This window comes from Psychroserpens sp. BH13MA-6 (genome assembly GCF_052983595.1).
The window spans coordinates 173,390-226,991 of the sequence record NZ_JBRJGE010000005.1 but is presented as its reverse complement, the minus strand read 5'-3'; the positions used below and the strand labels follow the sequence as shown (position 1 = coordinate 226,991).

Below are 53,602 nucleotides of genomic sequence, written 5' to 3'. Positions count from 1 at the left end.
GATTATTACATTCACCGAAGATTGTTACTGTCGTAGGACTAACCGTAATGTCACCATCACAGTTATCTACTGCTGTCAGTTCCACTAAATCTGGCACATCACTTGCACATTGCAAGTTAAGGTCTACAGGAGCTGTTGGTGCTACTGGAGCGGTATCATCGTTAACGTTAATCGTTTGGCTGACGCTACTCACGTTACCACAGCCATCTACGAAGGTCCATGTGCGTACTTGAGAAAACTGATTATTACATTCACCGAAGATTGTCACTGTCGTAGGACTAACCGTAATGTCACCATCACAGTTATCCACTGCTGTCAGCTCTACTGGTGGAGGCACATCACTTGCACATTGCAAATTGAGATCTGCTGGAGCTGTTGGTGCTACTGGAGCAGTATTATCGTTCACGTTAATCGTTTGGCTCACACTACTCGTATTACCACAAAGATCTGTAAAGGTCCATGTTCTGATCATGGTGAATTGATTGGCACAGTCTCCTGGTGTCACCACTGCTGATGGACTTACCGTAATGTCTCCATCACAATTATCAACAGCTGTCAAATCGAATGGTGGAGGCATATCACTTGCACATTCCAAGTTAAGATCTCCTGGAGCTGTTGGTGCTACTGGTGCGCTGTTATCGTCAACCGAAATATTTTGGGATGCACTAGTTTGATTATCACAAGCATCAATGGCTGTCCATGTTCTGATAATAGTGTATGCATTAGCACAGTCACCTGCTACAGTTGTCTCACTAAAATTCACAGTGACCAGCTCATCACATTCATCTGTAGCAAAAATGTTATCTGGAACACTTGGTATATCGTCACATTCAACAGTGACATCTACAGGTACATTAAATAGTACTGGAGGTATTTCATCAATAATTGTAATTGTTTGCACACACGTTGATTGATTGCCACAAGCGTCGGTTGCCGACCAGGTCCTTTCAACAGTAAAGCCACATTCGTTACCCGTAGTAGTATCTGAGAAATCAATTTCAGCCTCACCACTACAGGCTTCTATAGCTGATGCAAATGAGTTTAACGCTTCTGGAGATATATCCCATTCTGGATCCTGACTAAAACATTGCAGCTCCAAATCCTCAGGACAAGTTATCACTGGCGGAGTATCATCAATAAGAGTAATGGTTCTAGACTGTGAAACCGTATTTCCACACTCGTCAGTGGCCGTCCATGTTTGTATAATTTGAGCATCATCAAGACAGGATGCATTAGGGAACTGCTCTTCGAATTCGACGACGATTTCCGCAGTACAATTATCAGTTGCAGTTACAGTTGGTACTGCCGGAATAGCATCACAAGCGACTACAATATCTGAAGGCACTCCAGATAATTCTGGTGCTTCAGTATCCACAACGGTTATGATTTGAACACATTGCTGAGAATCTTGATTTTCATCTGTGGCTGTCCATGTTCTAGTAATGATTGTTTCATTGATACAATCTTGAGGTGTTTCGACATCAACATAAGAGATAATCACATCACCACAGCCTTCAATTGAAGTTGCTTCTCCTGTAAACACAGGATCTGAAGATTCATCACACTGAATGGTGACATCAGACGGACAAGTTATTGATGGTGCCACGCAACAGTTTTCTTGCGTAAGAATGATATTTTGCTGACAAGTCTGAATGGTTATAAAATCATTGATACCAAGATCAAAATATTTGAGGGTATAGGTTCTTGTCACTTCAATTTGATTGTTTCCATTCGAATCGACACAATCCGTTTCCCCTGCATCTGAAGACTCCATAATCACTTCAAAATCACATAATTCATTTTGAGCAAAAACCTCAGAAACTACGGTAGTTGGCGCTGGAATATTACATGGATCTCCTGAGCAGTAGTTGCCCGTGATATCCTCTAATTGTTGACACGCTACATCGACTGTACAAGGTGGACGTTCTCTACAAACATTACACATGGTCACTTGCGCATTGGAATTGATACACAAGTAAATATATATTTCATTCACACCTAAAGGAAAATCGAAGGTAATATTTGTCTGAGAGCCTCCATCAGATAAAGGCTGACAACTACTTCCGTCATAAACAAAATAGGACGCATCCAATTCTCCGGTACAACCTTGTCCTTGACCCACATCAAAGGTAAAACTCTCAGTTGTTGAATTTTCTGCTCTAAAAAACATGAACTCGAAACAATTAAGCCCAGTGATATCTTCACAATCGAGATTTTGATTAATATCACCTTCAATACTCGTTGATCCCACATCACAAAAAGGCAAGGTATCCACATCGACGGAGACGCGTTGGCCATCACAGACACTGGAGGTGTGATCTGGACACTGTCCGTAACTTAGAGAGGTCCCAAAAAACAAAAAAGTCATTAAAAGCAGTGTTTGCTTCATGACTTTGAATTTTAAAAACACGTTGTAAAACCTACAACAAACAAAAATTGAATTAATAGCAAATGAATTCATAATGATTGGTTTTAATAATTAAACCAAACATAATCGGTAAACATATAAATGTAAACTTGGGTTGATGGGCTATTAATCAACCTTTTTTAAACGCAATTGTTTTTCATTGAATAATATCTGTAGGGATAGAAAAACATATTATTCGATTCTAAACTACAAAAAATTAAACGACGATTATGGACTTTTAGATTATGACCTCAAAAAGAAGTTAAAAAGAATAGACTTGTAAGAATTTTCTTGTTTTCACATACTCCTAAACTGTTGTTTAACAAACATATATAATACCTGAATCGTTGTTCAAAAAATGCATTTTACATATTTATTTGCGAGGTAAAATGGCAGATAAATAAGCAAAAAAAGCGGTATTACAATAAGTTGAGCAGTGATTATATATATGGGCCATTCTCCAAAATAATCCAATAAAGATGCTGACTCTGGCTTTTTATTCAAATAGCAGTAATTCGCTTTCAAAAGCGTATTGACTAAAAACATCAAAGCTATATATACTTGCAACGCCAAAAAGGATATAAAGACGCTTTTCAATCGAGGTTTCAACTTAAAAATATAAATATGATAGAAAATGATGAACAATAAGCCTAAATGGACAATCCAGTATCGGAAATAATCAAAACTTGGAAAACCCACTGAAATATCTGGTGTGATAACGCCTTGTAAAGTACCAGCAATAATCCAAAATACTAAAACCTCAAACATCCAGTACCTTTTAAAATAGGTAAATATCGGAATTAGAATACCTAACAAACTACAGAGATATAAGGGTAAATCCGTTTGTATTTGATAAGTCGTGGTAAGCATTTTATAACCATGAAATACCACAACCACCAGAGAAATTAAAAGGGCAACTACATGAACTAAAACTTGCTGTTTCTTAAGAGGAAGTGACTTTGCATAATGCATGATGACTACTGAAAACACTAACGCCAAGCCAATGGGAATGAGATGTTCCGAACTCAATATTGAAACGCGGTCTGATGCTAACAGTAAATGAATCATACCGCAATATAGTTAAATGGTTTACATACGCTGCTCGCGAGCTAACAAGGTGTTTTTGAGCAGCATAGCGATGGTCATTGGCCCAACACCACCTGGAACTGGTGTAATGAAACTGGCCTTTTTACTGACGTTATCAAAATCAACATCACCAGTAATCACGTAGCCTTTCGGCGAATTGTCATCAGGTACTCTTGTTATTCCAACGTCAATAATGACTGCATCATCTTTCACCATTTCAGCCTTTAGAAAATTAGGAACACCCAGAGCCGAGATAATAATATCAGCTTGTGATGTAATCTGTGTAATATTTTTGGTATGACTATGCGTTAAGGTCACGGTTGAGTTTCCAGGAAATCCTTTACGTCCCATCAAAATACTCATCGGTCTACCCACGATATGGCTTCTACCAATAACCACGGTGTGTTTTCCTTTGGTTTCCACGCCATAACGATCTAATAATTCAAGAATACCGAATGGTGTAGCTGGTATAAATGTACTCATATCTAAGGCCATCTTTCCAAAATTCTCCGGATGAAAGCCATCCACATCTTTACTAGGATCCACAGCCATCAGTACCTTTTGTGTATTGATCTGAGGTGGTAACGGCAACTGAATGATGAATCCGTCGATATCATCATTTTGATTCAGTTCTTCAATTTTATCCAACAATTCAATTTCACTTGTGGTGTTAGACATACGCACCATGGTGGATTCAAAACCCACACGCTCACAAGCACGTACTTTGCTTCCAACATAAGTTAAACTCGCACCATCATTTCCAACAATTACGGCTGCTAAATGCGGTACTTTTTCACCTTTAGCGACCATTTTATCAACTTGTGCTTTGATTTCGTCTTTGATGTCGTTGCTTACTTTTTTACCGTCTAAAATTACCATGTTGTGTTATAATTGTATTGTTAATTTATTAAAATAAAAAAGCATGAGTTATTATCTCATGCCTTTCATAGCTTGCATCATTGCTTTGCCTTTTCCGCCTTGCATCATCTTCATCATCTTGCTCATTTGATTGAACTGTTTCAAAAGCTGATTAACTTCTTGAACGGACGTTCCTGATCCTTTTCCGATACGCTTTTTTCTACTCGCATTGATGACAGAAGGATTGGAGCGTTCTTCAGGTGTCATAGAATGAATAATGGCTTCAATACCTTTAAAGGCATCGTCATCGATATCGACATTCTTCATCATTTTACCGGCACCTGGAATCATTCCAATCAAATCTTTCATATTCCCCATTTTCTTGATTTGCTGAATTTGTTTCAGAAAATCATCAAATCCAAACTGATTTTTAGCAATTTTCTTTTGAATCTTTCGCGCTTCTTCTTCATCATATTGCTCTTGAGCGCGTTCCACTAATGACACTACATCACCCATTCCAAGAATTCTATCTGCCATACGTGATGGATAGAACACATCAATCGCTTCCATCTTCTCACCGGTTCCAATAAACTTAATTGGTTTATTCACAACAGATTTAATAGAAATCGCCGCACCACCTCGTGTATCACCATCTAATTTTGTTAGGATGACACCGTCGAAATTCAAAATATCATTAAAAGCTTTGGCAGTATTCACGGCATCTTGACCTGTCATGGAATCCACAACGAATAAGGTTTCTTGTGGCTCAATAGCTTTATGAATATTAGAGATTTCCGTCATCATGGCCTCATCAACTGCCAAACGACCTGCTGTATCAATAATCACCACATTATGTCCGTTAGCCTTTGCATGCGCAATACCTGCTTTTGCGATGGCAACTGGATCTGTATTTCCTTTATCACTGTATACTTCTACGTTAATTTGATCTCCAACGACGTGCAATTGATCAATCGCAGCAGGACGATATACGTCACATGCCACCAATAAAGGCTTTTTGGTTTTTTTATTTTTAAGATAGTTAGCAAGTTTTCCGGAGAACGTGGTTTTACCAGAACCCTGAAGACCTGACATCAAAATAATACTCGGATTACCAGAGAGATTAATACCTTCTGCATCGCCTCCCATAAGTTCCGTAAGCTCGTCTTTAACAAGCTTAACCATTAACTGTCCAGGTTGCAAACTCGTCAATACATTTTGACCAAGTGCTTTATCTTTAACGGTATTGGTAAATTCTTTAGCAATCTTAAAGTTGACATCGGCATCCAATAAGGCTCTTCGTACTTCTTTCAAAGTTTCAGCGACATTGACCTCTGTAATACTCCCATGTCCCTTGAGGACGTGTAATGCTTTATCTAACTTTTCACTTAAATTATTAAACATATGCTTTTCTAATTTTAAAGATGCAAATTTAGCGATTTGTGATGTATTTATGAAGCGAAGTACAAAATATAAGACACAAAAAAAGGATTGTTATGACGAACAATCCTTTTTTACCAACTAAAAACTAAAACTAACAGTTAGTTTCTAAAACGATAACCAACATTTTATATAGAACAATTAAAAAGATAAAACCCCTACCTCAATAATTTTTATAACTTAGCCACAACCAAAATTAACATGTCAAAATCACTTAAGGAACATATTTGTGAGGAACAGTTGTTCGCTTCCATCTTTAGAAAATATTCCAAGGATTTACATGATTTTCTTTTTTATAAATTCGGTAATCAATTAAATCCGCAAGATAAAATGCAGGAAGCATTTGTCAAGCTTTGGGAAAATTGTCGCAAAGTTCCACCGAACAAGGCTAAAAGCTTTCTTTTTACCACAGCAAACAATTTAATGCTGAATGAATTTGCGCATCAAAAAGTGGTATTAAAACATCAAAAAACGATTACTAAACATAGTACGAATATCAATCCAGAGTTTCTATTACAGGAAAAAGAGTATAAAGAAAAACTAGAAAACGCCATCGCTAATTTAACAGAAGCACAACGCGTCGCTTTTTTAATGAATCGCGTGGAAGGAAAACGATTTAAGGAAATTGCCGCACTTCTGGATATTTCTACTAAGGCCGTAGAAAAAAGGATTTATGGCGCTCTTAAAAAATTAAGACAAGATATTGAAGAATTATAAGGGTAGGAATTTTATGCTTATAACTGTTATATGGATGAAACACGTACAATGAACCGAGAAGACCTCATAAAAAAATGGTTAGACCATGATCTTAATCCGCAAGAACTTGAAGCATTCAAGAACTTAGAGGATTATCATGCTTTGGTAGCATTAGACCAGCATTTAAAAGGCTTTAAGGCAGAATCTTTAGATGTGGAGGATGCTTATAACAAGGTCAAAGGTGCGTTAGCTCACAAACGTGAAAAACGTATGCAACCTAAAACTTTTATACTAAGGATCGCTGCCATTATTGTGGTTTGCCTTGGTATTTTTTGGTGGACCACCACAGGTGACACAACAACGAATACGGTAGCTTCACAGCATAAGAGCTTAGTCTTACCTGATGCTTCTGAAGCACAGCTAAATGCTGTCACAACGATGGTATTTAACGAATCTGATTGGGAAGATAATCGTCAAGTTCAACTCAACGGTGAAGCCTTTTTTAAGGTCTCTAAAGGGCAACAATTTGATGTAATTACTGATTTAGGCACAGTCACTGTCTTGGGAACGCAATTTAATGTCAAATCTCGTGACCGCTATTTCGAAGTTACTTGCTACGAAGGTAAAGTTGCCGTATCCACAGCAGCAACTGAAGCAACTTTATTGCCTGGTGATCGATTTTTGATGATTGATGGAACAGTCATCCCTACAGAGAAGGAAACTACAAGCAACCCAACATGGCTAAATCACAAAAGCAGCTTTAAAAGCATTCCTTTTGATCAAGTTGTTTCCGAATTTGAGCGACAATACAACGTCACTATTGAAGTTAACAAAATTGACACCTCTCAAAGTTTTACAGGAAGTTTTACACATAATGATATTGAAATTGCCTTAAAATCTATTACTTTACCTTTACAATTAAAGTATAGTAAAACGGATAATATCATTAAGTTAAAACGTGAATAATAAAGGTGTAACCTATTTTATCATCCTCTTATTCCTTTTGAATATAGTCAAGGGTCTAGCGCAGAACCGTTCAAAAGACCCCATTCCACTTGTCGACATCCTTACTACACTCGAAAACAGATTCAACACCAATTTTACCTATTTAGATCAAACCATTGAGGGCAAAACCGCTTTTTTACCTAAAGACAATTTGACTTTGGAAGAGGCCTTGCTATTTTTAAAATCTGAAACGAATCTCGATTTTATTATTGTTAGTTCTACGAATATCGTTATTTCTAAGCGGATTAATCCTTTGAGTGATTTTATTACCCAGAAACTTGAAGAAGTGATCATCACCAATTTCCTGACGAAAGGCATCTCCAAGAAAAGTGACGGTAAAATAAGTATAGCGACCGAAGATTTTGGCATCTTACCTGGACTCATTGAGCCCGACATATTACAGAGTATTCAGGCGCTCCCAGGTATTATGAGTGTTGATGAACGCGTGTCAAATATCAATGTCCGTGGAGGCTCACACGATCAAAACCTTATTCTATGGGATGGCATTAAAATGTATCAATCCGGACATTTCTTCGGACTCGTATCTGCTTTTAATCCTTATTTAACGAAGTCTGTTAACATCTCAAAAAATGGTACGAGTGTTAAATTTGGTGATGGCGTTTCAAGTGTTATCGATATGCAACACTCCAACAGTCTCGATCAAGAATTTAAAGCTGGTGTTGGATTTAATCTCATTCATGCTGATGGCTTTGCTAAAATCCCTTTAAATGATCAAGCTGAATTTCAGATTTCGGCAAGACGCTCGGTCACAGATTTTATTTTCACACCAACTTATGACCAATATTTACAACGCGTTTTTCAGGATAGCGATTTTTCTAACACACAAGCAGGTAGTTCCGAAGTCATTTCTAATAATGAGCGCTTTTACTTTTATGATGTGGCTACAAAATTCTTATATGATATTACAGACCAAGATCAATTTCGATTTAATTTTCTAACCATTAATAACAGCCTGACTTACGATCAACAGCCCAATGACACATCACAAGAACCACTCAAAAACTCATTGATACAAAATAATTTTGCGACTGGATTGGAATACCTGAAATATTGGAATAGCAAACTCACTACGACCGCACAATTATACTATACCAACTATGATCTAACAGCCACCAATTTTGATGTGGTTAACAATCAACAATTTGACCAAGACAATCAGGTGAGTGACTTAGGCGTTAAGATAAATGCGACCAATCATATTGATGAGCACTTAAAATTACATGGAGGCTATCAATTTAGTGAGGTCATTATTAGTAATGCAGAAGAAACGGACAATCCTAGTATTATAAACTTTGTTAAAGAAGTAAATCGTACACATTCTATTTACGGAGAAGCAGAGTTTACCTCATCCAATAGAAACACCTATGCGAGAATTGGACTTAGAACCAACTACATAGAAAAATTTTCCGAGTTTTTTACAGAACCACGTCTATCGGTTAGCCATAAACTTAACAACGATTTTCGATTAGAAATTTTAGCCGAATTAAAAAGTCAAACAACCTCGCAAATTATCGATTTACAGAATGATTTTCTTGGTATTGAGAAGCGTCGTTGGATTCTATCTAACAACGAAGACATTCCGATCATAAAAAGTGTTCAAGGTGCTTTCGGCATTCATTATAATAAAAACAAATTACTCATAAGTGCAGAAGCTTTTATCAAGGATGTTGAAGGTATCACTAGTAGAAGTCAGGGTTTTCAAAATCAGTTTCAGCTGGTTAATGCCATCGGGAAATATCAAGTACGCGGTATCGATTTTTTAATCAATAAACAATTTGAATCTTTTAGTACATGGTTGAGTTATTCTTACAGTAATAACGATTATAATTTTGATACACTGAATGATGGGCAACGCTTCCCTAATAATTTGGATATAAGACATGCTGCAACATTTGCAGGAACCTATACCATAGACGATTTAAAATTGGCATTAGGAGTTAATTGGCATTCGGGTAAACCACAAACAAGACCTACTTCCATACAAAATAACGACGATAATCTGATTAATTATGAAGCACCCAATAGCAGCCGACTCAGTGATTATTTCAGAGCAGACATATCCGCTACCTATGCCTTAAAATTCTCCAATAAACGAAATGCATCCATCGGACTTTCCGTATGGAACGTATTCGACAGAAAAAACGTTATTAACACCTATTACGTTCAGAATTCCAATAATGAGATTATTACTGTTGAAAATTTATCACTTGGAATTACGCCTAATGTTAGTTTTAGGATTCACTTTTAAAAAAAGAAAGCCATCTTTCGATGGCTTTCAAAACAAATTTAGCTTAGTGTTTAGGCTAACTCACTAATTTAAAATCAGTTTATGAGTTACTTGATTCGTATCAAAGGTTAAGTTTAGAATATACAATCCTGAAGCTAAACCATTGATATCAATAGTATTAACACCAGTTCCTAATGTCACTTCTTTCACTAATTTTCCTGTGATTGAAATTACTTTTAAATTGATATCATTTGCAATACTCTCTCCTATTTCAATAGCAAACACACCATTGGTCGGATTAGGATAAACGCTCAGTACTGAAGAAAAGTCAAATTCTGAAACAGATAAAGCCGCTTGAGCTTCAAAAGCACCTATATCTCTTGCAGTTCCAAATACTGACTGACCGATTTGATCGGTAAACAAATCTGCCGGATCACCAGCATCGAAAGCCGGTGAGTTATTCAATAATTGGTGTGTGAACGTCGTTCCTCCATTATCTTGCAATGGGCCTAACAAAGGATTCACTTCTTCTAAATCATTCGCTTGTGACGCAAAAACTGACAAATCATCGGTTCCTATCAAATTGTAATCATTTGAAGTCACATTTCCAGAGACATCCAATCCTGAGGCAGCCGTGTTGAGGGCTACAATTGAATTTTTTAAAGTAACATTATTGATTGCGTCTATACCTCCACCAATTCCAGTAGATGAATTCATCGCAATAGTTACCGCATTTAAATCTAATACAGCACCATTGTTTGTCACACCACCACCAGAAACTGATGCTGAATTACCAGAGATAGTACTCGTCATTATATTCGTAATAGCGCCTCCATTATTATAAACACCACCACCTTCGCTAGCCGAATTATTATCGATAGTTGAAGTAGACACATTCATGACGGTTCCATTCTGGTTCCATAATCCGCCACCTTCATTGGCTGCGGCATTTCCTGAAATCGTACTTGTAGCAATAATGATATTCCCAGAAGTTCCAGTGACGTGAAGTCCACCACCATTTCCAGGTGCCGCAATACCTGCCGTACCATTAACATCGTTATTTATCATTGAAGCATTTGTAAAGTTCAAGTTACCGTCAATAATCTCGATAGCACCACCAGCACGATTGGCTGCGTTTGCAACAAATGAGGCATCATTAATTGTGACATCTCCTGCTGTACTCAATAAACCACCACCAGAAGCCGCAGTTCCTGTGGCTAAATTGTTAGAAATTATGGAACCATTTAAAATATTCAATGTTCCACCATTATTAAATACACCGGCTCCACCATCATCAGCAGCGTCACCTAATGCTAAATTAGCATCAATGGTTACGGCATCTAAGGTCATGATTCCTGATCCGTTCCAGAGTCCACCGCCTTCTCTACCAGCAGAATTTCCATTTACGGTTCCACCATTAATTGTGGCGTTACCTGGGCCAGTGATATGTAATCCACCACCATTACCAGGCGCCGTTCCAACACTATTATTGTTAAGCGTCACATTGGTTAATGACAAGCTACCAGATGCATTGGTTGAATTATCTTCAATACCGCCTCCTGCTCTGTTAGCTGTATTTCCTGTTATGACTACGTCAGAGACTGTTAGTGTTCCACCGTCAACATTTTGAATACCACCTCCAGATCCAGAAGCTCCTGTTGCGATGTTATTTGTTATGCTTGCATTATTTTGAACGATGAGTGTGCCACCATTATTAAATAACGCACCTCCACCATTATCGGCAGCATCTCCTTGAGCTACATTACTATCTAGAGTTGTGGCATCAACCGTCATGGTTCCTAAACCATTCCATAATCCGCCACCTTCTGAAGCTGCTGTATTCATATTCACAGTACCTCCAAAAACAGCTACTGTTCCACTGCCACTTACGTGCAATCCACCACCATTTCCTGGTGCTCCAGGTCCTGTGACAACACCTGCATCATTGGAGTTCAATGATACATTTGTTAAGGTTACTGATCCAGTTCCGTTGGTTTCAATACCACCACCAGCGCGATTCGCTTGGTTATCAGTAATTGAAGTTCCATTGGCTGTTACCACACCAGAGGCATTTAAAATACCACCTCCTGTAGATTGTGCGCCATCAGCCACATTATTTGTGATAACGGTTGTACCTGAAATATCAACAGTTCCACCTTCGTTGTAGATACCGCCACCACCAGCAGCGCCTGGAGTCGTCCCATCATTACCAGAGGCAATGTTAGCATCGACCGTATGATCAACAATCGTCATGATTCCAGATCCATTCCATAGACCACCACCTTCGTTAGCGGCTATATTTCCGTTAGTGGTTCCGCCTGTGATTGTTATATCTTGCGTTCCTGTAATGTGAAGTCCACCACCATTTCCTGGAGCTGCTACAGCAGGCGAAACACCAGCATTATTGTTATCCAAAGTTGTATTGGACATAGTAATAACTCCAGTACCAGCTACAACTTCTATTCCACCACCAGCACGATTAGCTCTATTCGCTACGATGATTGCATCTGTTGAAGAAAAGCTAGCATCAGCATCTACCAAAATTCCACCACCAGAACCAGCAGTTCCATCAGCGATATTATTAGATACTGTTACGCCATTTACTAAGTTCACGGTTCCTCCGTTGAATGCAAAGATACCTCCACCACCATTATTAGCGGCATCACCACTGGCTATGTTACTATCAATTATAGTTCCATCGACCGTCATAATTCCTGATCCATTCCATAGACCACCACCTTCAGATCCAGCAGTATTTCCATTTACGGTTCCACCATTAATTGTAGCGTTACCTGGACCAGTGATATGTAATCCACCGCCATTACCAGGCGCTGTTCCAACACTATTATTGTTAAGCGTCACATTGGTTAATGACAAGCTACCAGATGCATTGGATGAATTATCTTCAATACCTCCACCTGCTCTGTTAGCTGAATTTCCTGTTATGACTGCGTCAGAGACTGTTAGTGTTCCTCCATCAACATTTTGAATACCACCTCCAGATCCAGAGGTTCCAGTTGCGATGTTATTTGTTATGCTGGCATTATTTTGAACGATGAGTGTGCCACCATTATTAAATAACGCACCTCCACCATTATCAGCAGCATCTCCTTGAGCCACATTACTATCTAGAGTTGTGGCATCAACCGTCATGGTTCCTAAACCATTCCATAATCCGCCACCTTCTGAAGCTGCAATATTCATATTCACAGTACCTCCAAAAACAGCTACTGTTCCACTGCCACTTACGTGCAATCCACCACCATTTCCTGGCGCTCCAGGTCCTGTGACAACACCTGCATCATTGGAGTTCAATGATACATTTGTTAAGGTTACTGATCCAGTTCCGTTGGTTTCAATACCACCACCAGCGCGATTCGCTTGGTTATCAGTAATTGAAGTTCCATTGGCTGTTACCACACCAGAGGCATTTAAAATACCACCTCCTGTAGATTGTGCGCCATCAGCCACGTTATTAGTGATAACGGTTGTACCTGAAATATCAACAGTTCCACCTTCGTTGTAGATACCGCCACCACCAGCAGCGCCTGGAGTCGTCCCATCATTACCAGAGGCAATGTTAGCATCGACCGTATGATCAATAATCGTCATGATTCCAGATCCATTCCATAGACCACCACCTTCGTTAGCGGCTATATTTCCGTTAGTAGTTCCGCCTGTGATAGTTGTTGATGCTGAACCAGTGACATGTAGACCACCACCACTTCCTGGTGCAGCCACAGCAGGTGCAACACCAGCATTATTGTTATCCAAAGTTGTATTTACTAATGTTAATGTACCTCCAGCTAATTCAATTCCACCACCCGCTCTATTAGCTTGATTGGTAATGATTGAAGCATTATTGAAGGTGATATCTCCACCAATACTTAACACACCACCACCAGAACCAGCAGTTCCATCAGCAACATTGTTACTTATTGTTGTATTGTTTTGTACAATTAGTGTTCCACCATTATTAAAAATTCCTGCTCCACCATCATCTGCAGTGTCACCACTTGCAATATTTCCGTCAATTGTTGTGCCATCAACCGTCATAGTTCCTGAGCCATTCCACAAACCACCACCTTCTCGTGATGCTACATTGTTATTGAAAGTACCACCTGTAATTGTGGCATTAGCAGCACCTGTAATGTGAAGACCTCCACCATTTCCTGGAGAAGCTCCTGTGCTATTCTCATCAACTACTGAATTTGTAATATTCAAAGCACCTTCAATTAATTCGATTCCTCCACCAGCACGATTCGATGTATTCAAAGTAATTTCTGCGGCATCAATAGTCACAACACCATTAGTTGAAAATATACCACCACCTGAACCAGAAGTTCCTGTTGCTGAATTATTAGTAATTATGGTACTAGCTTGCACGTTTAAGGTTCCTCCATTATTAAAAATACCAGCACCTCCATTATCTGCATTATTACCTTGTGCTTCGTTACCGTCAATGATTACGCCACTTACAGTCATGGTACCACTACCATTCCAAAGACCACCGCCTTCAGAAGCTGCTGTATTATTATTTACGGTTCCACCGAGAATACTCGCGTCTGCAGAACCTGAAATATGAAGTCCGCCGCCATTTCCTGGAGAGGTCGTTGTAGTATTAAAATCTAATGTGGTATTTACCATGATTAAGTTTCCATCAATCAATTCGATACCACCACCAGCACGATGAGACGTATTGTAAGACACCCAAGAAGAGTTCACCGTGACCGTTCCATCAGTACTAAAAATTCCGCCGCCAGAACCTAAGTTGTTATTTGCTAAATTATTCGTTACTGTTGTGGCATTTTGAACAGTTAAGGTACCACCATTGTTAAAGATACCTCCACCTCCTGTGCTCGTTATTGTTCCTTGAGCATCATTGCTATCAACAAGGGTATTATCAACAACCATGGTCCCGAGATTATTCCAAAGTCCGCCGCCTTCCCAAGCTGCAACGTTCGAAGTAATGGTACTATTGACAATAGTCGCATTTGTAGTTCCTGATAAATGAATTCCTCCACCGTTACCAGGGTTTGCCATAGACCCAAGTCCGATATCTACACCAGCCGAGTTACCGGTTAGGGTCACGCCATCTAAAGTTAATGTTAATCCTGAGCTATCTTCTATCGCACCACCAGCTCTACTCGCATAGTTTCCTGAAATTACTAAACCAGAGGCCAAGTTAAGACTACCACCAGTATTATTAAAAATTCCACCGCCACGTCCACCTGGAGTCGCTGCCATCGCAGTATTTCCTGTAAGCGTTGTAGCGGCATCTACATTCAGTGTTCCACCATTATTGAAAAGTCCGCCACCACCAGTCGCATCGCCATTGGCTATGTTTCCTGTGATGGTAGTACCATTGACAGACATGACCCCTACACTATTCCATAAACCACCACCTTCAAAGGCTGTGTTATTAGTTACAGATCCACCGTTATAGACAACATCTCCAGCTCCTGAAATGTGGAGTCCACCACCATTTCCTGGTGCAGGTCCATTCACAGAATTAGCGTTAAGATTAACGTTATTAAATGTATATACTTCTCCCGCTGAAGAGTTAATTTCAATCCCTCCACCAGCTCTGTTGGCTGTATTATTTTCAATCGTCAGACCATCTACTGTCAATGTACCAGGCGTCAATGTAAAAATACCACCACCTGAACCAAGTGCTCCAGATGCTGTATTGTTAGTAATGACCGTTCCTGGTAAGACAACAAGGTTTCCACCGTTATTGAAAATTCCTCCACCACCTTCGTCACCTCCAGGGCCTTGGGCATCATTTCCTGCAATCACCATACCATCAACCGTCATTGTGCCAAAGCCATTCCAAAGCGCACCACCTTCACTAGCAGCTATATTCGCTGTTGCAGATCCTCCATTCACCATCACGCTACCATTACTTGACACGTGTAAAGCACCACCTCTTCCTGGTGCCGCTATAGCTGGTGAAACACCAGCATTATTGCTTATAAAATTAACGTTATTTAAAACTGTTGAAAGTCCGGCACCTGTTTTATCTTCAATTCCTCCTCCAGCTCTATTGGCTGTGTTAAACGAAATTTCAGTATCATTGACAGTCAAAATACCACCCACATCATTAAAAATTCCACCACCTGAACCAGCAGGATTTCCCGTGGCATTTGCCACATTATTCGTAATGATACAATCATTTACTGTGACTACGGCATTCGACATTAAGATCGCACCACCATCAGGAGCAACCCCATTTGTTAAAGTCAAATTATTCAATTCTACGGTTCCAGCAGTAATATTAAAAACGCGACCGTTAAAATTGGCATCAATGGTAACCGTTGCTGCGGCTCCATCAATCGTTAAACTTTTATCAATGAGTAATTCGCCATTCAAAGTCACTGTTGTGACCGCTGGCGTAAAAGTAATTGTACCGCCAGGAGGCGTGTCTGCGATTTCATTTCGAAGTGTTCCATCTGTTCCATCATCTGCACCACTAGTGACTAGCTGTGCAAAAGAATTTAGGGACATCAATAGAGTTATCGCGAATGCAATAACCAGAGTAGTTTTGTTTTTCATTTGATTCGTGTTAATTAAACGTTTGATTTTAACGTCTCTTTGGGGATAAGACACCAAGACCTACGCAAATCTTTTCTAGCCGGTTTTGAAACTGACTAGTTTTAACATTTATTTAACAAATAGAGCCTTTAGAAATCAGTGATGTGATGACCTTAGCTACCTTACGAAAATTTCCAAAAGTAGCACATTACATGCGTTCAGGAACTTGAATACCTAGCAGTGAAAAGGCGCTTTTAATAACGTTAGCAACAACAGCAGACAATTGCACTCTAAAGTATTTTTCCTGCGAGGTTTCGGCACCGAGAATAGATACATTTTGATAGAAGGAATTGAATTCTTTTACCAAATCATAGGTGTAATTTGCAATCAGAGCAGGACTGTAATTATTTGCCGCGTTCTGAATGACTTCAGGAAATAATTCTAACTGTTTCATTAATTCCCTTTCTTTGGTATGTAATTTAAAATTAGAAAGATCAACGCTTGTAAGTTCAGCGTCTGCTTTTCTCAAAATAGATTGAATTCTCGCATATGTATATTGAATAAATGGGCCTGTGTTCCCTTGAAAATCAATCGATTCTTTAGGATCAAATAAAATGCGCTTTCTAGGATCAACTTTCAGAATAAAATATTTTAACGCACCTAAACCAATGGTTTGATATAAGGCTTGCTTTTCAGACTCTGAATACCCATCAAGTTTTCCTAATTCTTCGGATATTTCCTCCGCAGTTTGCGCCATTTCAGTGACCAAGTCATCCGCATCCACAACAGTACCTTCACGACTTTTCATTTTGCCTGATGGCAAATCAACCATTCCATAGCTTAAATGATATAAATTTTCAGCCCAATCAAAACCTAATTTCTTAATAATCAAGAACAGTACTTGAAAATGGTATTCCTGTTCATTACCCACCGTATAGACCATACCACCAACATCTGGGTAATCCTTTACACGCTGGATGGCTGTTCCAATATCTTGGGTCATGTAAACTGCAGTGCCATCACTTCTTAACACGATTTTTTCGTCTAAGCCTTCATCGGTTAAGTCGCACCAAACAGAACCATCCTCTTTCTTAAAAAAAACGCCAGACTTCAGCCCTTCAGATACAAACTCCTTGCCTAGTAAGTAGGTTTGGCTTTCATAGTATAAGGTGTCAAAATCGACACCGATATTTTTATACGTGACATCAAAACCGTCGTAGACCCAACCATTCATTTTTTCCCATAAAGCGACCACCTCAGGGTCACCCGCTTCCCATTGTCTCAGCATTTCCTGAGCTTCCATAAATATGGGTGCGTTCTTTTTAGCCTCTTCTTCCGTTTGTCCGGAAGCCTTTAAATCCTGAATTTCTTTCTTGTATTCTTGATCAAACTTCACATAATAATTCCCTACCAATTTATCGCCTTTCAATCCTGTAGATTCAGGAGTTTCACCATCGCCATAACGTTTCCAGGCCAACATACTTTTACAAATATGAATACCTCTATCATTAATTATTTGTGTTTTATAAACCTTTTTACCTGAAGCTTTTAATATTTCAGATACACTATAACCTAAAATGACATTTCTAATATGTCCTAAATGTAGTGGCTTATTCGTATTAGGCGATGAATACTCCACCATAATCGCTTTCCCGTTGTCATCAATAGGACGGTAACCATAGTTTTGATTCGCCTGAATCATTTTAAATAAGTTCAAATAATATTGATCATAAATTTCAATATTCAGAAACCCTTTTACCACGTTGAAACCTTCTACCGCTTCAACATGTTTTACAAGGTATTCGCCAATTTGTTCGCCAATTTGAACCGGACTACCCTTAACAAACCGTAACATTGGAAACACAACCACCGTGATATCACCTGCAAACTCTTTACGTGTTGCCTGAAATTCAACTGATTCCAACGCTACATTGTAAATAGCAGCTACTGCCTCTTTGACCTGTTTTGATAATGTTTCCTGAAGATTCATTTGGTTATAATTTTAAGTCTGCAAAGATAGGTTTTTTATTAAAAATTGTCACGGGTGTTTCTCTTTATTATTGATTTTAGCCATGCAACCTATCCCGAATTTACAGCTCAAAAACGTTTCCAAAAGTCCTTGAGAGAATTGATTGAATTCCATATCAGGAACCGCTTAAATTTGAAGACCCAACTTCAAAACGACACTAAGCGTGAAGGTCATATGATTTAACAGTTATAGTTGCTACTTATTTTCTGAACGCACTGTGACTCATCGGAATGTAGCCGTGACATTCTTTCATCAAGAATGCATTTATTTCAAATTTTTTTGGATGCTGAGAAGCAAATGTTCCAATTCTGATAAATGTGTCCTATTTATACAAACACATGTATATCAGTAACTTACATAGTCAAGCTTAAGCACGTGCATTTCGTCGATAAATGTGTCGTTTTTCTATGTTTTTTGCAGTTAATCTATTCGTCGATGTTTTTCAAATTTTCAATAGTCACTTTAACTAATATATAGGTATTAAAACCTAAAAATTAGGGATTAAAATCCTTTTTCTAGATTTTTGATATTGCTATTAATCAAAGTCCCAAACGTTGATGACACTTAATAATCAATCTTTATTGAGATTGACATTATTATTTAAGCACACTAACTATCCTACCCTAATGGATAATTTTTGTCAAAATAATTTTGCAATTATTAATACCCTAATTAAACGATGAAACAGTTAATGACCTTAGCTGTTTTATGCATGTCGTTCTTTGGTCTTTCACAGACAAATGAGATCGATAGCTTGACCTTGCACTTAGCTTTCCAAAAACAAGACTCTGCAAAGGTTGAAACGTCATTACATTTGGTCAAAGCACTTTACAAAGAAAAAAGTTACAAAAAGGCACTTACGTATATTGATCAAACTGAACGTTTATCAAAAATTTTAAATCACGCCAAGGGGATTGCTGATGTCAATTATTACAAAGCCTTAATTTATGCACAGAAAGATGACTACTACAATGCTGTTGATAGTTACAATCGTTCTCGCAGATACTATACACAATTAGGAGACACTTTAGGCATTGCCAAGGTTAATAACAGTATTGGGCTTATTGAAATTAAACGCGGTAATTATGCGGTTGGATTACAAAATTCACTGTCGGCCATTCAAACTTTTGAATCCAGAAATTTAAAAGATGAATTAAGTTCCGCATATAACAACTTAGCTGAAGCCTATTACAACACCAATCAAATTGATAAATCCCTAGAATTCAATATCAAAGCGCTGCATGTAAGAGAACAATTAGGTGATAGCGCTGGGATGAAATCTTCCACCAAAAACATTGCCTTACTTTATTCTGAAAGAAAAGAACACAGAAGAGCAATAGAATACTACGAGAAGGTTTTAAAATTGTTAAATCCAAAAACAGACCAAACACTTAGAGGTGAAATTCTACCACGAATTGGTTCTGAATACCTTATGTTCAAGGATTACGACAAAGCTGCTGAATATCTCGTAGAGGGCTTAAAATTCAACAGAAAAGTCAATAATGAAGATGGTATCCTTAGAGCTTTAAATGCTGTTGGAGATCTTAATTTACAACAAGACAATTTGAGACTCGCTGAAATTCAAATTGATGAAGCTTATACGATAGCCACAAAAATTAATAACAAGCCAGAATTACTTAAAAATTATAGGCTTCATAAAACACTAGACTCTATTAATGGTAAGTTTCAAAATGCGTTCTTTTGGCAAGGAAAATATTATGATCTAAAGATTGAAATGGAACGGGAAAACCAACCCATTATTCCTGAAATATCTCAACCTATTGAAGTAAAACCTTTAGATAACGGTGACGACTTTAACGCCATAGCGATAAATGAGAAAGAAGCAGAAAATGAAATTACCTTTAAGCGATTAAAAGCCATTTCCTATGTGCTAGGATCGGCCTTCTTGATTGTGTCTACAATTTTACTGCTAATTTACCTCAAGCGTAAAAACACCTTAAAGTTTAACAGGGAATTGCAAGAGAAAAACAAACAGATTGCCTTACAAAACCAAGAGTTTGAAAAACAAACCAAGCATCTAGAAGAAGTTAATAGTGTTAAAGATCGATTATTTTCAATTGTCTCGCACGATTTAAAAGATTCGATTTCCTCGATCAAGGGCTTTATTGATTTGCTGAAGGAAGATGGGATTTCCCGTGAAGAATTCTACGACCTTGTTCCTGAGTTGAGTGAAAATGCCGACAGTGCCTCGCAGTTACTTTATAACCTTTTGAATTGGTCTAAATCGCAAATGCAAAATTTAGAACCAAAACCCGAGTTATTCAATATTCAAGATATCTTTAAGAATAAAATCAACCTCGTTGAACAAAAAGTTGAACAAAAGCGCATTGTGCTCATTGATGAATCACGTCGCGATTTTGTGTATGCCGATAAAAGTATGATAGAGATTGTGATTCAAAACCTTATTACCAATGCTGTGAAATTTACACGAATTGGCGATGTCATCACCGTTTCTAACAGTGACCTGAACGGGAAATGCTTAATTTGTGTTGAAGATACTGGTGTTGGTATTTCTCAAGAGAATATAGATAAGTTGTTTAAAAATGGTACGTATACCACACGTGGTACCAACAACGAAAAAGGCACAGGCTTAGGCTTAACCATCTGTAAAGAACTCGTAGAACTCAACCATGGTAGAATTTGGGTTGAAAGCACGCCAAACATTGGTACTAAGTTTTATGTAGAGCTTCCTAAAACGCAACCTGCAGCAAGCGCTTAAATACGATAAAAGGTCTTTATTACTTTTTAGGCAGGAACACTTCCGCCATCATACACCTCGCACTGCCACCACCACAAGTTTCTACTGTTTCCAAAGAACTAGAAATAATAGGACAAAAACGTTCTATGTCGGCAATTTGCTTGTCAGATAAACTATCATAAGCCGATTGGCTCATCACCAAATACCTTTGATCATTTCGACCTTTCACCTGCAACATATTGCCAGCAAACTGGTGCATCTGACTTTCTGTAATTTCGATAATGGTCTTGCCATCACTTTTGAGATGTTTCACCACCTGTTTCCGCTCCTTTTTATCATCTATAGTATCTAAACAAATAACCGCAAACTGTTCTGCCAAACACATCATCACATTGGTGTGATAAATGGGTAAACGCTTACCATTAACCGTTTGATTTGCTGTAAAAACTACAGGTGTATACTCAAAATCTTCACAAAACTCAATAAAGAGGTCTTCATCTGCTCTAGGAGACAGCGCACAATAAGCCTTAGCGTTAACGCGATCTAGAAGTAAACTTCCAGTGCCTTCTAAAAACAAACCTTCTTCTTCGGCACTCGTATAATCCACAATATTATTTATGAGAAAACCTTCTTCCTCTAGACGAATAAAAACGGACTCACGTCTTTCCTTTCTGCGATTTTCGGCAAACATAGGATAAAGACCTACATCGCCATTTTTGTGAAAACTCACCCAGTTGTTAGGAAAAATAGAATCTGGAGTATCTTCAGACTTATCATCATCAACCACAATAACATGCACGCCAACAGCTCTTAATTTTTCTACAAAAGCATCAAACTCTGCTTGCGCCTTTTCATTAATTTGAGCATTCTTAAGGTCCAGATCTTCCTGAAAATAGTTATTGACAGCCGTTTGTTCATTCATCCTAAAATTAACTGGACGAATCATCAAAATGGTGTTAGTGGTTTGTGACATTATGACTAAATTTTGCCGTAAAATTAACTAATTTTAATGACGAAACCTTAGACAGCACTCTTATTATTTTGTACAACTTTTAGCCAATCCAGAGCTTCATTGCGATCCTTGAACATTTTAATTTTCCAGTCGTTCTTTTTATTAATATCCATCACAATTTGAGTGGCCATTTCAGCGCTTTTGCTGTAAATAACGACTGCTCTAAAATCGATGAGATCACTTTGTTGGCCCATAGCCACTAAGGCTTCATAGGTATAAGAATAACCGTGTTCTTTATTGATGAGAAGTGAGAATGGCGTCGTTGTATGAGCTATCACCACATTTCTATAGGTTTGAACCATTTCAGGTGTGATTGCCACACCTTCATTAATGATGAGTTCGGCAATTCGAGGCTCCAAGACCTTAATTTTACCGAATGGTAACATAAAAACTTTCATTTAGCTATTAGTTTAGAGGGATATTCAAATTTAGATTAACTTTGAAATGTTTTCACTGAGGGTCTCAAAAGAAATAAACAACATATTAACAATCTACCCTAAAAATCGGTCGTAACCTATGAAAAAAATAGCTTTACTCTTACTAATTCTTACCGCCTGCACTTCGGAAACTGCTATCAAAAACAAAGATTTCACCACCACCTTTGAGAATTCTGAAGGCAGGCAAACAGCAACATACGACGAGACCATATCCTTTTATAAAGACTTGGCAGCAACCTACACTAGCGTCCATATTGATTCGATTGGTAGCACAGATTCTGGTAGACCTCTCCATATAGTGACATTCAACCCAGACGCTGAATTTCAATATTCTGATATCAGAAAAAACAAACGCATTATACTGATCAATAATGGCATCCATCCAGGCGAATCCGATGGGATTGATGCCACGATGATGCTTTTCCGCGATATGGCACAAGATGTCATACCCATCCCAAAATCTACCGTTCTGGTGACGATTCCCATCTATAATATTGGCGGAAGCTTAAATAGAAATGCGACTACGCGAACGAATCAAAATGGCCCTGAAACTTATGGCTTCCGAGGCAATGCGAGAAACTATGATCTGAATCGCGATTTCATCAAATGTGATACTAAAAACGCACGAAGCTTCGCCAAGCTATTCCATCGCATACAACCTGATGTATTTATCGACAATCATGTGAGCAATGGTGCCGACTACCAATATACTTTGACCCATTTGTTCACACAACACAACAAGTTAGGTGGTAACCTCGGCAACTATCTTCATACTGAAATGATGCCGAAATTGGAACAACGATTGGCCGATAAAAATTGGGATATCACCCCTTATGTGAATGTATTCAATCGCACTCCTGAAGAAGGGTTTAGTCAATTCATGGATTCACCGAGATATTCTACAGGCTATACCACCTTATGGAACAGCTTGGGAATGATGGTTGAAACACACATGCTAAAACCTTACAAACAGCGCGTTGAAGGCACCTATGAGCTTATGAAAAGCATGATTGCTATTGTGGAAGCTGATGGCCCTAAGATTTCAGAGTTACGAACTGCTGCTTTGAGCGAATTTCAAAGTAAAACCACCTATCCATTACAATGGCAAATAGATACGACACAAACCAGCACACTCCAATTTAAAGGTTATGAAGGTCAAATGCTTCCTAGTGACGTGACAGGTGCCAAGCGATTGAAGTACGACCGCAATCAGCCATTTACGAAAGCCATACCTTATAGTAATTATATGACTCCATCTTTGGAAATCAGTATTCCTAAAGCTTATGTCATGCCTCAAGGTTGGTGGAACGTCATTGATTTATTAGCCATCAATGGTGTAGAAATGCAGGCTTTGGAGAACGACACCATCCTAACAGTGCAGTCTTATAAAATTAAAAATTACGATACCAGAAAACAAGCCTATGAAGGTCATTATCCACATTATAATGTCACCTTAGATGTTTCAGAAGAACGTCTATCTTTTTCTAAAGGTGATTATCTTATATACACCAACCAAGCGGCCTTTCGGTACCTTATGGAAACATTGGAACCTCAAGGATCAGACTCCTTTTTTAGTTGGAATTTTTTCGATACCATATTACAGCAAAAAGAAGGTTTTTCACCCTATGTATGGGAAGATAGGGCAAAAGCATTATTGGAAGCACAGCCTGAATTAAAGGACGCTTTTGAACTTAAGAAAGCGAAGGATGCCAACTTTGCTGGTAATTGGTATGCGCAATTAGACTGGTTACACAAACAAAGTGTGCATTATGAAACTGCGCATTTACAGTATCCTGTATATCGCATTCTGTAAACGGAGTAACTATACTAAAATTCGAATATTGGCGTAACTGTTTTGCAGGGCTTCTTGGCTTTCAGTGTCATCCAACCAAGCTACTTTGGTAATGCCTTCTTTCTCCTGTGGAAATAATTCACCATCAAATTTGGTCCTCATTTCAAACCAATAGGTCACCTTGATTCTATGGCGTCCATTACGTTTAAAAATGTGATAGGTCGTTTCTAAGGGTTTCACAATTTCAAGTCCGCCAACACCAGTCTCCTCCTCCACTTCACGCATAGCGGTTTCTTCAATAGTTTCTTTTTTTTCAGTTTTCCCCTTAGGCAAGTCCCATTTATCGTTTCTATAAATAAACAGCACTTTTCCTTCCGAATTATAAACTTTGCCACCACCAGCAACTACTTTTGGCAACAACTTTAAGAATTTTTTTAGGAGCTTATCCTCTTTTTTACCAATCAGACGCACTGAATGTAAGGAAGACCTATTGAGTTCTCGAATCACCTTACTGATATTAACGTTTGATAAAAGATAGTTTTTAAAACCATCTTCTTTTTCAATCTTCGTCGTTAAAACAATAGGTTTGTCATTTACAAATATGTGGTACATGTACGAGACTTGTAGGGATTTAAGGTCGTAAAAATATCATTTTTATACACACTTGCCACATTTTTAAAATTAATTTTATTTAAATTTTTGAATTTTAGTTTTGTTTAAATCCGTAGTTTTGCATCATGATTTTTGATAAAGATACCGCTAAGCAAACTGCCGAAGTATTATTGCAGGTGAATGCCATAAAACTTCAGCCTAACGACCCATTTACTTGGGCGTCTGGATGGAAATCCCCTATTTATTGTGACAACCGAATCGTGCTCTCGTTTCCGCAGATTAGAAACTATATTAGAGAGACCATGGCCAAGTATATCGAATCGCATTATGGCAAGGTAGACGTGATTGCTGGTGTTGCTACTGGAGCGATAGGTATTGGGATGCTTGTTGCCGAATATCTCGGACTTCCCTTCATTTATGTAAGACCAGAAGCTAAATCACACGGTCGACAAAATCAAATTGAAGGTTTTGTAGAAGCTGGACAAAATGTTGTCGTTGTTGAAGATTTAATCAGTACCGGAAAAAGCAGTCTGAATGCCGTCAAAGCCTTGAGAGATGCACATGTCAATGTTAAAGGGATGGTTGCTATCTTTACCTACGGATTTGAAGTCTCTAAAACGAACTTTGAAGCGGCTGGTGTGGAGCTCCACACTCTCGGTAGCTATGACTACCTTTTGGAGCAAGCTTTAGACACCAAATATATCAATGCTAAGGAACAGGAAGTTTTGGCACGTTGGAATGCGAATCCGAGTGAATGGAACGCTATTTGATTAGCTAGTATGAAACCCTTATATTAAAAACATGAAATTAGAATCACCAAAAACCACCATAAATAAATCTGCTGAAGACACCTTTGCGTTTCTTTCAGATGTTAAAAACTTTGAAAAGCTCATGCCTGAAAACATCAGCAAATTCGAAGTTTTAGGAGAAGACAAATTTCTCTTTGCCCTTAAAGGGATGCCGGAAATTGTCTTAGAAAAGAAAGCAGCTGAAGCGCCAAATAAAGTGGTCTTGGGTGCTGCTGGAGGTAAATTAGATTTTTCCTTAACAGCTCATATCTCTGAAATTGCAGCCACACAAAGTGAGGTTCAGTTGATATTTGAGGGTGAATTTAACGCCATGATGGGCATGATGATTAAAGGACCAATCAGTAAATTTATTGAGACTTTGGTTACCAATATGCCTGAACAAATCTAGTAAAGTAAGGTCACTTCTTTAAGATCAAAGGTTTTTATGATGTCATCTTCTAACAAGACCATCAAATGTCCTGCGTCTGAAACACCTTGTATAATTCCTGTGAATAATTGACCGTCGTTACCCTTGAACGTTGAAGGCTTTTTATGTCTGAAGAGTCGCTTTTCATAGGTCTTCTTAAGCGCTTCAAATTGCCCATTTTTCAATGGGTCGATATAGGTTTTTAAATGTTTGAGCACACGTTCGAGCACCTCATCCAAATTGAAGGATGTCCCAGTAAGTAGTTGCATCGATGTAGCTTGCGGTAAATCTTGAAAACGCATTTGGTTCACATTAAGCCCAAAACCGATAATACTGCCTTGCAATTGATTGTTTTTTATGACATTTTCTATTAATATGCCCGAAATCTTTTTTTGGTCTGCCAAAATGTCGTTAGGCCATTTGACCTTTACATCCTTGATTTGAAAGGATTTTAAGGTATCGGAAATGGCCAAAGAAATCGCCATACTGATATTAAAGCTGGCGCCAATCTCTAACCAGGAAACATCTACAAACACACTAGCCATGAGGTTTTTTGACGGTTCTGATTGCCACTTAGTGCCCATTTGTCCGCGTCCATGCGTTTGCGAATTTGCCATCACGACGGTATAATCCATCAAGACTTCAGCACTTCGCAGTTGCCTTAAAAAAGTATTGGTGGAGTCAATGGCATCAAGTTTGATTATACGCATAGTAATGTGTTATAAAAAATTATAATTTTCTTATGAAGAATAACCATTTATAAGACATAAAAAAATAATAACTTTGCACAAAATTAATTCAATTTAATGGCGAAAAAAAATACGAATCCAGATCAACTCATAACAACCATCATAGCAGGTATAGAAGATGTTAAAGGAAAAAGCATTGTCATATTAGATTTAAGAGATATTGAAAATACCGTTTGTGATTACTTTGTGATTTGTGAAGGAACTTCAAATACTCAGGTGAATGCCATTGTAAATTCCGTACAAAAAAAGGTAAGCAAGGAACATAAAGACAACCCATGGCACGTTGAAGGTAGCGACAATGCCGAGTGGGTGCTCATCGATTATGTCAATATCGTGGTTCATGTGTTCCAAAAGCATATCAGGGAATACTATGACATAGAGAGCCTTTGGGGTGATGCGAAAACAACCCAAATAGAAACGAGTTACTAAAATTTCAAATAAAAAACCACGATAGTGGTGCAAGCATAAATGGCAAAAGACAATAAAAACCTCAATAAAAAACCAAAATTCAGCCCTTATTGGATCTACGGATTCATTATTGCTGCATTTTTAGCAATTCAATTGTTCTCTGGTGGTTTTGGAGACTCGACCGTAAATTCCATTACCCCTTCAGATTTTAAGGAATATCTCAGAAATAATGATGTTGCCAAGATAGAGATCATTAGAAATACGCATGTGGCCAAGGTATTCTTAACCAAAGAAGCACTTGATAAAGAAGTCCATAAAAAGGCGAAACCTAATAATATCATGCCATTTTCACCACAACCCAATTATACTTTTGAGTTTGGTGATCTACAAAATTTTGAAAATGATATCGACAAGATTATCAACGAGAATAACTCTGCCGTTGAAGTCAAATATGATACCGATGATAACCTCTTCGGAAACTTACTCATCACCTTATTGCCGTTTATTTTAATCATCGGCGTTTGGATTTTTATCATGAGACGTATGTCTAGTGGTTCTGGTGGTGGTGCTGGCGGACAAATTTTTAACATCGGTAAATCCAAAGCCAAACTCTTTGATGAAAAAACCGACGTCAAAACATCGTTTAAAGATGTGGCTGGTTTAGAAGGTGCCAAAGAAGAAGTCCAAGAGATTGTTGATTTCCTTAAAAATCCAGAAAAATACACCTCCCTTGGTGGTAAAATCCCAAAAGGTGCCTTACTCGTTGGACAACCAGGAACCGGTAAAACCTTATTAGCTAAAGCCGTTGCTGGTGAAGCTAAAGTCCCTTTCTTTTCGCTATCAGGATCTGATTTTGTTGAAATGTTTGTAGGTGTTGGTGCTTCTCGTGTTCGGGATTTGTTTAAACAAGCTAAAGAAAAATCACCTGCGATTATCTTTATCGATGAGATTGATGCCATTGGTAGAGCACGTGGGAAAAGTAATTTCTCAGGTTCTAACGACGAACGTGAAAACACCTTAAACCAATTGCTGACAGAAATGGATGGTTTTGGAACCAATACCAACGTGATTGTATTGGCAGCCACCAACCGAGCAGATGTTTTAGATAAAGCCTTAATGCGTGCTGGACGTTTTGACCGACAAATTTTTGTGGATCTACCAGACGTTAGAGAACGTAAAGAAATCTTTGAAGTGCATTTAAGACCTATCAAGCAATCTGAAAAACTAGATGTCGACTTCCTAGCGAAGCAAACACCAGGATTCTCAGGTGCTGATATTGCCAATGTTTGTAATGAAGCGGCTTTAATTGCTGCTCGTAATGGCAAAAAAGCGGTAGATAAACAAGATTTCTTAGATGCGGTGGATCGTATTGTAGGTGGTCTTGAAAAGAAAAATAAAATCATCACTAAAGATGAAAAGAAAGCCATTGCGTATCATGAAGCTGGTCACGCAACGGTGAGTTGGATGTTGGAACATGCAGCACCTTTAGTAAAGGTGACGATTGTACCACGCGGACAGTCACTAGGAGCAGCTTGGTACCTTCCAGAAGAGCGCTTGATCGTTCGTCCGGAGCAAATGCTCGATGAAATGTGTGCCGCTTTAGGAGGTCGTGCCGCGGAGAAAGTGATTTTCAATAAAATTTCAACAGGTGCCTTGAGTGATCTTGAAAAAGTGACCAAACAAGCACGTGCCATGGTGACCATTTATGGTTTGAGTGATAAAGTAGGTAACTTGACCTACTACGATTCTTCAGGACAATCAGAATACGGGTTTACCAAGCCATACAGTGAACAAACTGCAGAGCTCATCGATAAGGAGATTTCAAACATTATTGAAGAGCAATACCAACGTGCTATTGACCTCTTAGAAAAGCATAAGGATAAACTTACCGAATTAGCGGAAGTCCTCTTAGAAAAAGAAGTCATCTTCAAGGATAATCTAGAGAAAATTTTTGGGGAACGCCCTTTCAAAAAACCGGAAAAAGTAGCGCCTAAAAAATTAGAAGTCAAAGACGATTCTAAAGAAGAGGTACAAGAAGAAGAATAAGCCGATTCACGTAACTTTAATCATATAAAAAACTTAAATTGATTTATCATTAGTTTAAGTTTTTTTATATTTGAGAATTACATGAAATCAATAAGGTTAATAGCTACCCTAATACATGAGTCTATTTCGTAAAATCTTCGGTCTTAAAAACACCCCTGAAGACAACATAAAAAGCGAAGAGAGAGGCAAGTACATGCCTGAAATTAAGCTGCCTGTCGATGAACAATTCACTATAAACTTTAAGGCGAATGGCGGTAAATTTCTCTATTGCGAAAATATGGAAGAGGTTCATAGTAGCTTAAACGCTATTTTAAAGGAAAATAATTGGGAAGATGACAAGGTCTTACTCTTCGATCAGCGCTTAAATGATTTGTTTAAGGATTTCGACTTTAATACCACCAAACGCATCTCTGAAAGTAGCTTTTTCTTTTCCACCTGTGAATACCTTATTTCTGACGACGGTTCCTTACTTATTTCCTCCAATCAAATTGCTGAAAAGAAACTCAAGGAACTGCCTGATAATTTTGTGATTTATGCCACCACCAGTCAGTTTGTACAAAACATCGGCGAAGGCCTGCGTGGTATCAAAGGTAAAAATCGCGAGAAAATTCCAACTAACATCACGACAATCAAACATTTCAAAACCGTAGAGGACAAAGACTTTCTAACATACGGAAGTAGCTCAAAAAACTTATATTTGTTGCTCCTTGAAGATTTATAGATGAAAGAAATCGCTACAAGAGCACTCTCTGGAATACTTTACGTATCGCTACTCATCATCGCTTTGAATTGGCAGCATGCAGTTATCGGTCTCTTTTTTGTATTTGGACTTGTCTGTATGGCAGAGTTTAAAAAACTCATCCAATTAAAAAGCTTTTGGCCCTATATCGTCTTTAGTATCCTCTATTTCGGCTTTGCCTATTGGGAATTGATTGCTAATTCTAGTGATGGCTTAAATGAAGCCACGCAAATCCTATTGGTCATCACCATATTTGTACAGCTCATTCTTATCAAGGACTTATTTTCAGAAAAGACCATTCCCCTATTCAGTTCCAAACGCTTTATCATCACCACCTTTTATTTATCCAGCGGCTTTGTTTTCTTGATTTGCATTTCGAATTTTAATGATACCTTTTCTCCGCTCATTTTATTAGGTGCTTTTATTTTGGTTTGGGTGAATGATACCTTTGCCTTTTTGGTTGGTAAGAACTTCGGAAAGCAAAAACTGTTTCCGAGTATTTCTCCAAAGAAAACCGTTGAAGGCTTTTTAGGAGGCCTCTTTTTCGCCTGTATTGGCAGCTATTTTATTGCTAACTTTACAGAGACCCTAAACTTTACCAATTGGCTAATATTAAGTATTATTGTAAGTGTGTTCGGGACGCTTGGCGATTTGATTGAATCCAAATTCAAGCGGATGGCGCAGGTAAAAGACAGTGGTGTGATTATGCCAGGCCATGGTGGTTTATTGGATCGCTTGGATAGTATTATCTTTGCGGCACCATTTATATTTTTATTTTTAAGATTGATACTCTATGTTTCATAAAGAAGGTTATAAAATAATATTCATCACACTCGTGATTGTGATGGGATCCATTTTACTCATAGACACTTATATCGAGCTGCCTTGGTTGCGACTGCTCTTAATGATAGGTATGGTGATTCTACTCATTTTGATTCTTCAGTTTTTTAGAAACCCGAAACGTCATACCCAATTAGAAGACCATACAGCGGTCTCGCCTGTAGATGGCAAGGTAGTGGTGATTGAAGAAGTCTTTGAAAAGGAAGTCTTTCAAGAGAAACGCATTCAAGTATCTGTGTTTATGTCGCCCATTAATGTACACGTTACCCGCTATCCTATTAGCGGAAAAGTGAGCTTTAGCAAGTACCATCCAGGAAAATATTTGGTGGCTTGGCATCCTAAGGCTAGTGAGGAAAATGAGCGTACGACCGTCGTAGTTGACAATAAGAACTTCGGAAAGGTGCTGTACCGACAAATTGCTGGTGCTTTAGCGAAACGCATTGTAAACTATGCCAAAGTAAATGACGAGGCTATACAAGGTGCCGATTCTGGATTTATTAAATTTGGTTCGCGCGTTGATTTATTTTTACCTTTAGATGCCGATATTAAAGTACAGCTCAACCAAAAAGTGCGAGGTGGCGAGACGGTTATCGCCGAAAAGTTATGACGTCAGAGGAGTTACATACCGAATTTCTTGCAGCCGTGGATCGTATCAATGCGCATACGGAACCCTTTCCTGCCGATTTCTTATTACGTCTCTACGCTTACTACAAAAAAGCCACCAACGACTACGGACGGCCCAGCAGTAGCAAGCCTATTATCAATGCCTTTAAGACCAATGCCCTATTCCAGGTGCAGGATGTGACCCAAGACGAAGCCAAACGCATCTACATCGATTTGGTGAACAACTACTTTCTATACCGCAAGTAAATACACCCGTAAATTTACGGACTTCCAAAAAATACGTAGAACTACGTATGGACTGGCTTTTGTTAAAATCTTAATTTTAGCACTAACGCCTTTGTTCTTATAACCGTGTCTTAGATTGGGATATGGTAAGTTTATAATGGAATATAGGGTGTTGGCAATAATTAAAAACAGAATTATGGGACATAAATGTTTTATAACATTTAAAACGGAAGATGAAGATTATAAAAAGCACATTCAAGAAGAATTGGATGTTGAAATGATTGACAAATCACTCAATGAGCCTATTGATTCAGATGATGAAGACTATATAATGAGAAAAATAAGAGAAGATTATCTTTCCGATTCAACAGTCACAATTTGTCTAATTGGCACTAGGAGTTCCGAAAATTTAGGTTGGGATGAGCAAAGGTTTATAAAACGTGAACTTCAAGCTTCACTTTATAATGGACAAAATAATTCAAAAAGTGGGATTTTAGGTGTTGTCTTGCCATCAATGTATGATTCTATTTATACAGGCTCTGGTATTTGTGATACTTGTGGAAACTCACATACTTATGTTAATATAAAGGATTCGACAATAATTAAGGAATTTAGCTATAATTATTATATACCTAATAACAAGTGTGCTTGGAGTGAAGATGATAGATATTGTGTTTTAGTCAAATGGTCAGATTTTAAAATAAACCCTAATTATTACATAGACAAAGCTTTTGACAAAAGATCTAGTGACATATCAAGTAAAACTAAAGTAAGACCATAATGGAGTTTAAAGATTTCCCAGGTTTATATCAAGCTTCTGACGAAGCTTCTCTATCTGCTCAAAAAAATTATAAAAATATTATAGCAAACGATTTGATTACTATGATTGTCGCATCTACTCTTGCGATTTATAATTACGAGAAAGTTGAACCTAAACTAATTGTTTATGTAATTTCTGGTATTTTCTTACTCATAAGTTTTGCTTTAACATTAATTATAAGAACGAAAAAATTTGAAGATGTCTGGTATCAAGGAAGAGCATTAGCTGAATCTTGTAAAACTTTATCTTGGAGATTTGTGACTTGTTCTGAAAGCTTCGTAAATGATTTAACTAAACAAGAAGTAGAAGACTATTTTATATCTAGAGTAAGGGAATTAAGTAAAGAATTTAAAGAATTAAATGATTCTTTAAACGCAAAAATTGTGGTGCTTCCCGTAATAACAGATAAAATGTGGGAAATAAGAAACTTAAATACTTTAGAAAGAAAGCAATACTATATTGAAAATAGAATTAATGATCAAAAAGACTGGTATTCTTCTAAAGCAGAGTTTAATAAAAAAAAGTATAATAATTGGTTTTTAGTAATAATCATATCTCAATTAATAGCCATTATAAGCGTAGCTTTTCTTGTTAAGTATCCTGAATCTAATTGGAATTTAGTAGGCTTATTTACAACTATTTCTGCTTCAGCAATTAGTTGGCTTCAATTAAAGCAGCATCAAGAACTTAAACAAGCTTACACAACCGCAGCACAAGAATTGAATTTTATTCAAGCATCATTTGGTAATATCAATTCAGATTTAGAATTAGCAGAATTTGTATTGGATTCAGAAAATGCAATTTCTCGTGAACATACTTTGTGGCTAGCTCAAAGACGAAAATAAATGACAAATAATAATTCAATTAATTCCTCTTGGTTACAACTAATAATTTCTATTGGAGGTGTTTTGCTTTTTGCTCATCTAATTTCAAAATTAATAGACTATTTAGTTGGTAATAACTTTAGTGAAGAGGATGATTATCTAGAAAAAAGAAAGAAAAGAAAACCTCGGATTTTTGTAAGTCATTCTTGGAAACATAACAAAGATTACAATAATCTTATTAAAGGATTCGAAAAGCAAGGTTTTGAATATTATAATCACAGTATTTCATTAGACAAAGCAGAGGATTTAAAAAACGAAAAGGAAATTGAAAATAAAATTAAAAACCAATTGCTTTATAGTAGATGTCTGCTTGTTCTTGGTGGTAGTTATTCAAATAAGTATTGGATAAAAAAAGAGGTCGAACTAGCAAAATCACTAGGAAAAAAAGTAATTGTGGTAAGACCTTGGAATACTAACAAAATTCCGAAATATTTAGAGAAAACAGCTGATGAAATTATTGGATTTAACTCTAAAGCGATTATTGAAATAATAAAATAACTTACCCTAACAATGGCTATAAGTAATTGCTTGTTCTCGCCCACTTCTGAAAATCTTCGCGGATTTTCAGCTTGGTGTGTACTTGCAAGGTTAAGTGCTAAACCACGCAACTACTCATAGCCGAGACCGTTATGCGTCATGCGAAAAAAAAACTAAATGGAAAAAATTTGCTTTGTAATAATGGGATACGGAAAAAAAACCGACCCGACTTTGGGGAAAACGTTTGATTTAGACGTAACCTACAATACAATTATAAAACCATCTGTTGAAAATGCAGGTTACACTTGTATTAGAGGTGACGAAGTGTTGGAATCAGGAATAATTGATAAAAGCATGTATGCATTACTGATACACTCTGACCTTGTTATTGCTGACATTACAACATTTAATCCTAATGCAATTTATGAACTAGGTATTAGACACGCAGCAAGACCTTATTCGACAATTGTCATGAAAGAAAAGGATGGAAATATTCCGTTCGATATTAATCATAACAAGACCTTTACTTACTCTCATATGGGTGAAGATATTGGTAGTAAAGAAGCAGAAAGATGTGTCAAACATCTAACAAACTTGATACTTGAAATAGATAAAAGTCAAGAAACCGACAGTCCTTTGTTTCATCATATTAGAGGAGTAAAACCATATTCATTACCAGAAGATGAATATATACAAGTAATTAAAGAATTAGCTGATAAAGAAAAAAGCATATTTGCTCTGACTGAAAAGGCTAAATACGAAATGAACAATAGTAATTTCAAAGAAGCCAAAAAGTTTTGGAAGAAATTAGTGGATAAAGTTGAGAATGATACTTACTTCGTTCAGCAACTTGCTCTTTGCACATACAAAGACAAGACAATCAGTTCAAATATTGCATTAATTGACGCTCTAGGCATTATAAAACAATTAGAGCCTGACGACAGGAATACAATTGACCCAGAAACACTTGGAATTACAGGTGCTGTTTACAAAAGACTTTGGGAAAATAATAATGTAGATATTGAATATCTTGACAGAGCAATCGAATATTACAAAAGAGGATTTACAATTAATCAAGATTATTATACAGGAGAAAATTATGCTTTATGTCTGAACCTTAAAGCAAGCATAACGGTAAATCCAGACGAAAAAATATACTTAAATTTTTCTGCAAAAAAAACAAGAAAAGAAATCATTGAAATTATCCAAAAATTAGCTGAAGATGAAGATTTTGAGATAAGAAGTGATTTAATGTGGATTTACGCAACTTTATCTAATTGCTACATGGGAATTGAAGATGAGGAAAATCATCAGTTGTATGAAAAGAAATTTAAAGAATTAAATCCTGTAGATTGGCAACAAGAGACCTATGAAAAGTCTTTAAATCACTTAAAAGAATTATTAAAATAAAAAATATGGCAAGAGTTTACAAAGTCTTTATTAGTCATTCATGGTCTTATGTGTCAGACCTTAAAAGTTTACAAACTTTACTTGAAAATCGTGGATATTTTAACGTACAATTTGAAGAAGCATCACCTGACGTTCCTATTAATTCAGTTAATGCAGAATATATCAAAACACGATTAAGGGAAAAAATAAGAAATTCAGATGTGGTTTTAGGTATTGCAGGAATTTATGCATCACATAGTGAATGGATGGCTTGGGAATTAGATACAGCTATCAAAAATAATGTACCAATAATTGGTGTTGCACCAAGAGGAGCTGAACGAATTTCAACAGTTGTAACATCTAGGTCAAAAGAAGATGTAAAGTGGAATACAGAAAGTATTGTTGCAGCTATTAGAAGATGGGCTTAAAAACAAAAAGCACGAACGCCCAAAAACAGCTGTAAGTAATGGACTAGTTCTCGCCTACTTCTGAAAATTTGCTATCGCACAGTTTGCACTGAAAGCTCGTGTTAGTTTGGTGTGTACTTGCAAAGTAAATTGTTAAACCATGGAGCTCATTAAAGCCATGACCGCTAAAAAAATGATAATCAAAAAATGAGACATAAAGTTTACATACTTCTTGCAGCTTTTGTTGGCATCATCTTAGGTGCCACGTTCGCCAATATCACCTTAGATTTTTTCTCTAAAAACATCAATCTATTATTGATTGTTGTTGGAGTGATTATTTGCTTGGTTGGTGTTTTTTTTATCGCCGTTTTCTACTTGCGAAAAAATATCAATAGAGAGTTTTTTGGGGTAGAAAATGAAGAACTCACTGGGCTTAACAACTCTCTGGGATTGTTGGTTGATGGGATTTTGACAAAAAATAATGATGTCGTAAAAAGAGAAAGTAATCACATATCAAGAAAACTTGCCGCCTGGTATTCATGGTTAAAAGTTAGACAATGGACTGTTATCATCTTTCAAGCGTTGTTTGTATCATTTGGAGGTTTACTCGGAACGCTTCTTTTGTACAATCAAAATGAAATAATGACGCAACAAAATGAACGTATCGATAACCAAAATGAACTGATAAATGCTCAAAACAACAGGCTGGATCAACAAACTTATTTGCAAGAAGCCGATAGAAGAGCTGCATTGATATTTGAATTAACGAGCATCTTGGATGAAGTTGATGAAGAAATGGATGAGGCACAATATCAACTAGAAGCTTCAAGAACACGCTATATTACCCAGCAAGGAGAGTCTATACAAAGTATTGGTCGGAGAAAGCGAAGAAGAAATCGTGACACCTTGGAAGTTTACACCCTTTCTGATAGGTTGGCTGGTAGAATTGTATCCTTAACGAGATCATTGAGACCTTATCGATATCTTAATAATGATGGCATTCTCATTAGTATACCTTTGAGTCCAGAAAAGGGTCAATTGTTAACCTCATTGCTTGATAGTGGTATAGACATGGAAGATTTAAATCATAATAATGGCTTAGATTTTTCGTATTCAGATCTATCAAAGGTGCAACTAGAAAATGTTAATTTAATTCATAGTGAACTCAAATACTCAAGTTTTGTTGAGGCCTCCATATTTGGTAATTTTTATTATTCAAAGTTTGACTTTTCCAATTTCACAAAAGCCAATTTAAGAGGCTCAATATTTGGCTGTAGTTTTGTAAATTCAAATATGAACGAAGCAGACTTATCCAATTGTGATTTTATTGATTCATATTTTGAAAATACAGATTTAAGATATGCTAATCTCAGCAATATTAAGAATTGGTATAACGTCCCAATGAAATGCGTCAACATTTTTGGAATAAAAAACGCTCCTTCTGAATTTATCGAACACGCCTTAGAAAACGGAGCTGTGCAAATAGAAAAAGACGAAGATTGGCACCAATATGTCAAACAAAACTGTCTCTAACACAGACTTTAAATTCAAAAAAAATGAACCTCATACAACTACAAGACTATGTTACTGAAAAGTTCGTTGGATGGCGCGAGGAATACGGAAATAATCTCGTAGGTGTGCATATTGGCTACAAAAAGAGAGATGGTGAGTTTGTTCAAAGATATAGTGTAGTTTTTCATGTGAGTAGAAAATATGAAAATCCCTCGAAACCATTTCCTGAAACCATTACTATAGAAACTATTGATGGCACTCAAAAAATATTACCTACTGATGTTATTGAAACAGGAACACTCAAACTCCAATCTTATTTAGGAAGTAGAATACGACTCAAAAACGATCCAGAATATGGAAGTCTCGGCTTTTATTTATACAGAAACAGACGTTTGTATTTTTGCTCTAATATGCATGTTGTGGCACCTCATCTCTTAAGAGAAAAAACCACCTATTATTATAAACATTACAGTTTACAAAAGTCTCCAGATATCGCTGTTTTAAATCATGATTTAGGTTATTTAGAAGAAGCCTATTTCGATTATATGGATATTGGTATCGTTAGAATAAAATTAAGTGCTGCCAATAACAACATTCCCAACCACGGAAAACCTAAAGGATTTTACCGTATTAATAACTCCAATATCAACATAATTAAATCCATCCAATTTAAAATGTTTGGAAGTGTGTCTGGCTTTAAGTCTACCCAAGTCATTGAAGTCAACGGATCCAAAGTAGCCACTAGGTATGATAATACCTTATACGCCTCAAGATTACTTATAATGAAAAAATGTTCTCAAGAAGGCGATAGTGGTGCTCCTATTTTTGATCCCAAAAATTTGCACATACTTGGAATTGTTATTGGTAGCGATAGTTCTTATACCTATGCGATTCCAGTTAATCTCATTTTAAACCGTTTTAACGCTAAATTTTTTAATAAATAAACCGATATATTATGAAACCCAACCAACTCTTATTTTTCGTATTTGTCTTGAGCTTTCAAGCGTTTTCACAAGAATTTAAAATAGAAATTCCACCTTTAAATGACGAAATTACCATCGTGAATAATGGTGAAACTGTTATAAATACCGACAATGAGCAATTAAATACCATTACTATTTTAGCAAGCAATCTGTCGGCTGGCGATTATGTATTATCATCAGATCAACTCAGTAGTAATTTTATCTTTAACACGTCTAATAATAAACACTTGGTAACTTTTAATGCATTAGAAAGCGCAGTTATTACCATTAGTAAAGGTGGTTCCATCATTCTTACTAGTAAAATCAAGCTGAATATTGAAGAAGATACTGACGATGGTGTTGCCGATGATGATAGTGGAGACACGGATAAATCCGGTATTTTTAAAACGCCTGAAACTATCATTCAAGAATATTTTCCTGATCTCGCCTATGAAAAACGATTAGGTTATTACATTCCTGAAAATAATTCTGGCGCTAATTTCACCACTTATTATGGTAAAGACTATGTTCATATTTTTTTGGATGGATTCGGAAATTCTATTTTAAATGCGATTCCTCAAGGCTCACCAGAAGTCACCTATATTGTACATATCATCACCTCTATTAAAACAGAAAACATGAAAAACGTCAGGTATTCAGTCAAACAAACGGCTGGTGACATTGACGATATATTGGTATTCCGTAATACTGGTAAATTAGACAACTTTATTTTTGAAGCAGCAGGAGAAATTTACGATTACTACCATTCTGAATATGCCTTGAGAGAATCTAATAAAGACATCACTTTTGAAGTCTATAAAGGCGTCACAGATGGCGCAAAAACGGTCAACACAAAACTGAACACTTTAACCATACCTATAAAAATATACAATGGCTCCTTTGATATTGGTTTATTAAAATCGGACTTAAGTAATCCAACATTCACCTTTTCTGCGTCAGCTACAGATCCAAATCTAGGAAATGTTAAAAGAGATGAATCAGGAAGTAGAGGCATGGTCACAGCAATGGCTACCTTTTATGGTTCGCCTGTGTTAGCATTTAAAAGATTCATTCTAGGTCAAAAAGAACAAGTACCAGATTATAAACTTACAGGAAGAAATTATGTTTCGGATCACAAATTATTTGAAAGAATTTATCCAGCAGTTGGTTTGAGTATTAATGATAATACTTTCGAGAACATTTTTTATGGTTTCAACTGGGAAGTCGTCAAGGGAGCTAGTTTATTTGCAGGATGGCACTATGGAAAAATTAATGATTTTGAAATAAGCGATGAAAATTTTCAATTTGAATCCTACGAAATAAGTAAACAACAATTTGATTTAGCCACAAAGCAGAAATGGGATACGGACTTTGCTATTGGTGTAAATTTGGATGTCCTGGTAATTCTCAATCTGCTTCAAAAAGGTGCAACAAATAAATAACAGAAGGATGGATGTTGTTAGTATTAATGGCGAAGCGCACTCTAACTTTTAGAAACTGCTTCGCTCATTGTTGTCTGAGACATCGTTGCTTATTGACCCTTATTTCGTTTAGAAACCCTTGCGTCAGGACTAGATGAAAAAGTAGTACCTTTAAAAATAACAATCTGGTTAATAAGCAACCGACGTAAATACTATCTACATGAAAAAACTGATCTTTCTATGGTTGTTTATCATCACGCTCACCCAGCTCCATGCACAGCAACAGCTCAACTATGTGCTCAACCAGCAAGCTAATAACAGCAGCATCACGATTCACATCAGCTTTGATACGCTACCAGCCAGTGATGCCAATTTAGTCATTCCTAGAAGTGCGCCAGGCACCTATATTCTCACTAACTATATCGCCTATGTGGATGATGTTGTGGCCTATACCACTTCAGGTAAAGAATTACCAGGAATGATTGGTGATGGCAGCTACTTTACGTTTGGGGACACGAAGGAACTTATAAACAAGGTCAGCTATACGGTCGACCTCCAAAACATGGAAACAGAATTATTGGATGCCTCCACGAGTTCCAAAGCCAGAAAAGACTATTTGGGACTTTTTGGCTATTCCGTTTTTGGGTTTATTGAAGGTTTAGAAGCTGCAGCCATCCAGTTAACCATTAACACCGATCCGTCGTGGCCCATTTTTAGTACCTTAAGACCTGAAACTAAACGCAAATTCGGAAGCGATAGTTACGAGGTTGAAAACTATGCCGTACTGGTAGATGCCCAATACCTCTTGGGTAAAGACGTTCAGGTAATGCAAGTTCCAGACGCGCCAATTCCCTTATTTGTAGCAGCCTATGCCGAGACCAGCATCGATTTGGAAAGTATTGGAAACAAAGGCTTAGTAGGACTACAGCAACTTGCGGATTATTTTGAATACATTCCTATGCCGCATTATACCTTGGTTTATGAATATCTGAATCCTATTTCAGCAAGACATGACTACGGATTTAATATGGAACATCTCAATAGCATGACAGCGCATCGCGATATTTCCAAGGATTATGATAGCAAAAGAGAAATAGGAAATATCATTCATCACATCGGACATTCATGGGTGCCTTTAAGATCTTATGGTGAAGGTTACCGACCGTTTGCATGGCAAGTTGCACCGCTTATTGAAACCATCTGGCTAAACGAAGGGTTTATATGGTATGTCTCTTTCCATGACATCCTTCAGAATAAAGACCTATTACACTGGTGGCAATCTAACCTAGACACGGCTCCAGATTTTATAAAAACCAAAAGCTTAAAGGAATTATCGCTTCTGGCTTCCACCCAATACGCCTCCGATTTTAGAATCGGGAAAAATCTGTTTTCAAGAGGTGCTTTAATGGCCCATGATTTAGATGTGTATCTGCAACAACAAAGCGATGGAAAAACAGCTTTTAAAGATGCCATTCTCGGATTGCTGAACTGGTCAAAAGAGCATCAAAGACCCTTTAAATACGATGAGATTGAGCCTATCATGTCTGAGGCCACTGGTGTCGATCTCAGTTCGGTGTGGCAAAAATGGCAAAAGGCGCCAAAATAAGTCGTGGTAGGCTTGGTCTTTCATGGTAACATGGTAGCCAATTGAGTGGTTGGAAAAATAAATCCCAAGTTGGACGTTAAATTCACTATTCCCGATTATTGTGTAACTGGTTGAAACCTCATTCAATTAAAATCTTATCTTTATAGAAACGAACCATGGATGATTAAGTTCTTCAGACATATCAGACACCGACTACTCGCAGAAGGCAAAATTGGTAAGTATCTTCAATATGCCATTGGTGAAATTATTCTGGTTGTGATTGGCATTTTAATTGCCTTGCAGATTAACAATTGGAATGTCGACCGACAAACACAGAAAAAGAAAGCTGCTTATTTACATGAAATTCGGAGTAACCTCCAGCAAGACTCCTTACAACTGCTAAAGGTATTGCGTTTTAATGATAACAAAACCAAATTGGTTGAAGACATGTTACGCGTTTTTGTCGACACGCTCACAAATGAAGAACGGTTTCAGATTTTCAATATGAATGCGAATGACTTTACCTACTACGAAGTATTTGACCCTGTTCGTATTGCCTTTAACAATATGTTATCTGCAGAAAGTATCGCTCTTATTGATAATAGTGAGCTTCGAGACGCCTTATCTGAATACTATAACTATCCCTATTTAAGTGGCGTACAAAACCGTGTTGCGGTGATTAATAGAAGGGTTGTTGATGAACATTATCCCAAGTTTTTTACGAAAGAATTTGCCGCGAATTGGATAGGTATTGCTACCAAACTACCCGCTGTTCAAGATTTGGATATTACTACAGATAAAAAATTGATGTCCGATCTATTCGGAATTAAGATGATTCTACCCATTCAAAATAAATTGATAGCGGACACCCAACAACTGAATCAGGAACTTATGACCTTAATACATTCAGATTTAGAAAATTGAGAATGAAGCATCACATATGCCTCATAATACTCTTGGTTCTTTGCTCGTGTCATGACAAAGCAGAAGCACCAAAGTCTCTGGAGCATTCAGAGCCAATTATTGCACCTAAAATAGAACGAAAAACAGCATCGAAATCGGAGACCGATGTCTCAAATACTGCTGAACTATTTGCCAAAGAGGTGTTGCAAGATCATTTCAGAAAGCACACCTACACTCCTACTGATTCGACGAAACCCAAACATACAGACATTTTTGAGAACGTCGGACTTCAAAACATCGTTGCTTATTCCAATAAAAATTATCCAAAACATAGCGCGCCGACTGGTTATGAGCATTTTATTCTGTTTGTTGCTAATTATCAGAGTGAATTGAATGCCCTCAAAACCTTTGCTTTAATAACATCGAGCTCAAAAGAAAATCCGCCTGCATACCTATTAGCTCAAAAGACTTTTATAGAACGTACCAAAGCATTGAATATCGGAGCAAAACCTGGAGGCATGATTGTGCAATCTGGAAGGCACATTTTTAGTTTGGTAGAAACCTGCAGAGCAACACCTATTGGAGGAACTTGGCACGATTATGAAGATAGATTCATTACATTTATAACAAAAAACGAAGCGGAAATTGACATATTAAATGCCGATTGTGGCATGAACCGATATAGACTTGAAAAAAGAAATGTCAGCAGGTAACGATGCTTATCCAAATAAAACATAACAACACACAACTAACGGTTATTCGAGACCTTTAACCTTAAAAAAATACGCTCCATGAAAAGACGCCTATTATTATTGTTCATAATAAGTAATCTAATAACGAATGCCTATTCTCAAAAAAAGGATTGCAGTTGTGAGACTGACTTAAAATTCCTGGATTCAAAAATTAGAAAAACACCCGCTTATAAAATCAACAAAAAAGCCTATAATGCCTCATATTCAAGCGCTTTAAAGGAAGTAGCTCATGTACGTTCGATGTTCGATTGTCATTTCTTACTGAATGAATTATTGATTTCTTTAAACGATAATCACAGTAGAGTTTATAGTATAGATAAAGGAGCCATTGATGAGATTAAAGCAGATTCTGAGAAGTTCAGCGAATTTAAAACATCAGAAATTTTCAATACTTATCCGAAACCAACTATGGATTTAGACAGCTTGAGAATTGTCTTGAAAGCGAAAACAAAATCGGATATAGAGGGTATTTACAACAGAGACAACCTGATAACTATTGGTGTATATAAAAGTAATAAGAACAATAATTACAAAGCTATTATTCTCGATTCCCAATCTGATATTTGGCAAGTAGGAGAAATAATATACAATCTCATACCATTTGGGAATGACTACCTCTTGAGCATTGGCGGAAGTATGAGCTCAAAACGATTAATTGCCTACACAGAAAGAATAGAAAACGGCTTCTTTTATTTTATGGGCTTTCAAAAAGATAGCTCTGAAACCAATTATGCAATAAACGTACCTTCAGAAAACACCTACTATCGTGACGAGCTTTCTGACGCGATAACCTACCTCAAAATAGGAAGTTTTAATTCTTGGAATCCAACACTATCTGAAGCTGAGAGGTTTTATAAATCGCTAGAAGGACAATTAACCAAGCCCAACGTTATTGTTGACTTAAGAAATAATAGTGGTGGTGGTAAACGAAATTCTGACATCTTATACAAGATTCTAAAAAGCTATGCCAAAGAAAACAAGCTATATGTATTAATTAATCACAGGACTGCAAGTAATGCTGAGCAATTTACGCAAAGGTTACGAAAACTAGATAACTGTCTGGTATTTGGTTCAAGAACGAATGGATCACTAGCCTATGAGATAAAAGATAGTCAGTATACCTTGCCTTGTAATAAATTCATAGCAGTTCTTACTTCTAAAAAACATTCAGATTATCTTGAGTTTGAATCCCAAGGTATTGAACCAGACATCACTTTTGATTTTAACGATGATTGGCTGTCACAATTAAAAAATTACATATTAGAAAATAACCAGAACTAACTAAAGCTGTAAGTAATAACTTGTTTATCCTTGCTCCTGAAAATCGCTGGTGTTGGTTCACTTAGCTCGTGTCCCGTGGATGTTCTGTCTGGTGTTTATTTACTAAATTAGCTGCTAAAATATCGCCAAGATCCTCAGGTTTTATACAAAAATGACAACATCACCTATGAGAAAAATTCCCCTTTTAACAATCACATTAATACTTGTTCTGGTAACGTCCGGATTAAGTCAAGAAAACAATCCGCAACTTTACAAATTTCATCAGCGCACTGCCGAAGGTCGGTTCTTCGGTTTGATTAATGCGGATGGAGATATCGTAGCCGAAGCCATTTTTGATGAAATTGGTTCTTTTAGTGAAGGCTTGGCATATGTGAGCTTTAAACGTAAAGCTGGCTATATTGATGTGACTGGTAACATTGTAATTGAAGCAAAATATCAACCAACTTACGATATATCTAGAGATTTTTCTGAAGGTCTGGCATCTGTCAGAGTTGATGGTGAATTTGGCTACGTAAACATGCATGGGGAATTAGTTATCGCTTGTCAATACGCCAAAACGTATCCATTTAACGAAGGATTTGCCGTTGTTGAACCAAATTGGTCGGAAAAAGTGGTCATCGATAAAAACGCTCATATAGTTCTTAATCCGGTTGCTGTTTATAAAAATAATGCCCACCAAGTCACAAAAGGTGAAACTGTAAATTTAGATGAGCGTGTAAAAAATGGGACCATCACCATGTACGTTCACCGCTACAACCATCCGCCAAGAAGCACGCTGGTAGCTATGAATGGCGACTTTTTATTTCCGTTGAAACCTTATATCATTTACGAAATAAGTGATCACCTAATTCGAGCTCAAACAAACGATAGGAAAAGGACTGGTTATATCAACAAAAATGGTGATACAGTTATACCATTTGATTATGTTTCTGGTACCGATTTTAAAAATGGGTATGCAAAAGTTAAAGACAAGCAAACAAAGCTTTATGGAATAATAGACCTCAACGGTAACTATGTTGTGCCACCTGAATACACGCACATTTCGGACGATTACCATAAATCTGATTATATTTTTGCCGGAAAACCCAACAGCAATTATGGCTATATAGATTATAGTGGTAATCCAGTCATTGATTTTAAATACGTTTATGGAGGCGTATTTTCAGAAGGACTAGCCGTTGTGAGCACAGCTCAACGTGAAAACATGTATATTGACAAAACTGGTCATAAGGCTTTCGACTTAGAGTTCAATATTTCTCAATATGACAATGAAAATTTTAAAGGTGGCATTGCCAAAGTCAACTTAAAAGATGGACATTCAGCATATATCAACAAAAAAGGAGAAATACTATTTAAATTTAAGTAACATCAGTCGCCTTTACTACTAAAAACGTGTCAATTCGCTCGTATCTTACAGATTTTTTATGCTTAATACTTACAACTTTATGTACTAAAGCAGACTACTACTCATTTCCAAGAGCGTCAACTATTAGATGACTTGAAAAAAACGAATGTGACTATGAAAACATCAAAATACGTAATCTGTCGTATTTTTTAAATCAAACACCTACTCTAAATTGTCAACCCAAATTAAAAGTTCATGATGCATAAATCTATTATAATAATAACACTTATTGGCATATATTCTTCAGCGTTTACTCAAAATATAGATTGTATTAAGGCACCTTTAAACCCAATACCAAAAGGAATTAATTTAAAGAAAACACCGCTTAAAGGTGATGTATTTCAAGCAAACTTCACGTTTTATGATATCGATGGAAAATGGATTGACCTAGAAAAAAGAGAACGGATATCTTATGACCAGTTTAATAGGCCTATTACCATCACAAACATTGACGGTTCAGTTGATGAGTATAAATATGATGCCGCTGGCAACCTAATATTTGATGATGGGCGCGTTTATAAATATGACAAAGAAAACCGTTTGACTAAAGCCATTTATGCCTATGAAACAAAAGAATATTTTTACGAAAAAGAAGGAAAAACACTCAAGGTAACTATCATATCAAAATCACCTGAAGGAGCACTACAAGCGACACAAATAGAATATTATGAGAATGGATTATTAGTAGCACGACATGCCAAAAAAGACAGTGATAAAACGCTGTTTAAATATGAATACGACACGCAAGGCAACTGGATAAAAAGAGTTGAAACAGATTTAAATGGCAAACAAGTGCACAGTCCTTTTGTAAAAAGTATCATTTATCATAGTGAATACGGGAATTTCGATAAAAATGCCGTATTAAAAAAAACCACAGGCGATTTAAATTTAAAAGGTGGATTAGCGAAACCACATTTATATGTAAATGGTAAAATAGACCAAACTAGTTTATATAATAAATTCAATAACGATTATATTTTCTACAATCCTTTTACTTCTACATATTACATAGCAACAAATGCCTACGATGCATCTATTATGCTCAACCAAAATATTCCATTTAAGCCATTAGCAAAAGGCAATAATATACTCATTAGTGACGGGAAAGCCGCTTTATTAATAGAATATGGAACGTCAACTTTATTTTCAAACAGACAATGGAAGTACGAAGCCAAATATCAGCACATTATAGCCAGAGACTCAAAAAGTGATGACGTTTATTTTGCAGAAAAAGCTTTTGGGAATGATACTAACACGACTGAAGCTTATCCTATTTTCTCTATGACTGCAAAAGAAAGCGATGTTTGGTATGTGCCTAATAACACAAAAAAAGGTGTTGATCTTTATGTTAAAGGAATAGAAACTAAAGGCTTCGGAGTTGCCGGTTATATTGAAGGTACAGAAGATTTTGTACTCACCATAAATGGCAAACATACTTATGTTTTAAAAGACTATAGCAATTCTAAACCTCAATTTTTTAGTAAAGGACGCTATTTTAATGCTGCAGTGGATAAGATTTTGAACCCAAAGAATACGCCATCGGCAGAAAATAACACGACAAATACGTCATGTCTATCTGGAAATTGTAAAGATGGTTACGGGACTTTTATTTTTGAAGGAGGTAGTAAGGCTATAGGGTTTTTTAAGGATGGAAAATTACATGGTTTTGCAAAGTTTGAATTTGCAAATGGCGATGAATACAATGGTAATTTTGAAAACGGACAACGAAGTGGTTATGGAATTTATTTTTGGAAACAAAAGGACGAACAATATTATGGCCAGTGGAAAAACGGAAGACAACACGGTTATGGCTACTATGTTAATGAAGGTGAAACCGTTCAAGCTGGTATTTACAGCGAAGGAAAACTAATCACGAATCTTTTTAATGATTTTTCTAAAGGCAAAACCAATGGAAATTGCTTGGGCAACTGCGTGAATGGTTATGGATCCATGACCTATGATCAGGGTGATGTATACGAAGGCTTATTTAAAGACGGTAAACACTACAAAGCTGGTACTTATATGTGGACCAACGGAAATAGTTATATGGGCGATTGGGACGATTTAGGTAAAATAAATTATTCTGGTCAATTTTTTACGAGCACCTATGTTTATAGAGGTGCCTTTGCCCACAATGGTTTTATTACCGGACTTGGTGTAAAATTAGATAAAAAGACCAATGTTTTAATTTATGGTGAATTTAAAGCAGGAGAATTAATAGTTGATTATTCCAAAACATCAAAAGAATAGTTATCTAACGAAATTGAAATTCCCTTATTAAAAAGGTAGACGCCTTTCCTTTTTGCATGACAGAACCAAGATACAAGATAAAACCATTATCATCTATTGACAGAAAAAAGCTGAGCCAACAATATATATATGCATTAGCCTTTTTGATTGTTGTTGGTGCTATATTCATTTTTATTTACAAGTATGTATTAACACCAAGTCATTTTACGAGCATTCCTATAGTCGTATTTTCGCTGTTCGGACTAGTATTCTCTGCTGTAATAAGCTATATAATCTGGACCACTTTCCTTGATTTTAAAAAAGGCATTAAATATTGTTACACAGGATTTATTACAGATAAACATATCAGCAAACACTTTTCATCTTCAAAAAGATTTAATGCAAAATCAGGAAATAGTTTCAGACGTACTTCCACAAAAACGTATTACGGATTAAGTATTGATAACACAGAATTTAGCGTTTCATATGTTGAATACAACAAAGCTGAAGTAGGCAACAAAATTTATTTAGAGCTAAGTCCGAAGAAAAAAGAAATTTTAGCTTTTACCATTTTAGAAAAAAATCAAGAATCGAATATCACTCATTTCAAAGAAATATATTCAATTCCAAACCAAATTCAACATAGTACGCAATTCCTAAATAAAGAAGAAATTGAGCTAGTGAAACGAATATTTTTCAAAAAATTAAGAACGCAATTAATTTTTATTGTAGCCTATTTCCTTCTATTAATATTGCTATGGCAAGGTATTTTTATTTTTCTAGTTCCTGTCATTGTGGTTTCTATATATGCGTCGGTTAAGCTACTTATTCTTTTAAACCAATATACTAAGTTTAGTAGAAATGTAAAACGCAAACAACTAAAAACCGTTCAGGTTTTGGATAAATTTAAAGCATCATCCAATAGAAGCCGTACACTATATCGCTTGGTTACAAACTTTGGAAATGTCGATGTCTCCAAAAAAATATATAATAAAGTTCAAACCAACCATAGTATTCAATTACATACCGAATCTGTTATGAACATATTAGTTGCCGTAAGTTTTAACTCATCTCATTTTTATGTACTTAACCACGACGAATAATTCATAAAAAAGTACTATAAAATTATGAACTCAATTTTAGAAAAACATACAAAGCATTATGCCAAATGGGATTTTCTAGCATTTACAGTACTTACTACGCTTGCCATTGCTAATGGTAGAACTACGATTTTCTATGTTATATATTTTTTTTGGTGCTACGAGCTCGTACGAATTATTGTAGATAGAGCGTTTATAAAAACCAATGAAAACGCCATCATTACAAATCTAAAAAGAACCTCTATTTTCAGTTCTTTGATTCAAATGGGTGTTTACTTTATTTTCATTGTTGTTTTTTTTGCTTTTATGGTTAATTGGAAAAACCAAGACATCATACAAACCAATTTTGAAATTTTGTTTTTTAAAAACTGGTTTTTTAACATCAACTTAATATTCGTGTTCATAGAACGTCTAATTATTCACAAAACAAAACAGCCTGTTCTAGTTAGTTTCGGATTGTTTACACCCAATATGCTAATCTTGCATGTGTCTATAATTATAGGTGCGCTGTTAATGTTCTTTGTAGTCAATAATTTTCCAGAAACTTTCACACCAAGCAATTTATGGGGATCCGTGATTATTATAATTCCTTTTTTTATTATGAGAACTATAATGTTAGGTTTTAAATGAAAATTTTCATTTTAAGAACAATTAAGGATTTTATGACATTTATAACAGAAAAACCGAATGTTATAACCGTATCCTAAATGCAAAAAAGTTTGTGTTAAAACCAAAAGTTTGAGGGTAGAAAAACTGTTACCCTTCTTACAAAATACCCTTAGTAACCTATTGAGAAATACTATTTAAATTTAAGTAACATCAGCCACCCTTGTTACTAAAAATATCATATCGTTGGAAACGTTACATGTCATCTTAATGAATTAAAACAGAAGCAATACTAACGCTTAGAAAAGCTTACAAGTAAATGCCTGTTCTCGCTTCCTTCTGAAAATTCACACACATTTTTTATTCGATGGGTAATGGTTATATTAGTTGCTGAACTAGCAACGACATCATACACTAAACCGTTGGTTATAATTACATACATATGAGAAACCTATTCATGGTCTTGTGTTGTCTTACATTACTAAATTCTTGTAATGACGCACAAGAGAACATCACTACTTCGGAAAAATCAAAAAAGGATTATACCCAGTTCGTTAATCCATTCATCGGTACCAGTAAAATGGGACATGTATTTCCAGGAGCTACGGCACCTTTTGGCATGGTGCAATTAAGTCCGCAAACCAATTTTGAAATGATGTTTAAAGAAGATGGTAGTTATAATCCTGACACCTATGAATACTGTGCTGGCTACCAATACCGAGACTCCACCATTATCGGTTTTGCTCATACCAATTTTAGTGGTACAGGACATTCTGATCTAGGCGATTTCTTAGTAATGCCAACGGTTGGTAATTTGATACTTGATCCGCTGGAAACTTCTGATGGTAACAAGGGTTTTTATTCAACATTTTCTCACGATCATGAAGAAGCATCGCCAGGTTTTTATAAAGTGGATTTAGACAGCTACAATATCAAAGCCGAATTAACCGCTAGTGACCGCGTTGGTTTTCACCAGTATACCTTTCCAAAATCTGATGAGGCACATATCATTCTAGATTTGGTTTATAATGTGTATCATCACAACAATAAAAACGTCTGGACCTTCCTTCGGGTAGAAAACGATTCTACCATAACTGGTTATAGGCAGACCAAAGGTTGGGCAAGAGATAAAAAAGTTTTTTTTGCAGCTAAATTTTCTAAAGCCTTTAAAAGCTATGGTTATAAAAAGTATGATAAAGAAACCTATAACGGATTTTATAGAAGATTTAACGAAACCGAAAATTTCCCAGAAATGGCAGGAAAAGATTTACGTGCTTTCTTCAATTTTGACACCGAGCAAGGTGAAAAAATCAAGATTAAATTTGCCTTGTCTAATGTGAGTTCAGCAGGTGCTATGAACAACTTAGAGGCTGAAATTCCGCATTGGGATTTTAACAAAACGCACAAAGAAACAAGCGATAAATGGAATAAAGAGCTGTCTAAAATTGCTATTGAAACGTTGACAGAAGCACAAAAAACAACCTTTTATACAGCGATGTATCACACAAACCTTTCTCCCATTATCTATGAAGATGTGGACGGACAATATCGAGGGTTAGATCAAAATATTCACACATCTGAAGGATTTACCAACTACACCACTTTTTCCCTTTGGGATACGTATCGTGCTTTACATCCTTTGTTCAATATCACACAACCGAAAAGGAATAATGACATGATCAAATCCATGCTAGCGCACCACGATCAAAGTGTCCATGATATGCTTCCAATTTGGAGCCATTATGCTAATGAGAATTGGTGCATGATTGGTTATCACGCTACTTCTGTTATTGCTGATGCTATGGCTAAAAATGTTGGTGATTTTGACCAAAAAAGAGCGCTTGAAGCTTCAGTAAATACGGCTTCCGTAAGCTATTTTGATGGTTTAGGTGATTATATGAAATTTAAATATGTGCCTGATGATAAAAGCCATTCTTCCGTATCTAAAACTTTAGAATATGCTTACAACGATTGGTGTATAGCACAAATGGCCAAACAGATAGGCGATCAATCTACAGCCGAAAATTTCATGGAGCGATCAGAATACTACAATAATGTTTATGATACTTCTATCGGTTTTATGCGTCCTAAACTTTCGGATGGTACCTTTAGAAAAAACTTTGACCCAATGGATACGCATGGTCAAGGTTTTATTGAAGGAAATGCTTGGAATTATGGCTTATACGTGCCGCAAAATATTGAAAAAATGGTGAACATGATGGGTGGAAACGAGCGCTTTACGCAACAATTAGACTCCCTTTTTACGATGGACATTGAAGAAAAATACATCGAAAATCATGAAGATATCACTCGTGATGGCATCATAGGGAATTATGTGCATGGTAATGAACCTGGTCATCATATTCCCTATTTATATAATTGGACTGGGCATCCGGAGAAAACACAAGCTCGTGTTCGTATGATCATGGACACGATGTACGGACCAACGGTTGATGGCTTGTGCGGTAATGATGACGCTGGACAAATGAGTGCTTGGTACATTTTTAGCAGTTTAGGGTTTTATCCCGTAACACCTGGATCAGCAGATTACGCCTTAGGCAGTCCGTTAATTAAAGCAGCGACCATTCATTTAGATAATGGCAAAACCATTACGATTAAAGCCAATAACCAAAGTAAAGACAATGTATATGTGAAAAGCGTATCCGTGAATGGAAAAGTATTAGAAGGAACTGTATTATCACATCAAGATATTATGAATGGCGGCGAAATCATTTTCGAAATGCGTCATACGTATCAATAAGAATAATAAACGGTCTCGAACAATGTATAACCGTAATGAGGTAAGTATTGGATTCAATGAATTTGATATCAGATGTCTCTACCAACATTTGGAATGCTATTTAACAACCTAAAACTGTTGATTCCTTACAAATCTTTGCTATCTACCGCTATTTACATATTGAAGGTTGATTTATGACTATTTTAGTCTTAACTTAAGGTATAATACTAACTCGTTGGCAACAACCGATAATACAACGTTTATGAAATTCTATTTGAAAAGAAGACAAAGATCACAAATTTTAGCAGCTGTTTCAATCATCTCTTTTACGCTGTTATATGTGTCTTGTCAAGATTCGTCAAAAACTTCAGCACCCATAGAAAGTGAATTGATAACGAAAATTAATGCGGTTCAAGAGCAGGTGATGGCTCAAGGACATATGTCTAAAGAAGAGGAAGAGGCATTGTTAGGTTTATGCAGCATTGTTTCTCACAATGACGGTTTGGCAAATTACGATCCTGAAGAAAGGATGCTATTGAAAGATGTAGATTTTGCACCAATCTATGATGGCTGTGAGGAACTTTCAAAAGACGAAACAAGGACCTGTTTCAAAGATAAGGTATCGGCCTTTATAAAACGAGAATTTAACTTAGAGCTATCGAAAGAATTACATCTTTCAGAACCAAAACACGTAGATGTGTTCTTTATAATCAACACGTCTGGAAACGTGACTGGCATGAAGGTCAGAAATTCAGAGGTAACTATACAAGGGGAAATCTTAAGAGTCCTAAGGAAACTACCTGTAATGCAACCTGCTGTTCACAATGGACATAGTGTGTCTGTGTTATGCTCAGTTGTCATAAAATATGGCAATCAAATAGACATCGATTTTGTCTACATTCCCGAAATACCCGATGCATAACAGTTAAATCACTCCATAAGGTCCCTCACAGTGGTTTGTTTACATTACCACATATAGATAATTCTGTTGACTTGTGATTCTTCGGAAAACTGCAAAGGTGTTATCTCTTGTTTGTTTTCGTTAAGAGTATTGTATAGCTTACGTTTCGCACTAAGCAAATAACAACCGAATAGAACATCTGTGAGACTCGAACAGGTATTGCGAACATTGCGTTAGCAGATTTTTGTAAGAAGCTCAGAGCTAATATGCAAGTTAAAGCGCGTATGTGTCAATTCTAGTTTACTGACAAACATTCCTGCAGAACATCCTATCTGCAATTTATTTACTAAATTAGGATTCAAACACACAACCTATTATTGACCAGAAAGTTGTGCGACAAAAATCCTGAGAAATGAAGTCTATACTGATCTTAAGCTTGCTCCTCTTTAATCTATGCTTTTACGCTCAGAACTCGGTCACTTTTAAGGTTTCTGAAATACCCGATTCTGC

General features: G+C 36.7%; 42 protein-coding genes (1 of these 42 only partly in view). 32 read left to right on the top strand and 10 right to left on the bottom strand.

Annotation, left to right across the window (positions count from 1 at the left end):
* The 4 genes from ACU8DI_RS12295 to ffh all read right to left on the bottom strand — a co-directional run.
* On the bottom strand, positions 1-2,389 hold a 2,389-nt coding region (locus ACU8DI_RS12295), incomplete at its 3' end, for an HYR-like domain-containing protein (protein WP_447113078.1).
* Positions 2,390-2,758: 369 nt separating this feature from the next.
* Positions 2,759-3,475, bottom strand: coding sequence for a YwaF family protein (locus tag ACU8DI_RS12290; protein WP_447113077.1), 717 nt, complete (start codon positions 3,473-3,475; stop codon positions 2,759-2,761).
* Between the two features lie 21 nt (positions 3,476-3,496).
* Positions 3,497-4,372, bottom strand: a complete 876-nt coding sequence (locus tag ACU8DI_RS12285) for a bifunctional 5,10-methylenetetrahydrofolate dehydrogenase/5,10-methenyltetrahydrofolate cyclohydrolase (protein ID WP_447113076.1) — start codon at positions 4,370-4,372, stop codon at positions 3,497-3,499.
* 51 nt (positions 4,373-4,423) lie between these two features.
* Entirely contained in the window at positions 4,424-5,752 is a 1,329-nt protein-coding gene (gene ffh, locus ACU8DI_RS12280) for a signal recognition particle protein (protein WP_447113075.1), read from the bottom strand.
* Positions 5,753-5,989: 237 nt separating this feature from the next.
* On the opposite strand from ffh, the gene ACU8DI_RS12275 reads away from it, so the two are divergent.
* From ACU8DI_RS12275 to ACU8DI_RS12265, 3 genes are read left to right on the top strand one after another with little or no spacing between them, the layout of a single operon-like run.
* Complete coding sequence (locus ACU8DI_RS12275; protein WP_447113074.1) at positions 5,990-6,505, top strand: RNA polymerase sigma factor; 516 nt, start codon at positions 5,990-5,992, stop codon at positions 6,503-6,505.
* 48 nt (positions 6,506-6,553) lie between these two features.
* The gene (locus ACU8DI_RS12270; RefSeq protein ID WP_447113073.1) at positions 6,554-7,450 is read left to right on the top strand and encodes a FecR family protein; all 897 of its coding nucleotides are present in this window, start codon (positions 6,554-6,556) and stop codon (positions 7,448-7,450) included.
* A complete protein-coding gene (locus ACU8DI_RS12265; RefSeq protein WP_447113072.1) occupies positions 7,443-9,758 on the top strand; it encodes a TonB-dependent receptor plug domain-containing protein in 2,316 nt (771 codons plus the stop codon). Before ACU8DI_RS12270 ends, ACU8DI_RS12265 begins: the two co-directional genes overlap by 8 nt.
* Positions 9,759-9,821: 63 nt before the next feature.
* On the opposite strand, the gene ACU8DI_RS12260 is transcribed toward ACU8DI_RS12265, so the two are convergent.
* Entirely contained in the window at positions 9,822-16,292 is a 6,471-nt protein-coding gene (locus ACU8DI_RS12260) for a choice-of-anchor Q domain-containing protein (RefSeq protein WP_447113071.1), read from the bottom strand.
* A 187-nt stretch (positions 16,293-16,479) separates the two neighbouring features.
* A complete protein-coding gene (gene argS, locus ACU8DI_RS12255; protein WP_447113070.1) occupies positions 16,480-18,261 on the bottom strand; it encodes an arginine--tRNA ligase in 1,782 nt (593 codons plus the stop codon).
* A gap of 718 nt (positions 18,262-18,979) precedes the next feature.
* Here argS and ACU8DI_RS12250 point away from each other — a divergent pair.
* Positions 18,980-21,040 (top strand): tetratricopeptide repeat-containing sensor histidine kinase, encoded by a 2,061-nt coding sequence (locus tag ACU8DI_RS12250; RefSeq protein ID WP_447113069.1) that lies wholly within the window; start codon positions 18,980-18,982, stop codon positions 21,038-21,040.
* A gap of 19 nt (positions 21,041-21,059) precedes the next feature.
* Here ACU8DI_RS12250 and ctlX read toward each other — a convergent pair whose 3' ends face one another.
* Together ctlX and ACU8DI_RS12240 are read right to left on the bottom strand one after the other, a co-directional pair.
* On the bottom strand, positions 21,060-21,992 hold the full coding sequence (gene ctlX, locus ACU8DI_RS12245; RefSeq protein WP_447113068.1) for a citrulline utilization hydrolase CtlX: 933 nt from the start codon (positions 21,990-21,992) through the stop codon (positions 21,060-21,062).
* Positions 21,993-22,039: 47 nt separating this feature from the next.
* Positions 22,040-22,429: a DUF7793 family protein gene (locus tag ACU8DI_RS12240; protein ID WP_447113067.1), complete on the bottom strand. Its 390-nt coding sequence runs from the start codon at positions 22,427-22,429 to the stop codon at positions 22,040-22,042.
* Positions 22,430-22,547: 118 nt separating this feature from the next.
* On the opposite strand from ACU8DI_RS12240, the gene ACU8DI_RS12235 reads away from it, so the two are divergent.
* Entirely contained in the window at positions 22,548-24,281 is a 1,734-nt protein-coding gene (locus ACU8DI_RS12235) for a M14 family metallopeptidase (protein ID WP_447113066.1), read from the top strand.
* Positions 24,282-24,290: 9 nt separating this feature from the next.
* Here ACU8DI_RS12235 and ACU8DI_RS12230 read toward each other — a convergent pair whose 3' ends face one another.
* Positions 24,291-24,872 (bottom strand): NUDIX hydrolase, encoded by a 582-nt coding sequence (locus ACU8DI_RS12230; protein WP_447113065.1) that lies wholly within the window; start codon positions 24,870-24,872, stop codon positions 24,291-24,293.
* Positions 24,873-24,997: 125 nt separating this feature from the next.
* On the opposite strand from ACU8DI_RS12230, the gene pyrE reads away from it, so the two are divergent.
* Together pyrE and ACU8DI_RS12220 are read left to right on the top strand one after the other, a co-directional pair.
* Complete coding sequence (gene pyrE / locus ACU8DI_RS12225) at positions 24,998-25,642, top strand: orotate phosphoribosyltransferase (RefSeq protein ID WP_447113064.1); 645 nt, start codon at positions 24,998-25,000, stop codon at positions 25,640-25,642.
* Positions 25,643-25,673: 31 nt separating this feature from the next.
* Entirely contained in the window at positions 25,674-26,069 is a 396-nt protein-coding gene (locus ACU8DI_RS12220; protein WP_447113063.1) for an SRPBCC family protein, read from the top strand.
* On the opposite strand, the gene ACU8DI_RS12215 is transcribed toward ACU8DI_RS12220, so the two are convergent.
* On the bottom strand, positions 26,066-26,797 hold the full coding sequence (locus ACU8DI_RS12215) for a biotin--[acetyl-CoA-carboxylase] ligase (RefSeq protein ID WP_447113062.1): 732 nt from the start codon (positions 26,795-26,797) through the stop codon (positions 26,066-26,068). The two genes, ACU8DI_RS12220 and ACU8DI_RS12215, sit on opposite strands and share 4 nt — an antisense overlap.
* A 96-nt stretch (positions 26,798-26,893) precedes the next feature.
* On the opposite strand from ACU8DI_RS12215, the gene rsfS reads away from it, so the two are divergent.
* The 25 genes from rsfS to ACU8DI_RS12090 all read left to right on the top strand — a co-directional run.
* On the top strand, positions 26,894-27,265 hold the full coding sequence (rsfS, locus tag ACU8DI_RS12210; protein WP_447113061.1) for a ribosome silencing factor: 372 nt from the start codon (positions 26,894-26,896) through the stop codon (positions 27,263-27,265).
* Between the two features lie 39 nt (positions 27,266-27,304).
* A complete protein-coding gene (gene ftsH / locus ACU8DI_RS12205; RefSeq protein WP_447113060.1) occupies positions 27,305-29,290 on the top strand; it encodes an ATP-dependent zinc metalloprotease FtsH in 1,986 nt (661 codons plus the stop codon).
* A 115-nt stretch (positions 29,291-29,405) separates the two neighbouring features.
* On the top strand, positions 29,406-30,011 hold the full coding sequence (locus tag ACU8DI_RS12200; RefSeq protein ID WP_447113059.1) for an LUD domain-containing protein: 606 nt from the start codon (positions 29,406-29,408) through the stop codon (positions 30,009-30,011).
* A complete protein-coding gene (locus ACU8DI_RS12195) occupies positions 30,012-30,833 on the top strand; it encodes a phosphatidate cytidylyltransferase (protein ID WP_447113058.1) in 822 nt (273 codons plus the stop codon).
* Positions 30,823-31,476 carry a phosphatidylserine decarboxylase family protein gene (locus ACU8DI_RS12190; protein WP_447113057.1) on the top strand — a complete coding sequence of 218 codons (654 nt, stop codon included), beginning with the start codon at positions 30,823-30,825 and terminating at the stop codon, positions 31,474-31,476. The genes ACU8DI_RS12195 and ACU8DI_RS12190 overlap by 11 nt, the downstream gene beginning before the upstream one ends.
* Positions 31,473-31,739, top strand: a complete 267-nt coding sequence (locus ACU8DI_RS12185) for an acyl-CoA-binding protein (protein WP_447113056.1) — start codon at positions 31,473-31,475, stop codon at positions 31,737-31,739. The genes ACU8DI_RS12190 and ACU8DI_RS12185 overlap by 4 nt, the downstream gene beginning before the upstream one ends.
* A 175-nt stretch (positions 31,740-31,914) precedes the next feature.
* A complete protein-coding gene (locus ACU8DI_RS12180) occupies positions 31,915-32,499 on the top strand; it encodes a TIR domain-containing protein (protein WP_447113055.1) in 585 nt (194 codons plus the stop codon).
* Positions 32,499-33,383 carry a DUF4231 domain-containing protein gene (locus ACU8DI_RS12175; RefSeq protein WP_447113054.1) on the top strand — a complete coding sequence of 295 codons (885 nt, stop codon included), beginning with the start codon at positions 32,499-32,501 and terminating at the stop codon, positions 33,381-33,383. Before ACU8DI_RS12180 ends, ACU8DI_RS12175 begins: the two co-directional genes overlap by 1 nt.
* Entirely contained in the window at positions 33,384-33,920 is a 537-nt protein-coding gene (locus ACU8DI_RS12170) for a TIR domain-containing protein (RefSeq protein WP_447113053.1), read from the top strand. It begins immediately after the preceding gene.
* A gap of 156 nt (positions 33,921-34,076) precedes the next feature.
* Positions 34,077-35,309 (top strand): tetratricopeptide repeat-containing protein, encoded by a 1,233-nt coding sequence (locus tag ACU8DI_RS12165; RefSeq protein WP_447113052.1) that lies wholly within the window; start codon positions 34,077-34,079, stop codon positions 35,307-35,309.
* A 5-nt stretch (positions 35,310-35,314) separates the two neighbouring features.
* Positions 35,315-35,716 carry a TIR domain-containing protein gene (locus ACU8DI_RS12160; protein WP_447113051.1) on the top strand — a complete coding sequence of 134 codons (402 nt, stop codon included), beginning with the start codon at positions 35,315-35,317 and terminating at the stop codon, positions 35,714-35,716.
* Positions 35,717-35,902: 186 nt separating this feature from the next.
* Positions 35,903-37,228 carry a pentapeptide repeat-containing protein gene (locus tag ACU8DI_RS12155; RefSeq protein ID WP_447113050.1) on the top strand — a complete coding sequence of 442 codons (1,326 nt, stop codon included), beginning with the start codon at positions 35,903-35,905 and terminating at the stop codon, positions 37,226-37,228.
* A gap of 23 nt (positions 37,229-37,251) precedes the next feature.
* The gene (locus ACU8DI_RS12150; protein WP_447113049.1) at positions 37,252-38,151 is read left to right on the top strand and encodes a hypothetical protein; all 900 of its coding nucleotides are present in this window, start codon (positions 37,252-37,254) and stop codon (positions 38,149-38,151) included.
* Positions 38,152-38,162: 11 nt separating this feature from the next.
* Complete coding sequence (locus ACU8DI_RS12145; RefSeq protein ID WP_447113048.1) at positions 38,163-39,611, top strand: hypothetical protein; 1,449 nt, start codon at positions 38,163-38,165, stop codon at positions 39,609-39,611.
* Between the two features lie 199 nt (positions 39,612-39,810).
* On the top strand, positions 39,811-41,196 hold the full coding sequence (locus ACU8DI_RS12140; RefSeq protein WP_447113047.1) for a M61 family metallopeptidase: 1,386 nt from the start codon (positions 39,811-39,813) through the stop codon (positions 41,194-41,196).
* Between the two features lie 159 nt (positions 41,197-41,355).
* Positions 41,356-42,099, top strand: coding sequence for a DUF6090 family protein (locus ACU8DI_RS12135; protein ID WP_447113046.1), 744 nt, complete (start codon positions 41,356-41,358; stop codon positions 42,097-42,099).
* A 2-nt stretch (positions 42,100-42,101) separates the two neighbouring features.
* The gene (locus tag ACU8DI_RS12130; protein WP_447113045.1) at positions 42,102-42,791 is read left to right on the top strand and encodes a hypothetical protein; all 690 of its coding nucleotides are present in this window, start codon (positions 42,102-42,104) and stop codon (positions 42,789-42,791) included.
* A gap of 78 nt (positions 42,792-42,869) precedes the next feature.
* A complete protein-coding gene (locus ACU8DI_RS12125; RefSeq protein WP_447113044.1) occupies positions 42,870-44,111 on the top strand; it encodes a S41 family peptidase in 1,242 nt (413 codons plus the stop codon).
* A 166-nt stretch (positions 44,112-44,277) separates the two neighbouring features.
* Positions 44,278-45,477 (top strand): WG repeat-containing protein, encoded by a 1,200-nt coding sequence (locus tag ACU8DI_RS12120; RefSeq protein WP_447113043.1) that lies wholly within the window; start codon positions 44,278-44,280, stop codon positions 45,475-45,477.
* Positions 45,478-45,711: 234 nt separating this feature from the next.
* Positions 45,712-47,766, top strand: a complete 2,055-nt coding sequence (locus tag ACU8DI_RS12115; protein WP_447113042.1) for a hypothetical protein — start codon at positions 45,712-45,714, stop codon at positions 47,764-47,766.
* 56 nt (positions 47,767-47,822) lie between these two features.
* Positions 47,823-48,848, top strand: coding sequence for a hypothetical protein (locus ACU8DI_RS12110; RefSeq protein WP_447113041.1), 1,026 nt, complete (start codon positions 47,823-47,825; stop codon positions 48,846-48,848).
* Between the two features lie 24 nt (positions 48,849-48,872).
* Positions 48,873-49,475, top strand: coding sequence for a hypothetical protein (locus ACU8DI_RS12105; RefSeq protein ID WP_447113040.1), 603 nt, complete (start codon positions 48,873-48,875; stop codon positions 49,473-49,475).
* Positions 49,476-49,893: 418 nt separating this feature from the next.
* Complete coding sequence (locus tag ACU8DI_RS12100; RefSeq protein ID WP_447113039.1) at positions 49,894-52,212, top strand: GH92 family glycosyl hydrolase; 2,319 nt, start codon at positions 49,894-49,896, stop codon at positions 52,210-52,212.
* 241 nt (positions 52,213-52,453) lie between these two features.
* Positions 52,454-53,113 (top strand): hypothetical protein, encoded by a 660-nt coding sequence (locus tag ACU8DI_RS12095; protein ID WP_447113038.1) that lies wholly within the window; start codon positions 52,454-52,456, stop codon positions 53,111-53,113.
* A gap of 391 nt (positions 53,114-53,504) precedes the next feature.
* Positions 53,505-53,602: the start of a S41 family peptidase gene (locus tag ACU8DI_RS12090; protein ID WP_447113037.1), read on the top strand. It continues 1,693 nt past the right edge of the window; the window shows 98 of its 1,791 coding nt (coding positions 1-98); the start codon lies at positions 53,505-53,507; the stop codon falls past the right edge of the window.

What these genes read in the sequence shown, in the direction of transcription:
- ACU8DI_RS12285 (WP_447113076.1), bottom strand. Translation starts at nt 4,372, where the DNA reads ATGGTAATTTTAGACGGTAAAAAAGTAAGCAACGACATCAAAGACGAA.
- ACU8DI_RS12235 (WP_447113066.1), top strand. Translation starts at nt 22,548, where the DNA reads ATGAAAAAAATAGCTTTACTCTTACTAATTCTTACCGCCTGCACTTCG.
- ACU8DI_RS12165 (WP_447113052.1), top strand. Translation starts at nt 34,077, where the DNA reads ATGGAAAAAATTTGCTTTGTAATAATGGGATACGGAAAAAAAACCGAC.
- ACU8DI_RS12115 (WP_447113042.1), top strand. Translation starts at nt 45,712, where the DNA reads ATGATGCATAAATCTATTATAATAATAACACTTATTGGCATATATTCT.
- ACU8DI_RS12195 (WP_447113058.1), top strand. Translation starts at nt 30,012, where the DNA reads ATGAAAGAAATCGCTACAAGAGCACTCTCTGGAATACTTTACGTATCG.
- rsfS (WP_447113061.1), top strand. Translation starts at nt 26,894, where the DNA reads ATGGCGAAAAAAAATACGAATCCAGATCAACTCATAACAACCATCATA.
- ACU8DI_RS12200 (WP_447113059.1), top strand. Translation starts at nt 29,406, where the DNA reads ATGAGTCTATTTCGTAAAATCTTCGGTCTTAAAAACACCCCTGAAGAC.
- ACU8DI_RS12125 (WP_447113044.1), top strand. Translation starts at nt 42,870, where the DNA reads ATGAAAAGACGCCTATTATTATTGTTCATAATAAGTAATCTAATAACG.
- ACU8DI_RS12170 (WP_447113053.1), top strand. Translation starts at nt 33,384, where the DNA reads ATGACAAATAATAATTCAATTAATTCCTCTTGGTTACAACTAATAATT.
- ACU8DI_RS12160 (WP_447113051.1), top strand. Translation starts at nt 35,315, where the DNA reads ATGGCAAGAGTTTACAAAGTCTTTATTAGTCATTCATGGTCTTATGTG.
- ACU8DI_RS12155 (WP_447113050.1), top strand. Translation starts at nt 35,903, where the DNA reads ATGAGACATAAAGTTTACATACTTCTTGCAGCTTTTGTTGGCATCATC.
- ACU8DI_RS12105 (WP_447113040.1), top strand. Translation starts at nt 48,873, where the DNA reads ATGAACTCAATTTTAGAAAAACATACAAAGCATTATGCCAAATGGGAT.
- ACU8DI_RS12230 (WP_447113065.1), bottom strand. Translation starts at nt 24,872, where the DNA reads ATGTACCACATATTTGTAAATGACAAACCTATTGTTTTAACGACGAAG.
- ACU8DI_RS12180 (WP_447113055.1), top strand. Translation starts at nt 31,915, where the DNA reads ATGGGACATAAATGTTTTATAACATTTAAAACGGAAGATGAAGATTAT.
- ACU8DI_RS12220 (WP_447113063.1), top strand. Translation starts at nt 25,674, where the DNA reads ATGAAATTAGAATCACCAAAAACCACCATAAATAAATCTGCTGAAGAC.
- ACU8DI_RS12240 (WP_447113067.1), bottom strand. Translation starts at nt 22,429, where the DNA reads ATGAAAGTTTTTATGTTACCATTCGGTAAAATTAAGGTCTTGGAGCCT.
- ACU8DI_RS12260 (WP_447113071.1), bottom strand. Translation starts at nt 16,292, where the DNA reads ATGAAAAACAAAACTACTCTGGTTATTGCATTCGCGATAACTCTATTG.
- ACU8DI_RS12215 (WP_447113062.1), bottom strand. Translation starts at nt 26,797, where the DNA reads ATGCGTATAATCAAACTTGATGCCATTGACTCCACCAATACTTTTTTA.
- ACU8DI_RS12270 (WP_447113073.1), top strand. Translation starts at nt 6,554, where the DNA reads ATGAACCGAGAAGACCTCATAAAAAAATGGTTAGACCATGATCTTAAT.
- ffh (WP_447113075.1), bottom strand. Translation starts at nt 5,752, where the DNA reads ATGTTTAATAATTTAAGTGAAAAGTTAGATAAAGCATTACACGTCCTC.
- ACU8DI_RS12185 (WP_447113056.1), top strand. Translation starts at nt 31,473, where the DNA reads ATGACGTCAGAGGAGTTACATACCGAATTTCTTGCAGCCGTGGATCGT.
- ACU8DI_RS12095 (WP_447113038.1), top strand. Translation starts at nt 52,454, where the DNA reads ATGAAATTCTATTTGAAAAGAAGACAAAGATCACAAATTTTAGCAGCT.
- pyrE (WP_447113064.1), top strand. Translation starts at nt 24,998, where the DNA reads ATGATTTTTGATAAAGATACCGCTAAGCAAACTGCCGAAGTATTATTG.
- ACU8DI_RS12130 (WP_447113045.1), top strand. Translation starts at nt 42,102, where the DNA reads ATGAAGCATCACATATGCCTCATAATACTCTTGGTTCTTTGCTCGTGT.
- ACU8DI_RS12190 (WP_447113057.1), top strand. Translation starts at nt 30,823, where the DNA reads ATGTTTCATAAAGAAGGTTATAAAATAATATTCATCACACTCGTGATT.
- ACU8DI_RS12290 (WP_447113077.1), bottom strand. Translation starts at nt 3,475, where the DNA reads ATGATTCATTTACTGTTAGCATCAGACCGCGTTTCAATATTGAGTTCG.
- ACU8DI_RS12145 (WP_447113048.1), top strand. Translation starts at nt 38,163, where the DNA reads ATGAAACCCAACCAACTCTTATTTTTCGTATTTGTCTTGAGCTTTCAA.
- ACU8DI_RS12100 (WP_447113039.1), top strand. Translation starts at nt 49,894, where the DNA reads ATGAGAAACCTATTCATGGTCTTGTGTTGTCTTACATTACTAAATTCT.
- ACU8DI_RS12275 (WP_447113074.1), top strand. Translation starts at nt 5,990, where the DNA reads ATGTCAAAATCACTTAAGGAACATATTTGTGAGGAACAGTTGTTCGCT.
- ACU8DI_RS12175 (WP_447113054.1), top strand. Translation starts at nt 32,499, where the DNA reads ATGGAGTTTAAAGATTTCCCAGGTTTATATCAAGCTTCTGACGAAGCT.
- ACU8DI_RS12135 (WP_447113046.1), top strand. Translation starts at nt 41,356, where the DNA reads ATGATTAAGTTCTTCAGACATATCAGACACCGACTACTCGCAGAAGGC.
- ACU8DI_RS12140 (WP_447113047.1), top strand. Translation starts at nt 39,811, where the DNA reads ATGAAAAAACTGATCTTTCTATGGTTGTTTATCATCACGCTCACCCAG.
- ACU8DI_RS12250 (WP_447113069.1), top strand. Translation starts at nt 18,980, where the DNA reads ATGAAACAGTTAATGACCTTAGCTGTTTTATGCATGTCGTTCTTTGGT.
- ctlX (WP_447113068.1), bottom strand. Translation starts at nt 21,992, where the DNA reads ATGTCACAAACCACTAACACCATTTTGATGATTCGTCCAGTTAATTTT.
- ACU8DI_RS12110 (WP_447113041.1), top strand. Translation starts at nt 47,823, where the DNA reads ATGACAGAACCAAGATACAAGATAAAACCATTATCATCTATTGACAGA.
- ACU8DI_RS12120 (WP_447113043.1), top strand. Translation starts at nt 44,278, where the DNA reads ATGAGAAAAATTCCCCTTTTAACAATCACATTAATACTTGTTCTGGTA.
- ftsH (WP_447113060.1), top strand. Translation starts at nt 27,305, where the DNA reads ATGGCAAAAGACAATAAAAACCTCAATAAAAAACCAAAATTCAGCCCT.
- ACU8DI_RS12150 (WP_447113049.1), top strand. Translation starts at nt 37,252, where the DNA reads ATGAACCTCATACAACTACAAGACTATGTTACTGAAAAGTTCGTTGGA.
- argS (WP_447113070.1), bottom strand. Translation starts at nt 18,261, where the DNA reads ATGAATCTTCAGGAAACATTATCAAAACAGGTCAAAGAGGCAGTAGCT.